Source organism: Lentzea sp. DG1S-22 (assembly GCF_036321065.1).
GTDB classification, from domain to species: Bacteria; Actinomycetota; Actinomycetes; order Mycobacteriales; family Pseudonocardiaceae; genus Lentzea; species Lentzea jiangxiensis.
The window spans coordinates 4,381,105-4,435,629 of the sequence record NZ_CP143276.1; the positions used below are offsets into that span (position 1 = coordinate 4,381,105).

The window sequence follows — 54,525 nt, forward strand, 5'->3', positions numbered from 1 at the left end:
GAAGGCCAGGTACTGCGCCGGATCCCACATACGACTTACAGTACAGGCGTACTGCTATCCCGCAAGCTTCGCGGCGAACGCCGAGACGGCCTCGCGCACGTCGGCGAGAGCGACACCCGCGTCGCCGCGCGCCTGCCACACCACGCCGTCCTGGCCGGGGATCTTGCGCTGCAGGATCCACACGCCCGGCGACTCGACGCGTTCGCGGTGCCGGATCGACCCCTCGACGCGCTGGCTGATCGCCCGCAGCACGCGACCGGGGTCGTCCAGGCCGAACCGTTGTGCGGGAAGGTCCTCCAGCAGCACGACAGGACCCTCGACGGAGGCCTCGGTGGCCTCCACGACCCGCAGCGCGCCCTCCCACTTCACCTTGCTGACGAGGTGCCAGCCGATCCGGCGCGGCTCCTCGCCCGGCAGCCACAGGCCGAGCGACGTCACGACGAGGTGGCCGCCGCCCTGCACGGGCGTGGACGCGATGACGGTCTCGTCCTTCTCCAGCGCGCCGGTGAACCCGTCCGGCGCGCCGTTGCCGAACAACCGCTTGAACAAGCCCACTACAGCACTCCAGCGCTCTGCTGCAGGAGCGCCTTGCGGTACTCCTCCAGCGCCACCAGGTCGCCCCACAGCGCCCGGTACTCGTCGGCGTCCTTGATCGGCGACAGCCGCCGCAGCCGCGACTTCACGTCCTCGACCTGCTTGCCGACCTGCACCTCCTGCAGGCGCGCGATCACCATCGACACGTAGCGGAACTCGTCGTTCTGCTTGACGGTCAACGGTTCCACGGCGAGCTCGGTCAGCACCGACCGCACCGACGCGTGCCGGCACGCCTGCGAGATCGCGTCGAGGTACGCCGTGCCCGCGAGGCCGCTGGACGCACCACCGGCGTCGCGGATCGCGCGGTGCAGCGCCACGTACGCGGGGTCGGTGAAGGCCTCGTCCGGCAGCGAGTCGTACAGCGGCCCGGCGTACTCCGGCAGCCGCAGCGCGATCTTGAGGACCTCGCGCTCGGGCACCAGCCGGGGGTCGCGCGGGTTCGGCCGCGGCGGGCCGTCGACCTCGACGCCGAGCGCCATCTGGTTCGGGTCGGCGCGCTGGGCGGGCGCGACCGGGGCCTTGCCGCCGGCGGTCTGGCGCACCCGGCGCACGACCATCGCCTCGTCGTCCCAGCCGACCCACCAGGCGAGCCGCGTCGCGTAGCCGTCGCGCTTGGCGCGGTCCTTGATCTGCGCGACGAACGGCACCATCTTCTTGAGCGCCTCGACGCGCCCGTCCACGGAGTCGAGGTCGTACGCCTTGAGCTGCGCCTTGATGGCGAACTCGATCAACGGCGTGCGCCGCGCCACCAGGTCGCGCACCGCCACGTCGCCCTTGGCCTGCCGCAGCTCGCACGGGTCCATGCCGTCGGGCGCCACCGCGATGTAGGTCTGCGCGTTGAACTGCTGCTCGCCCTCGAACGCCTTCAGCGCGGCCTTCTGCCCCGCCTCGTCGCCGTCGAAGGTGAAGATGACCTCGCCGTTGACGTCGTCGTCGATCAGCAGCCTGCGCAGCACGTTCATGTGGTCCGTGCCGAACGCCGTGCCGCAGGACGCGACCGCGGTCGGCACGCCCGCCAGGTGCATCGCCATCACGTCGGTGTAGCCCTCGACGATGACCGCCTGCTTGCGCTTGGCGATCTCGCGCTTGGCCTGGTCGAGCCCGAACAGCACCTGCGACTTCTTGTAGATCATCGACTCGCTGGTGTTCAGGTACTTGGCCTGGATCGGGTCGTCGTCGAAGATCCGGCGCGCGCCGAACCCGACCACCTCGCCGCCGATGTCCTTGATCGGCCACAGCAGCCGCCGGTGGAACCGGTCGATCGGGCCCTGGCGGCCCTCCTTGGTGAGCTGCGCCTTGATCAGCTCCTGCAGCTCGAAACCGCGCCCAAGCAGGTGTTTGGTGAGCTTGTCCCAGCCGCCCGGCGCGAAGCCGCACCCGAACTGGCGTGCCGCGGCCTCGTCGAACCCGCGCTCGGCCAGGAACTCCCTCGCGGGCTGCGCGTCCGGCGTCGCGAGCTGCTCCGCGTAGTACTCGGCGGCGGCCTTGTGCGCCTCGATGAGCCTGCTGCGCGTGCCCCGGTCGCGCTGGATCGTCGCGCCGCCGCCCTCGTAGACGAGCTGGATGCCCGCGCGGTCCGCGAGCCGCTCGACGGCCTCGACGAACGACAGGTGCTCGACCTTCATCACGAAGGCGATCACGTCGCCGCCCTCGCCGCAGCCGAAGCAGTGGAACGTGCCGTGCGACGGGCGCACGTTGAACGACGGCGTCTTCTCGTCGTGGAAGGGGCACAACCCCTTGAGCGCGCCTCCGCCGGCCCGCTTCAGCGAAACCTGGTCACCGACGACCTCGTCGATCCGGCTGCGCTCACGCACCAACGCGATGTCGCTCTCCCTGATGCGTCCTGCCACGCGTCCGAGTCTAATCCTTTGGCAAACTGCCAACCGTGACCGCCGCCGACGTCTTCGGACTCCACCGCGCGCACCTGATCGGTGTCGCCTACCGCCTGACCGGCAGCATCGCCGACGCGGAGGACGCGGTGCAGGAGGCGTGGCCGCGGTTCGCGAAGGCGGAGCACGTGCAGGACGCGCGCGCCTGGCTCACGACGGTGGTGAGCCGCATCTGCCTGGACCGGCTGCGCTCCGCCGCCGTGCGCCGCGAGACGTACGTGGGCTCGTGGCTGCCGGAGCCGTTGCTCACGACCGGCGAGGACGAGGACCCGCTGGCGAGCGTGGTCCGGTCGGACGGCGTGCGGATGGCGGCGCTGGTGGTGCTCGACCGGCTCACGCCCGACCAGCGCGTGGCGTTCGTGCTGCACGACGCGTTCTCCTTGCCGTTCAACGAGATCGCCGGCGTGCTGCAGGTCTCGGAGGCCTCCGCCCGCCAGCACGCGTCCCGCGCCCGCAAGGCCGTCGCGGACGCCGAGCCACCGCCCCGCGCGGCGCTGGCCGAGCAGCAGGAGGTGCTGGAGAAGTTCCTGCGGGCCATGTCGAGCGGGGACATCGACGCCGTGCTGGAACTGCTCCACCCGAACGCCGTCATGATCGGCGACGGTGGCGGCAAGGTGCGCACGGCGGTCAACACGGTCTCGGGCGCGGACAAGGTCGCCCGATTCTTCCTCGGCCTCTTGCGCAAGTACGGCTACCCGGAGGCGCACCGGCCGGTGCTGGTCAACGGCGACCTGGGCGTGCTCATGCCGGCCTACGGCGAGGTGACGGCCCGTGTGACGGCGTTCACGGTGCACGACGGCAAGGTCGCCGCGATCTACGACATCGCGAACCCGGACAAGCTCGCCCACGTCGAGTTCTGACGGGCTTTTGGTCTGGACCGTAACTGGAGGCGCCGATCGTTCCGGCACTAACGTTCGGCCCCGTCGGTCCAGCCCAAGCCCCCTGCCGCGGGTTGCAACCACCGGAGTTCGACCATGCCCGAACAAGACGTCCCCTCACGCCGGGCGTTCCTCGCGACCGGCGCGGCCGCCGTCGTCGCGCTGACCGCCGCCGGCACCACCACGGCGCGCAGTGCGCCCCTACCCCTGACCCCGACCTGCGTCGATGACGACGACACCCCGTCGAACATCGAGGGTCCCTACTTCAAGCGGGACTCCCCGCAGCGCACGAACCTGCGCACGCCCGGCGTGACCGGCGTCGTGCTCAGCCTGACCGGGTTCGTCTACACGATGAAGTGCGAGCCGATCCCGAACGTCCTGCTGGACTTCTGGCAGGCCGACGACCGCGGCGTGTACGACAACCGGACGTACAAGATGCGCGGGCACCAGTTCACCAACGCCTCCGGCGCGTACGTGCTGGAGACGATCATCCCGAAGGACTACCCCGGCCGGACCCCGCACATCCACGTGAAGGTGCAGGCGCGGGGCGGTCCCGTACTCACCACGCAGCTGTTCTTCCCGGACACCCTGCGGGCCTACGGGATGAACGTGGCCTGGCTGAACCGCCGCGACGCCTACCTCGACCGCGAGTGCGAGGTCGCGCTCGGGCCGCTCGTCGGCAACCGCTACACCGCCAGGTTCGACTTCGTCATCGGCACGTGATCACCACCGCAGGCGCAGCAGCTTCCCGACGTCGCGCAGCTTCGGGATCGCGCTGACGACCTTCATCTGGATCCTGCCGGACCTGGGCAACGCGTCCAGGTGCGGCAGGTCCACGCTGCGCCAGGCGTCCACTGTGGTCAGTCCGGGGTGCAGCGCCTCGATCTCGCGCGGGTCGTCGACGCCCCAGTGCAGGGTCGCGCCCGCGTTGCGCACGGCCGGCACGAGCTTCTGCAGCTTGATCCCCCACGACCCGTAGACGTCGAACAGCAGCTCACCGCTGGGGAACCGCTCGGTGATCCGGCGGATCAGCGCGTGGCCGTCCTCCCGCGTCAGGTACATCGTCAGGCCCTCGAACACCCCGACGACCGGGCGGTCGGCGGGCACCTCGGCGAGCCACGCGTCCTCGGTGACCGACGACGCCACCAGCCGGTAGTCGCCCGGCGGCACCGGCAACAGCTTGTGCCGCAACGCGACGACGTCCGGCATGTCGACGTCGACCCACCGCACGGTGCCGGGCCGTTCGATCCGGTGCGCGCGGGTGTCGAGGCCGCAGGCCAGGTGCAGCACCGTGCAGGAAGGGGTGCGGCGGAGGAACTCGCGCGTCCAGTCGTCGAGCACCCTTCCCGGATGGCGACGCCGACGGCGCTCGTCGTGGTCATCCCGGTCTTCGTGAAGTCGTAGTCGATTCGGTCCGCGGCGCGCTTCGCCTCGTCGTCGTGCAGCACGGACGCGGGGCGCTCGCTGTCGAGCGCCCGTCCGTACAGCGTGGCGAGCATGGTCTCCTGCGCACCCGTCAGGGTGATCTTCTCCACCCTCCTAGTGTGTCGGGACGCGACAGGCGTCACCACTGGTGAATCCCTGGTCCCTGATGTCGAACGCGCTGTTGAACCGGGCGCGCTGGTTCTCCAGGGCGATCTGGTAGGTCAGCGCGACGAGTTCCTTGCGCCCCAGCAGCCGCTCCAGCTCGGCGACCTGCTCGTCCGTGACGGTGACGGGCGTGCCGGTCACCGCGTCGGCGTAGGCGAGCGCCTTGCGCTCGACGTCGGTGAACAGCGGCGAGGTGGCGTAGTCGTCGATGTGCGCGAGCCGCTCGACGTCCAGACCGCCGTGCTTCATCAGCATGGCGCCGAAGTCGACGCACCACGAGCAGCCGAGCCGCACCGCCGTGCGGTAGACGCAGAGCTCGAACAGCGGCCCGTGCACGGCCTTCTTGACCGCCAGCTCGTGCCGCCCGCTCGCGATCAGCAGCCGCAGGTGGTGCGCCATGACCGTGACGGGCTCCGGCACCGCCCCGAACTCGCGCCGCGCGAACCAGTACAGGGCCTTCGTGAGCAGGCCCGCGTCCTTCTTGGTGACCCCGTTGATCCTCGTCATGACCAGTGGACGGGGCAGCCCGCCGGAACGTGACACCTTTGGGTGACTGGGTCGGGAGGCGGTCTGCTCATAGGGTCCACGCATGAGCAACGACTTCGTGCTGGACATCGATCACGAGTCGGCCGGCCTCCTCGCGGGAACGCTGCTGGCGGGCGATTCGTGCGCGGTGCCGGTGCGACACCAGAACGTCAAACTGCTGCTGTGCGCACTGCCGGGCGAGGACGGGATGCGCCTGTTCCTGCGGCGGAACACGCCTTAGCGGTCGTACACGGCCACATATTTCATGAGCACGTCGCGCGAACGTTCGTTGTCGAGGGCCACGGCGTGCATGCGCTGGAAGATGTGCACGGCGCGTTCCACGGTCGCCGCGTCGCTGGCGAGCGTCCAGTTGGCGAGGTAGACCAGCGGCGGCTCGTGCTCGTACTGGATGAGCGCGTAGTCGAGCCCGACCGCCGCCGCCCCGCCCGCGCTGGCGGGCACCACCCGGATGGAAGGAGCGTGGAACAGCAGGTGCAGGACCTGGTCCTCCATCAGCCGGTTGCCGCCGACCACGGTCTGCAGCGCGTACTCGTGGATGAAGAACACGCACCGGGGCGGCACCCCGTCCTGCCGCAGCTCCGGTGCCGGCGCGAAGCCCAGCGCCCTGGTCAGCGCCTTCGCGTAGCACTCGGTCCTGAGCAGGACGGGGATGGTGACGCCGCTGAAGCAGGTGATACTCGTGGCGCCCGCCGCGGCGAGCACGACGAGCTGCTCGCCGGCACCGTGCTGGGTCATGCGCAGAACGGTAAGCCCATGATCATGATCGCGCCGTGCGAAACGCTCGCCCATCAGAGCGGCACGCCGTCACGGATGGGCGACCTGCGCGAGGAAGTAGACGGGTGGCCGCGCGTCCGCCGGGAGCGTGGAACAGCCGTGGTTTCGTGGCGTTGGCCTTGAACGGGCGCCGCCAGGCCACCTCCAGGTGCAGGCGTTGACGAGAACGGCGGCGGTGGCCGGCGAGACGTGCCCGAGCAGCTCGGGGACCAGGCCGCGCGTCGCCGGGGTCGAAGCCGGAGAGCAGGACGTCCAGCCGGCTAGGGGCGCGCGACCTGCGCGAGGAAGTAGATCGCGCCGGAGCGGGCGTGCCGGACCGCCAGCAGGAACGGCCGGTCGACGTCCACCACGACCGGGTCCGCCGGGATCTCGAAGGACACCGTCCGGAACGTGACGGCGGTGGCCGCGGCGCCCTCGAGGCCCTCCTCGTCCAGGCGCAGCACCGCCTCGTGGACCACGTCGTCGACGAACAGCCGTTCGTCCGGCGAGAGCCCGCTGAAGTCCGCGTTGCGGGTGAACATACTCCGGACCCCGAGCCGCTCCACCACGTTCTTGAGCGTGAGCTTCTCGCGCACGTCCACTTTGGGCAGTGACAGCTCGAGCCGGGTGAACTCCCGCGCCTCGAACACGGCCGGCGTCAGCGGCTGCTCCAGCGACTCGTCCGGCAGCAGGACCACGGCCTCGACGCCGGAGTCGGCGGGCAGCACGATCGTCTGCCAGCCGTCGCGCCGGGCGTAGCGGAACTTCTCGGTGACCTTCATCGTCGGCACGTCCACGTCACCACCGGGCGCGTGGAACGGCTTCGGCGCCGTCTCCCCCGCGGAGAACGCGTTCAGCCACCCGACCTTGAGGTACAGGGCGTTGACGATGATCGCCGCGGCGTCCGGGGGCGGCGGGCTCTCCAGCAGCTCGGGGATGAGGCCGCGGGTGGTCTCGGCGACGTCGGTGTTGACGAGCTTGCGGACGGTCGAAGGGTCGGAGAACGTCGTGCGCCGCACCGAGCCGGTGAGCGAGAAGCCCGGATCGAGGGTCAGGTCGTCGTCGGCCCACAGCGTGTTCGCGACCGCCAGCTCGGGCACGTCGAGCGCGTCCGAGGCGTCGAAGCCGCGCAGCAGCCCTTCGAGTTCGGCGCGCGTCTCGCCGCGGGCCGCCTCCCGGGCGAGGGCGAGCGCGCTGGCCACGGAGAACGGTGACCAGCAGGCGTTCGAGGACGGGTCGGGGACGGCGACGCGGTGCAGGTCCAGGGTGAACTCGGCCTGATCGGTCACGGGGGGCTCCTGTCGTCGGCGACCTCCCCGAACCTACGCCGATGCGCGGTGCCGGGCCACGGCCTGGGCGTCGGTGAGCAGCGCGACCTGGTCGACCACGACGCGCAGCCTCGCCGCGTGGGAGGACGCCGCCGCGAACAGCGGGCGGAACGCGGGGTCGAGCAGCGTCGGGCGTTCCAGCAGGCGGGTGACGAGATCGGCGATCAGGTCGCGCTGCCTGGCCTGCATCGCGAGGCGGGCGGGGTCGCTCATCACGTACCGCACGGCCATCGCCTTGAGCAGCGCCACCTCCGCGGCGACCTGCCCGGGGACCTCCAGCGAGGCGTTGTAGCGGGTCAGCGCGCCGTCGCCGTGCGCCTCGCGGGTGGCGGTGACGGCGGCCGAGGCGAAACGGCCCACCAGTTCGCTCGTCAGGTTCTTCAACGCCACCTGCGCGCCCAGCGAGCCGTCGTACTCGTGGCCGGTCCAGTACGCGATCACCGGCAGCGTGAGCAGCTCCTCGGCGGTGGCCTCGAGCGTGGCCACGGACTCGTCGGAGAACGTCTTCGCGGCGAGCGAGGCGATGGCGGCGCGTTCGTCGGCACGGGCCAGCGCGCCGAGGCTGATGCGGTGGGCCAGCACGCCGTCCTCGACGTCGTGCACCGAGTACGCGACGTCGTCGGACCAGTCCATCACCTGCGCCTCGATGCACCGCTCGCGGTCCGGTGCGCCCGCGCGCATCCACTCGAACACCTCCAGGTCGTCCTCGTAGACGCCGAACTTCACCGTGCCGGGGGTGCGGGCCCACGGGTACTTCGTCGAGGCGTCGAGCACCGCGCGGGTGAGGTTCAGGCCGTGCGCGGACTTGGGTTCGAGACGCGCGAGGATGCGGAACGTTTGCGCGTTGCCCTCGAAGCCACCGCACGGTCCGGCCAGCTCGTTGAGCGCCCTCTCGCCGTTGTGCCCGAACGGCGGGTGACCGATGTCATGCGCGAGACCGGCCGTATCGACGATGTCCGGGTCGCAGCCCAGCTCCTCACCGATGCCGCGGCCGATCTGCGCGACCTCCAGCGAGTGCGTGAGGCGCGTGCGCGGCACACCGGTGACTTCGGAACCCTCGCCGGGGCCGACGACCTGGGTCTTGCCCGCGAGCCTGCGCAACGCCGCGGAGTGCAGCACGCGGGCCCGGTCACGGGAGAACGGCGTGCGCGTGTCGGTGCGGGCACCCGGCAGCGCGGCGCTCTTGGGGTCTTCGGGGAGCAGGCGCTCCGCGTCGTGGCCGGTGTATCCCATCACCCGATTTTAGGGAGGTTGAACTCCTCGAACACGCCGGCGTGGGCCTTCATCAGGCGGTAGTAGAGCAGCGCTCCGGTCTCGCGCTTGATGTAGTACAGCTGCGTCTCGCGCGTCTGCACGTTCGGGCCGACCCGCGTCGGGGACGTCCACGCCTTCAGGCCCGCGTCCTCGGCCATCGTGCGGGCGCGCAGCGAGTGCCACGGATCGCTGACGATCACGGCGGTCTTCAGGCTGCGCTCCTGCGCGACCGAGGCGACGGCCCGCAGCGAGCCGAGCGTGTCCGCGCCCTCGCCGACCTGGAGCACCTTGTCCTCCGGGACACCGCGCTTGACCAGCCAGAGCTTGCCGACCTGGCCCTCGGTGAAGTTGTCGCCGGGCTGGCGGCCGCCGGTCGTCGCGATGTAGCTGACAACGCCCTCGCGGTAGAGGCCGAGCGCGTGCTCCAGCCGCGCCGCGAGCACGTCGGACGGCACGCCGTTGTACTGCGCGGCGCCGAGGACGATCGCCACGTCGGCCTTCGTCCAGTCGTCGACCCTCGCGACCTGCCACACGCGGAACGCCGTGCCGCCCACCACGAGCATGCCGATGACCAACACCCCGAAGACGAGGCGCAACACGATCCGGCGAATCCTGGCGAGTGGCTTGAGGGGCGTGGTCCGCACACCGTGCATGGTTCCAGACACCACGCCCATCGCGTTGACGCCCCTGCGAGGATCACCGTCATGCCTGCTGAGCAGCCCACCATCCTCGCCACGTCCGGCGGTGTGCGCGCCGGGAGCCGCACCTACCTCGAGTTCGGCAAACTGATCCACTTCGCGCTCGACCTCTCCGGCGTGGACAGCCGCACGCCGCGCCTGTGCCACGTCGGCACCGCCGGCGGCGACCAGCGAGCGTCGAACGCGAACATGGCGGAGGCCGGCCGGGTCGCGGGCGTCGACGTGTCGGTCCTGAACCTCTTCCCGATGCCGCCGACCGACGACCTCGAGGACTTCGTGCTGTCCCACGACATCATCTGGGTCGGCGGGGGCTCGGTGGCGAACCTGCTCGCGCTGTGGGAGGTGCACGGGCTCGGCGAGGTGTTCCGCACGGCCTGGCAGGCCGGCGTCGTGCTCAGCGGCGTGTCCGCGGGCTCGATCTGCTGGCACGCGGGTGGCGCGACGGACTCGTTCGGCCCGGACCTGCGGATCGTCACGAACGGCCTGGGCTTCCTGCCGTACGGCAACGGCGTGCACTACGACTCCGAGGAGCAGCGCCGCCCGAAGATCCACGAGGCTGTCGCCTCCGGCGTGCTGCCGCAGACGTACTGCACCGACGACGGCGTCGGCCTGCTCTACCGGGGCACCGAGCTCGTCGAGGCCGTGACGGAACGCGCGGGGGCGAGCGCCTACCTGGTGACCAGGGACGGTTCCTCAGCGACCGCGCAGGAGGAGGAGCTCGACACCCGGCTGCTGTGAGGCGGACCCCGCAGGTGTGCGCCGGGCTGGGGTCCGCCGCGCGGTGAGCGCGGAGCTGGGCGTCCACGGGTGACGCCCAGCGACCCGTCCTGCTCGGATCAGCAGCCCACCAGGCGCGCGGCCAGGTAGGACTCCAGCTGGTCCATCGCCACGCGCTCCTGCGACATCGTGTCGCGCTCCCGCACCGTGACGGCGAGGTCGGTGAGCGTGTCGAAGTCGACCGTGACGCAGAACGGCGTGCCGATCTCGTCCTGGCGGCGGTAGCGGCGGCCGATGGCGCCGGCGTCGTCGAAGTCGACGTTCCAGTTGCGGCGCAGGGCCGTCGCGAGGTCGCGGGCCTTCGGCGAGAGGTCGGCGTTGCGCGACAGCGGCAGCACCGCGACCTTCACCGGGGCGAGGCGGCGGTCGAGCTTGAGCACGACGCGCTTGTCCACGCCGCCCTTGGCGTTCGGGGCCTCGTCCTCGGTGTAGGCCTCGAGCAGGAACGCCATCATCGGGCGGCCGACGCCCGCCGCCGGCTCGATGACGAACGGCTTGAAGCGCGAGTTCGTGGCCTGGTCGAAATACGACAGGTCGACGCCCGAGTGGTTCGAGTGCGTGGTGAGGTCGAAGTCGGTGCGGTTCGCGATGCCCTCGAGCTCACCCCACTCCTGGCCGCCGAACTGGAAGCGGTACTCGACGTCGACCGTCCGCTTCGAGTAGTGCGACAGCTTTTCCTTCGGGTGCTCGTAGTGGCGCAGGTTCTCCTTGGAGATGCCCAGGTCCGTGTACCAGCGGGTCCGCTCGTCGATCCAGTACTGGTGCCATTCCTCGTCCGTGCCGGGCTCGACGAAGAACTCCATCTCCATCTGCTCGAACTCGCGGGTGCGGAAGATGAAGTTGCCCGGCGTGATCTCGTTGCGGAACGACTTGCCGATCTGGCCGATGCCGAACGGCGGCTTCTTGCGCGACGTGGTCTGCACGTTCAGGAAGTTCGTGAAGATGCCCTGCGCGGTCTCGGGGCGCAGGTAGTGCAGGCCCTCCTCGGTCTCGATCGGACCGAGGTGCGTCTTGAGCAGGCCGTTGAACATCTTCGGCTCGGTGTACCGGCCGCGCGTGCCGCAGTTCGGGCACGGCACGTCGGAGACGTCGCCCTCGGCGACCTCCTTGCCGGTGCGCTCCGCGTACTCCTCGGACAGCGTGTCGGCGCGGAACCGCTTGTGGCACGACTCGCACTCGACCAGCGGGTCGACGAACGCCTCGACGTGACCGGAGGCGACCCAGACGTCACGCGGGAGGATGACCGACGAGTCCAGGCCGACGACGTCCTCGCGGCCGCGGACCATGAAGTTCCACCACTGGCGCTTGATGTTGTCCTTCAGCTCCACGCCGAGAGGCCCGTAGTCCCACGCCGAGCGGGTACCGCCGTAGATCTCCCCGCACGGGTAGACGAACCCCCTGCGCTTGCAGAGGCTGACAACGGTTTCGATGCGATCGGCGGGCAAGGGGAACTCCATCGGGGACGAGAATCGGGGGCTCAAGCCTAGCCCGTCACGTCGAGCCCCGAACGGGCGACCGGAGCCTTACCCTGCAGGAATGGAAGACCGGCTGCGAGAGCTGTGGGACTTCGCCGACCTGGACGGCACCGAGGCGAGGTTCCGCGCGTTCCTGGGTGACGTCGAGACCGACGACGAGCGGGCGGAGGTGCTGACCCAGCTCGCCCGCGTCGAGGGCCTGCGGGAGAACTTCGCCGCAGGTCACGCCCTGGTCGACGAGGCGGAGGTGCTGGTGGCCCCCGACTCGACGGGCCGGGTGCGGGCACTGCTCGAACGCGGCAGGCTGCACCGCTCCGGCGGCGACCCCGCGGCCGCCCAGCCGCTGTTCGTGGCGGCGTTCATCCTGGCCAAGACCCGCGGCGACCTGTCGCTCGCCGTCGACGCGGCGCACATGGCGTCGCTGGTCGACGACCCGGAGAAGTGGACGAAGCAGGGGCTCGAGATCGTCGTCGCGAACCCCGGGCTGGTGCGCTGGCTCGGGCCGCTGCACAACAACCTCGGCTGGTTCTACTTCGAGAACGGCCGCTACGACGAGGCCCTGGAGGCGTTCGAGAAGACGCCCGAGGCGTACGCGGAGAGCGGCAAGGCCAAGACGCTGCACGCGCTGGGCCGCACGGAGGAGGCCGCGGCGGCGGCGCGGCGGGCGCTGGAGCTCCTGCCCCACGACTCGCACGACGAGTGGGTGCAGGAGATGGAGGCTATCGCCGCGGGGTAGCCGGGCCCGCGGCCTCGCCGAGCCGCACGGTGAACGCGTCCTCGGCGAGCAGGCTGGTGTGCGCCTCGACCTCGCCGCCGGTGCCGGTCAGCGCCGGCTCGTACATCGCGGGCTCGTCGGTCAGCGCCTCGGACAGCAGCGGGACCACGTGTTCGCGCACGGGGAACGGCGACATCGCGCGCCGGTAGGCCACCACGGAGTCGAACTCGACCGTCAGCACCCACCGGTCGTCCTCGTCGGTGGACCGCGCCAGCGTGCCCTTGCGGCACCCCGGCTGGGCGGTCAGCAGCTTCAACGCCTCCTCGACGCGCGAGGTGAACGTCTCGGGGTCGGAAACGCGGAAGCGGCACACGAGCAGCACGGTGCAAGGATGGCACGGTGACCTCCAAGCGCCCCCTGCTGCCCGGCGACGGCCCGCTCGCACGCGTCCGCCCCGTGGTGGCGTTCGTGCTCGTGCTCGGCCTGTTCGTCACGGGCGTCCTGGTCGGCGGACTCGTCGGCGCCGTCCTGCTCGGCGTGCTGGTCCTCGCCGCCGGGGTGCTGCTGGCGGCCACCTGGAAGGTTCTTTCACCAGCTCAGCGCACATTGCGCGTGGTGGTCCTGATGGTACTGCTCATCATCACCGTAGAATTGGTTGTGAAAATCCCTACCAGGTGAGGTGCGCCGCCATGACCGTCCAGTTGCACGGCGAGCACTCCCCCGAACGCGCGGCCCCCGCGCCCGCTCCGCCCCGCTCCGCGCACACCCTCGCCGAGGCAGGCGACCTGCTGCGCGCACTGGCCGCCCCGGTCCGCATCGCCATCGTGCTGCAGCTGCGGGAACACGACCGCTGCGTGCACGAGCTGGTCGAGGCGCTGGGAGTCGCGCAGCCGCTGATCAGCCAGCACCTGAGAGTGCTGAAGTCGGCGGGCGTGGTGCACGGCGAGAGGCACGGCCGCGAGGTCGTGTACCGGCTGGTGGACGAACACCTGGCGCACATCGTGGTGGACGCTGTGACGCACGTCGAGGAGAAGTTGTGACCGGACTGAGGTCCACCAAGCAGCGCACCGCGGTGTCGAACCTGCTCGACCAGCTCGACGACTTCCGCAGCGCCCAGGAACTGCACGAGGAACTGCGCCGCCGCGGCGAGGGCATCGGCCTGACCACGGTCTACCGCACCCTGCAGTCGCTCGCGGACGCGGGCCAGGTCGACGTCCTGCGCACCGACTCGGGCGAGGCGATCTACCGCCGCTGCTCGGCCCACCACCACCATCACCTGGTGTGCCGCCACTGCGGCCGCACGGTCGAGGTGGAGGGCCCCGCCGTCGAGAAGTGGGCGGACCGGGTGGCGGCGGAGAACGGCTTCTCCGAGGTCAGCCACACCGTCGAGATCTTCGGCACGTGCGCGGAGTGCACGGCCAAGGGCCTGAAGTAGCGGGTCCGGGGCGCGCGGCGCCCCGGACCGTCAGCTCTCGTAGGGCTCGACCGGCTCCGGCACCGAGGTGAACGACTCCACGGTGAAGCTCGGCACCCACGAGTTCTGCTCGGTGGCCGACTTCGGCACGACCTGCCCGGTCACCTCGACCCACTGCTCGTCGGCGATCGTGGGCACGTCCCCGGTCAGCTTCACCTTGAGCGGCCGGGCGTCGGCGGCGCAGCACGAGATCGCGAGCCGCGCGACGAACGTGTCACCCTCCGAGCGCAGCATGAAGCCGGTCAGCCTGACCCGGCGGCCGTCGAGCGTGCCGGACTCGTCCCACGCCGTGCGCGTGACGAACTCCGTCATGGACAGCGGGATGACGTCGCCGGACGGCAGCTCGCCCAGCAGGTTGCGGGACCGCTGCGTCTGGTTCGTGTCGGCGGCCGAGTTGACGACGTCGCCGCCCAGCGCGGGCGGCGAGATCAGGAACACCGCCATCACCGGCAGCAGCATCAGCCACGTCGAGCGCGACGAGTGCGAGTGCTCGTGGTCGTGCTCGTCGGCCGCCTTGCCCCGGCGGATGTCCCGGATGATCGCGAACAGCGCGAGGCCGATCATGATCACGCCGGCCGCGACGAGCAGCGGCAGCAGGCTCTTCTGCACGTAGCGCAGGTACAGGCCGGAGAAGCTGATCTTCAGCAGCGCACCGCCGAGCAGGACCAGCAGGATGTTCTGGGTTTCCCGTCTCACAGCAGCACCACTCCCGACACGACGGCGCACAGGATCGCCACCACGAAGGTAGCGGGCGCGAAGCGGAAGGCGAAGGACCTGCCGAACGCACCGGCCTGCAGCGCGATCAGCTTGACGTCGACGGCGGGGCCGACGACGAGGAACACCAGGCGCGGCAGCAGCGGCAGCGCGGAGAACGCCACCGCCACGAACGCGTCGGCCTCCGAGCACAGCGCGAGGATCACGGCCAGGAACGCCATCACGATGACGCCCAGCACGATCTGACCGCCCAGGGTCTGCATCCAGGCGACCGGCACGAACGTCTTGAACGCCGCCGCGAACAGCCCGCCCAGCACCAGGAACCCGCCGGCGTCGACGAGGTCGTGCCGCGCGCTCTCGGCGAACACCACCCACCTGTTGCGGCCCGTGTGGTCCTCCAGGCGCGCCAGCGCGCGTTCGGCGATCCACTCGGCCTTGCCGAAGCGCACCCACAGCCAGCCCATGACCATCGCGGTCAGCAGCGAGCCGGCGAACCGGGCGACGACCATCATCGGGGTGTCGTTGAAGGCCACCGCCGTCGACACCAGCACGATCGGGTTCACCGCGGGCGCCGCCAGCAGGAACGTCAGCGCGACCGCCGGGGCCACGCCCTGCTGCATGAGCCGCCGGGCCACGGGCACCGAGGCGCACTCACAGCCCGGCAGGGCCACGCCCGCGACACCGGCCACGGGCACGGCCAGCGACGTCTTCGACGGCAGCAGCCTGCGCAGGACCGAGGCCGGCACGAACGCCGCGATGGCGCCGGAGATCAGCACGCCCAGCACGAGGAACGGCATGGCCTGCACGCAGATCGCCACGAACACGGTCGACGCGGTGCGCAGCTTCGGCACGTCGAGCAGGTCGACGAGCCGGGACTGGAAGAGCAGTGCGAGAACGAGGATCCCGCACAGCACCTCCAACGACGTGATCTTCAGCCGAGGCCCGCCGGAGCGCCGCTTCGGCGAGCGGATCTCGCCGGTGATCGTCATTCCGCGTCCAGGTCCAGGAGCCTGCGGTACGTGCGCGCCATGCCCTCGCGGATCTCCTCGGGCGACGGCGGCTCGGCGAACTCCGCCTCTTCCTCCTCGAGGTCGTCCTCGTCGTCGAAGTCGACCGGCGTGCCGTTGACGGTCTCGTCGTCGGCGTCCTCCTCGAGGGCGGCTTCGCGCAGCTCCTCGATGGTGGCGCTGACGTCCTCGGCGCTCAGGGCGGGCAGCATCGGCTTCACGATGGCCAGCACGCCGCCCTCGGCGTCGTCCAGGGCCACGGCCTCGGCGAGCGCGACGGCGTGGTCGCGCTCGTACGGGCCGCAGATGAACGAGTCCCAGTCGTCACCGCCCGACGGCTCGAACGTGACGGTCCACGGGAACTCGTTGACGTCCGAGTCCTCTTCCGGCTCGTAAATGATCACGCCACCCATGGAAGGGTCCTTTCTCAAGAAAACCGGGAGAGGAGCTCGCCGCGCACCTGCGACGCGGTCGACACGACCAGCATGAGCAGCGTGCTCAGCGGCTCCGGCTTGAGGCCGTCCGCCGGGAACGCGTAGCGCAGCATGACGTCCGCGCCACGCTCGGAGTGGATCACGCCGAGCGTGCCGAACAGACCCTGACCGGCGCGTTCGGCAACCCACGCGGCCGCTTCGGCCGGCAGGTCCCACGCGACGACGACCGTCAGCGAGAGCACCGTCAGGCCCTCGGCCAGCTCCATGCCCTGCACCGCGCACGGCACGTCACCGTGGCGGAAGCTCAACGCGCCGTCGTCGTCCACGGACACGTCGTGGAACAGCTCCAGCGCCTTGCGCGCGGCCTCCAGGGCCTCACCGCTCGCGTTCACGACGACACCACCTCCTCGCCCGGCTTGTCGACGGCACCGCCGAAGCGCCGGTCGCGACCCGCGAACTTCTCGCAGGCGCGCCACAGGTCGCGGCGGTCGAAGTCCGGCCACAGGATGTCCTGGAACACCATCTCGGCGTACGCGGACTGCCACAGCAGGAAGTTCGAGATGCGCTGCTCGCCCGACGGCCTGATGAACAGGTCGACGTCCGGCATCTCCGGCTGGTAGAGGTGCTTGGCGAGGGTGCGCTCGTCGACCTTGTCCGGGTTGAGCTTCCCGGCGGCGACCAGGCGCGCCACCTCGCGGGCGGCGTCACCGATCTCCGCGCGGCCGCCGTAGTTCACGCACATCACGAGGTTGAGCACGTCGTTCTCGGCCGTGCGGACCTCGGCCTCCTGCAGCTGCTTGATGACGCTGCCCCACAGGCGCGGCGCACGGCCGGCCCAGTGGATGCGCACCCCCATCTCGTCCAGCTCGTCGGTGCGGCGCGCGATCACGTCGCGGTTGAAGTTCATGAGGAAGCGCACCTCCTCGGGGCTGCGCTTCCAGTTCTCCGTGGAGAAGGCGTAGAGGGACAGCCACTTCACGCCCAGCTCGATGGAGCCCTTGGCGACGTCGAGCACGACCTGCTCACCGCGCTTGTGGCCCTCGACCCGCGACAGGCCGCGCTGGTTCGCCCAGCGGCCGTTGCCGTCCATCACGATCGCGATGTGCTGGGGCACCAGGTCGGCGGGGATGTCCGGGGGCGTCGCTCCGGACGGGTGCGGCTCCGGCGGGCGCGGGACGCGCTTCTCACGCTCGGAGCGGCGGCGACGCAGCATTGGACCAGGCATCCTTTCGACCGAAAACCGTTGTCGACTCGCGCCACCCTAGCCGTCCGCCGGCTGTGCCCTCCGCTCGACCAGCGGCAACGAACGCAGCTGCCGTTCGAGGTGCCACTGCAGATGGGCCGCGACCAGCCCACTCGCGTCACGGCGGGCGATGTGCGGGATCTCGTCCACCACGGTCCACTGCCCGTGCAGCAACGCCGACAGCAACGTCAGCGTGTCCTGCGACGGCGACGACGACCCAGCGGGACGGCAGTTCGGGCAGCACGAGCCCCCGGCCTGGATGCTGAACGCCCGGTGCGGACCGGGATCGCCGCACTTCGCGCACTCGTTCACAGCGGGCGCCCAGCCCGCGAACGCCATCGCACGCATCAGGAACGCGTCCAGCAACAACGACGGGTCCCGCTCAACACCCGCCAGCGCCCGGAGGGCCCCCACAACCAGCATGTAGAGCCGCAGCACCGGTTCGCCCTCTTCGGCGGTCAGGCGGTCCGCGGTCTCGACGATCGCGCACGCGGCCGTGTAGCGCTGGTAGTCGTTGACGATCCCCACGCCGAACGCGTCCAGCGTCTGCACCTGCGTGATGATGTCGAGCGTCCGGCCGGGGTGGAACTGCACGTCGACGTGGCAGAACGGCTCCAGCCGCGCACCGAACTTCGACGACGTCTTGCGCACGCCCTTGGCCACGGCGCGGAGCTTGCCGTGGCGCTGGGTCAGGAAGGTGATGATCCGGTCCGCTTCACCGAGCTTCTGCACGCGGAGCACGACGCCGGTGTCGCGGTACAGGTTCGCCATCTGCAGCCCCGCAGCCTAGAAGCCCAGGCGGCGCAGCTGCTTCGGGTCGCGCTGCCAGTCCTTGGCGATCTTGATGTGCAGGTCCAGGTACACCCGGCTGCCCAGCAGCCGCTCGATCTGCTTGCGCGCCGCCGTGCCGACCTGCTTGAGCCGCTCACCCCGGTGCCCCAGGATGATCGCCTTCTGCGACGGCCTCTCCACGAACACGAACGCGTGGATGTCGATCAGGTCGTTCCGGCCCTCGCGCGGCTGCATCTCCTCCACCACCACGGCGATGGAGTGCGGCAGCTCGTCGCGCACGCCCTCCAGCGCGGCCTCGCGGATGAGCTCGGCCACCAGCGTCTGCTCCGGCTCGTCGGTCAGGTCGCCGTCCGGGAACAGCTGGGGGCCCTCCGGCAGCTTGCCCAGCAGCAGGTCGCCCAGCTTGTCGACCTGGAAGCCGTCCACCGCCGAGACCGGGATGATCTCGGCGAACTCCATGACCTTCTGCAGCGCGAGCAGCTGCTCCATCACCTGCTGCTGCGACACCAGGTCCGTCTTCGTCACGATGCCGACGACGGGCGTGCGCTTGGCGACCTTCTCCAGCTCGGCGGCGATGAACTTGTCACCGGGACCGACCTTCTGGTCCGCGGGCACGCAGAAGCCGACCACGTCGACCTCCGACCACGTCTCGCGCACCAGGTCGTTCAGGCGCTGGCCGAGCAGCGTGCGCGGCCGGTGCAGACCCGGCGTGTCGACGAGGACGAGCTGACCGTCCTCGCGGTGCACGATGCCGCGGATCGTGTGGCGGGTCGTCTGCGGCTTGCTGGACGTGATGGCGACCTTCGTGCCCACCAGCGCGTTCGTCAGCGTCGACTTCCCTGCGTTCGGGCGGCCGACGAAGCACGCGAACCCGGAGCGGTAACCATCCATCGGTCCATTGTCCCTCTACCCGCTTCGGGCCGTGCGCTGACCCTCAGACCTGCTCGCGCACCTCACCGGAGGTGTTCGCGAGGAACACCGGACCGGTCGGCGTGAGGTCGCGGACCGCCGCCAGCGACTCCGCGTCCACCGCCGTGTCCTCGGTCACCACGACGGCCGCCTCCAAGCCCTCGGCACCGCTCGACACCGCCGCGGCGACCGCGGCCTGCAGCGCCGTCAGCTTCAACGACGGCAACGAGACCGTGGACGCGTTGTACGTGCGGCCGTCGAGGTCGCGCACCGCCGCGCCCTCCGCCGCGCCGTTGCGCGCACGGACCGAGCGCGCGAGCGTGACGAGCTTGGCGTCCTCGGGATCGATGTCAGTCATCTTCTTCTGTCTCCTTCTGCACGGGACGCACGAGCACAGTGGTGACGCGGATGCGGCCGCGCACGTCCTTGCCGCCCTCCGCCCGCATGCGCAGACCCGCGATCTCCGCCTCGGTGCCGGGCAGCGGCACGCGCCCGAGCCGCTGCGCGAGCAGGCCACCCACGGTCTCGACCTCGTGGTCGTCGAGCTCGGTGCCGAACAGCGCGTCCAGGTCGTCCACCGGCAGGCGCGCGCTGACCCGCACCGCGCCGTCCTCCAGGTGCTCGACCGGCGGCCGGTCGTCGGTGTCGGACTCGTCGGTGATCTCGCCGACGATCTCCTCGAGGATGTCCTCGATGGTCAGCAGGCCCGCGGTGCCGCCGTACTCGTCGACGACGATCGCCATGTGCTTGCGGGAGACCTGCATCTCGCGCAGCAGGTCCGCGATCGGCTTCGAGTCCGGGATGAAGCTCGTCGGGCGCATCAGCTCCGCCACGGTCTTCGGGTCCTCGCCGTCGGCCAGCGTCGCCCGCATCAGGTCCTTGAGGTTCACCACACCGAGCACGTCGTCGACGCTCTCGCCGATCACCGGCAGGCGCGTGTAGCCGGTGCGCAACGACAGCGCGAGCGCCTGCCGCACCGACTTGGCCTGCTCGATCCACACGATCTCCGTGCGCGGCACCATGATCTCGCGCGCGATGGTGTCCCCCAGCTCGAACACCGAGTGGATCATCTCGCGCTCGCCCTCGTCGACGACACCGCGCTCCTGCGCCATGTCGACGAGCTCGCGCAGCTCCACCTCGGAGCTGAACGGGCCCTCGCGGAAGCCCTTGCCGGGCGTGATCGCGTTGCCGATCAGGATCAGCAACTTCGACAGCGGCCCGAGGACCCGGCCGAGCTGCCGGACGGTGCCCGCGGCGAGGAGCGATACCGCATACGGGTGCTGGCGGCCGAGGGTGCGCGGTCCGACGCCGACGAGCACGTACGACACGATGAGCATGCTCAGGCACGAGTACAGGACAGCGAGCCCATCCTCGGCGACGTAGTCGAGGAACACCGTCGTGACCAGCACGGCCGCTGACATCTCGCACGCCAGGCGCAGCAGCAGCAACAGGTTGACGTGCCGCGGCCGGTCGTTGAGCACGTGCAGCAACTGCCCGGTACCCCAGCGCCCCTGCCGTTGCAAGGACTCCACCCGTGCACGTGACACGGTGCCGAGAGCGGCATCCACACACGCGAACAGACCGGCGGCCAGAACGAGCACAACGGCCAGCACGATCACACTGGCAGGGTTCGCGCTCATGATCCAGTTTCTCTAGGGGGACTTCAGACTTCTTCGTTCTTCTCGTCGAGCCCGACCGCGCCGAGCACCTTGTCGTCGGCGCTGCGCTGGTGCGCGGCCCGCTGGGCCTCGTCACGCGCGGTGCGGAAGTCCGCGAGGATGCGGTTCTGCAGGGTGAACATCTCGCGTTCCTCAGCGGGCTCGGCGTGGTCGTAGCCGAGCAGGTGCAGCACGCCGTGCACCGTCAGCAGGTGCAGCTCGTCCAGCAGGCTGTGACCGGCCTTCTTGGCCTGGTCCTTGGCGAACGCGGGGCACAGCACGATGTCCCCGAGCAGCGCGGGACCGAGCCCCGCGGCGTCGGGCCGGCGCGCGGAGTCCAGCTCGTCCATGGGGAAGGCCATGACGTCCGTCGGACCCGGCAGGTCCATCCAGCGCTCGTGCAGGTCCGCCATCACGTCCAGCTCGACGAGGAGGACGGACAGCTCGGCCAGCGGGCTCACGCCCATGCGGTCCAGCGCGAAGCGGGCGGCGGAGACGATGGAACCCTCGTCGACCCCGACACCCGACTCGTTGGCGATCTCGATGCTCACGGCGCCTATCGTCCCCGCCGCTGGTTCCCCCGCCTTGCACCGGGTCCGTGGTGCTGCGTGTTCTGGTCGATCGCGTCCTGCTGGACATGCCACTTGTCGTACGCGTCGACGATGTCGCCGACCAGGCGGTGGCGCACCACGTCCTGGCTGGTCAGCTCCGAGAAGTGCACGTCCTCGACGCCGTCGAGGATGTCCCGCACGACCCGCAGGCCGCTGCGCTGGCCGCCCGGGAGGTCGACCTGGGTCGTGTCGCCCGTCACCACCATCTTGGAGCCGAAGCCCAGCCGGGTGAGGAACATCTTCATCTGCTCGGGCGTGGTGTTCTGCGCCTCGTCGAGGATGATGAACGCGTCGTTCAACGACCGGCCGCGCATGAACGCCAGGGGCGCCACCTCGATCGTCCCCGCCTGCGTGAGGCGCGGGATCGACTCCGGGTCGACCATGTCGTGCAGCGCGTCGTACAGCGGGCGCAGGTACGGGTCGATCTTCTCGTAGAGCGTGCCGGGCAGGTAGCCCAGCCGCTCGCCCGCCTCGACGGCCGGACGGGTGAGGATGATGCGGTTGACCTGCTTGGACTGCAGCGCCTGCACGGCCTTGGCCATGGCGAGGTAGGTCTTGCCGGTGCCGGCGGGACCGATGCCGAACACGATCGTGTTCTTGTCGATGGCGTCGACGTAGTGCTTCTGGTTCAGCGTCTTCGGCCTGATCGTGCGGCCTCGGCGGCTCACGATGTCGAGGCTCAGGACCTCCGCGGGCGACTCGACGTCGGTCTCGCTCAGCATCGCGACGATGCGGCGGACGGCGTTCTGGTCGATCACCTGGCCGCGGCTCGCGAGGGTGATGAGCTCGGAGAAGACGCGTTCGGCGAAGGCCACGTCGGCGGGGTCGCCGGACAAGGTGATCTCGTTCCCGCGCACGTGCACGTCGGCGTCGAGCAGTTCCTCCGCGAGCCGGAGGTTCTCGTCGCGCGACCCGAGCAGCGTGAGCACCGCACCTTCCGGCACGGCGAACCGGGACTGACCTTCCTTGTTGCTCTGCTGTGTTTCTTCGGCCACGTGGCCCCGGCCTGCTTCCTGTCGCTCGGATCTGGTGGCGTCGATGCTAGTCCGGCCGAAAATGGGTGGCTACCGCTTTGCTCACCGTGTGTGCTCATCGACCGTGGAGATTCGCAGGCTTGGCGTTGACGACGTACCCGAGTGCATGAAGCTCATCACGGACCGCGGCTGGACCTGGACGCCCGCGCAGTGGGAGATGATGCTCGCCCTCGGGCCCGGCTACGGCGCCTTCGACTCGTCCGGGCTGCTCGGCACGGCGTTGACGACGCCTTATCCCGAGATGCAGGCGATCAGCGGCGTTCTGGTGGCGTCCTGGGCGGAGCGCCGGGGCATCGGCACGCGGCTGATGGCGAGGACGCTGGAGGTCAGTCCGTCGGTTCTGTACGCGACGGCGACGGGGGAACCGTTGTACGCCCGGCTCGGCTTTCACCCGGTCGGGGCATCGGTCTCCTACCACGGCGTGTTCACCGGTTCCGCTCCCGGCGTGTCGCGGCCGGGCACGCCCTCGGACGTCCCGGTCCTCGCCGGGCTCGACCGCGAGGTCAGCGGGTACACGCGGCCCGCGCTCTGGGACCGGCTGCTCGACCCGTCGTCGCCGTACGACGTGCTGGTGTCGGACTCCGCCGTGGTCGCCACCAGGCCGAACCCCACCGGCGTCACGATCGGGCCGCTGATCGCGCCGGACGCCGCGGCCGCCTGCGAGTTGCTCGCGGACGTGACGGCCGGTCGTGGCGACGTCCGGGTGGACACCGGCAGCGCCGACGTGGCCGCGTTCCTGCTGGGGAACGGCTTCGGCAAGATCGAGGGCGGCTGCACGCTGATGGTGCACGGCGCCGCGAACGTGCCGGGTGACCGCGCGCGCTACTTCGCGCCCGCCTCACACGCGCTCGGATGACCCCGGGGGACCTGTGGAACTGCGCAGACTGACGAAGGACGACATCAGCGCGTGCTCCGACCTGGCCGAGAGCCGGTCGTGGCCGCGCGAGGAGAGCAAGTGGGAGTTCCTGCTCGCGCACGGCGAGGGCTGGGGGCTGTTCGACGAGCAGGGTCTCGTCGGTACGACGATCGTGACGCACTACCCGGAGCTGGCGTCGATCAGCATGGTGCTGGTCGACGAACGCGCGGCGCGGCAGGGGCACGCCCGCCGACTGGTGTCGCACGTGCTGGACACGGGTGTCTCGACGTTGTTCGCGACGGAGATGGGTCGTCCGCTGTACGAGCAGCTGGGCTTCCACGCCGTCGGCTTCACCGACATCCACGCGGGCACGTTCACGGGACCGGCGGCCGGTGTGTCGCGTCTCGCCGCGGAGGCGGACCTCGACGACGTGGTCGCGCTCGACACGAAGGTCACCGGCATCACGCGGCCGTACCTGTGGGAGTGGTTGCTGAGGATGGGCACCATCCGGATCTCCGACCACGGCGTCGCGGGCACGTGGCGGGTCCGCACCCAGCGGATGCTCATCGGGCCGGTCATCGCGGACACGCCGGCGGACACGTGCGCGCTCATCGCCGACTGCGCCGCGGGTGTCCCGAGCGTGCGCGTCGACGTGCACGACCCGGAGGTGATCGCATTCGTCCGCGCGAACGGGATGGAGTCGTGGGGCGAGGCCACCTGGATGGTCAGGGGCGCGGAGCAGCTCCCCGGTGACCGCGCCCGCTACCGCGCTCCCCTGCTGCAGGCGCTGGGTTAGAGGCGCCGGCCGCCCAGCAGGTGCAGGTGGGCGTGGAACACCTCCTGCCCGCTGTCCGGTCCGGTGTTGAACAGCAGCCGGTAGCCCGACTCGGCGACGCCCTCGGCCTCGGCGACCTGCTTCGCGGCGGCGAAGAGGTCGCCGAGCTGGTCACCGTCGAGGTCGACGGCGTTCGGCACGTGCTCGCGCGGGATGAGCAGCACGTGCACGGGTGCTTTGGGCTGGATGTCGCGGAACGCGAGCGTCGTCTTGGTCTCGTGCACGACGGTCGCGGGGACCTCACCGCCGACGATGCGGCAGAACAAACAGGACATGCCCCGACGCTAGGCGAAGATGCGGTCGAGCTGCTCGTCGACGGCCTCGACCACGTCCTCGGCGGTGAGCTCGTCGGGCCCGAGCGCGTGGTGGATGTTGAGGCCGTCGACCAGCGCGACGAGGCGCCGGGCGGCCTTGATCGGCACGACGCCGTCACGCAGCTCACCGGCTTCCTGCGCCGCCGTGAGCACCTGTGCGATCCCGTCGTACAGCTCGCGTGTGCCGCGGCGCTCCAGCTCGTGCAACGTCGGTTCGACCATCGCCCGCGGGAGGAACGACAGCAGCACCGCGGCCTCCGTCCGGCGTTCGTCGTCCACCGCCAGCATCTCGTGGGCGAGGGCCCGCACCACCTCGCGGTGGCCGGCGGTGGTGTCGATCCGCTCCAGCCGTGCGAGGAACCGCCGGTACGCGAGCTCCATCGCGAACCCCAGCAACGCGTTCTGCGTCGGGAAGTAGTGCCGCAGGGACCCGCTCGACCACCCGGACTCCACTGCCACGGCGCGCACCGAGGCGTGGCCGATGCCGTCGCGCCGCACGATGCGCCACACCGCCTCGGCGAGCTCGCGGCGGCGTTGCTCGTGGTCGACAACCTTGGGCACAGGCCTTTTCTAGCAGTCGCGGGCGAGCCCGCGGACAGCCGTCCGGCACCGCTCCCAGGCCTCGGTCCCCGGCGTGATCACGTCCATGTGCCCGGCTCCTCCGACGACCACGAGCTCGGCCTGCGGCTCGGCGGCGCAGAACGCGGCGGACTGCTCGACGGGCACGTCCTCGTCGCGGTCGCCGTGCACGCAGACGACCGGTTTGCCGATGGGGATCAGCGCGGTCGGCGAGGCCTCGGCGAACTGCTCCTCGGTGCACAGCTCGAGCGCCCGCGGCGTGATGTGGCGGGTGAAGTCCAGCACCGCCGCCTGGGCGACCGCCCCGGCCACGCGCGCGCTGTTCTTGGCCGCCCACACGGCGAGGTGGCCGCCCGCGCTGTGGCCGAGCGTCACGACGGGCCCGAGGTCGACGGCGTCGATGGCGGCGAGGACGTCCTGCCCGGTCTGCGGCCATCCCCCGCCGCCGCTCACCCGGCGGTACTCGATGTTCCAGACGGCGAACCCGTCGGCGACGAGCACCTCGGCGAGCGGCCGGCCGAGTTCGAGGCCGTAGCGCTGGTGCCAAAAACCACCGTGAATGACGACAACGGCACCCTGGGCAACACCGTTCGGAAGGGAAAGCTCGCCGAACTGACTGGGGTGGTCACCGTAAGCAATTCTCTGCACACGCAGAAAGTACGGGAAAAAGGCGCCGCCGAACTTGTCGGACCTCGTGAGTACGTTGAAACGCAGGGGTTCCCAGTCAGGGGGTACCCCTGCGAAAGCGTGCCCGCACGCGTGCGTGAAGGTCTGCGGCGCGATCCGGGAGCCGGAACTCAAAGACGGCAACACAGTCCGAGATACTGCTGCCCAAGCCCGTGACCTGCACTGAGAGCCACCACGCGGTGGCTCATCACATCAACCTTGCACGTCACACGAAGTCTTCGAGCCCCGAAAACAAAAGGGGCGCCTCGCGGTCCGAAGCCTGGGGGTCGCTTCGCCGCGAGGCGCCGACGCCGGACCGAGGGGGGAGGTGTCCGGCGAGTCCTTTGTCAGAAGGCCCAATCGTCTACTCCGTTTCCGGATAGACCAATCAGCCCCTCTGCCATCCAGGGTAACCCCACCCGCCTGGGAATCGCTACATCTTCCGTCAAGCCAATCCATCCGGTGTTCATCTTCGGAGTGATCGGGGTCACCACCGGGACGTGAGTACCCCAAGCGCGCCGAGAGCAACCGCGGCGGCGGTGGATGCACGCAGAACGGTTGGACCCAATCGGACGATCCGGGCACCCGAAGATCGCAAGGTGTCGAGCTCCTCCTGCGTGATCCCGCCCTCGGGACCGACGACGAGCAGCACGTCTCCGGACGCGGGCAGCTCGATGTCGGCGAGCCGCTCGGTGGCGCTTTCGTGCAACACGAGCGTCAGCGCCGAGGACGACACGCGATGGGCGAGCTGTGTCGTGCTCACGGGCTCGTCGACCGACGGCACCCGCGAGCGCCGGGCCTGCTTCGCCGCCTCGCGGACCGTGGACCGCCAGCGCCCCAGCGCCTTCGCGCCGCGCGGGCCGTCCTCCCACTTCGTGATGCACCGGGAGGCGCGCCACGGCACCACACCGTCCACACCGGCCTCGGTGGCCAGTTCGACGGCGAGCTCGCCCCGGTCGCCCTTCACCAGCGCCTGCGCGAGCACGACGCGCGGCGACGGTTCGGGCTCGACCCAGCGCTCGAGCACGCGCAGCGACAGCTCGGCGCGGTCCACCGCCGTCACCGAGCACCGCACCTGCGTGCCGGAGCCGTCGGACAGCACGAGCTCCTCACCGACGCGCAGCCGCTTGACCGTCGCGGCGTGCCGGCCTTCCGGGCCGTCCAGCACGAACTCCTCGCCGGACGGCAGCGCCTCGACGAGGAAGACCGGCAGGGTCACCGGTTGCCGCGTGAGGCCCGCAGGCGGGAGAACAGCCCGCCGCCGCCCTTGCCGTTGTGCGACAACGACGGTTCGCTCTCACCGCGCAGCTCGGCCAGATCGCGCAGCAGCGAGGCCTGCGCCGCGTCGAGCTTCGTCGGGACGACGACCTCGAGGTGCACGTGCAGGTCGCCACGACCGTCGACGCGGCCGGTGGAGCGCAGCTTCGGCATGCCGCGGCCCGTGAGCACGAGCTGCGTGTTCGGCTGCGTGCCGGGCTCGATCTGCAGCTCTTCCTCGCCGTCGAGCGTCTTCAGCGGCAACGTGGCGCCCAGGGCGGCCGTCGTCATCGGGATCTGCACGACGCAGTGCAGGTCGGAGCCGTCGCGTTCGAAGATCTCGTGCGGGTGCTCCTCGACCTCGACGTAGAGGTCGCCGGCCGGGCCACCGCCGGGGCCGACCTCGCCCTGGCCCGCGAGGCGCACGCGCATGCCCTCGGCGACACCGGCGGGGATGTTCACGGAGATCGTGCGGCGCGACCGCGTGCGGCCGTCACCGGCGCACTGCTGGCACGGGTCGGGGATGACCTCGCCGTAGCCGCGGCAGACCGGGCACGGGCGCGACGTCACGACCTGGCCGAGGAACGAGCGCTGCACCGACTGGACCTCGCCGCGGCCGTGGCACGTGTCGCACTGGACGGGCTTGGAGTCGTTCTGCGTGCCCGCGCCGTGGCAGCGGTCGCAGAGGATCGCCGTGTCGACCGTCAGCTCGCGCGTGGCACCCGCCGCGCACTCCTCCAGCGTCATGTCGAGCCGGATGAGCGCGTCGGAACCGGGCTGCACGCGGCTGCGCGGCCCGCGGCCACCACCGGACGTCGCTCCGAAGAACGCGTCCATGATGTCGCCGAGACCGAAGCCGGAGAACGGGTCACCGCCGGCGCGGCCACCGCCGCCCGAGTCGAGGGGGTCGCCACCCAGGTCGACGACGCGGCGCTTCTCGGGGTTCGACAACACCTCGTAGGCGGCCGTCACCTCCTTGAAGCGGGCCTCCTCGTTGGGATTGACGTCCGGGTGCAGCTGCCTCGCGAGCTTGCGATAGGCGCGCTTGATCTCATCCTGTGTCGCGTTCTGCGAAACACCGAGGATGCCGTAGTAATCCCTGGCCACCTTGTTCGCTTTCGTGTTCATCTTTCAGATCAAAGTCCTGGTTCAACGACCGGTCAGGATCTCACCGACGTAGTTGGCGACCGCACGCACGGCCGCCATGTTTCCGGGGTAGTCCATGCGTGTCGGTCCGACGACGCCGAGGCCACCGAGGGGGTTGTCGCGGCTGCCGTAGCCGATGGACACCACGGAGGTGCTGCGCATCTCGGCCGCCTCGTTCTCCTCACCGATGCGCACGAGCACACGACCGGGATCGCGGCTCGCGGCGAGCAGCTTGAGCACGACGACCTGTTCCTCGAGCGCCTCCAGCACCTGCCGGAGCGAGCCGGGGAAGTCCGTGATGTTGCGCGTGAGGTTGGCGGTGCCGCCGAGCACGAGCCGTTCCTCGGGGTGCTCCACCAGTGTCTCGATCAGCACGGTGGCCACCCGCAGCATCGGGTCGCGCAGGGTCGTCGGCACCTCGTCGGGCAGTTCGGCGACCTTGGCACTGGCGTCGGCCAGCCGCTGCCCCGCCATCGCCTGGTTCAGCACACCGCGCAACTGAGCCGTGTGCTCCTCGCTGATCACATCGCCCAGCTCGACGATCCGCTGGTCGACGCGGCCGGTGTCGGTGATCAGCACCAGCATCAGCCGCGACGGCGTGATCGGCAGCACCTCCAGGTGGCGCACGGCCGCGCGGGACAGCGTCGGCACCTGGATCACCGCCACCTGCCGGGTGAGCTGCGCGAGCAACCGCACGCTGCGGCGCATCACGTCGTCGAGGTCGAGCGCCCCGTCCAGGAAGCTGCGGATCGCCCGCTTCTCCGCCTGCGAGAGCGGCTTGACCTCGCTCAGCTTGTCGACGAAGAGCCGGTACCCCTTGTCCGTGGGCACGCGCCCGGCGCTGGTGTGCGGCTGGGCGATGTAGCCCTCGTCCTCCAGCGCCGCCATGTCGTTGCGCACCGTCGCGCTCGACACACCCAGGTTGTGCCGCTCCACCAGGGCCTTCGACCCGACGGGCTCCTGGTTGGACACGTAGTCGGCGACTATGGCGCGCAGCACCTCGAACCGACGCTCATCGGCGTTCACCGCTGTTCACCTCCGTGTCCACTACCCCCGAGTTTACCCAGCCGGATTCGTGACCGGTGCCCGCTCCGAGGTCCTGCTCGATCGAGGCTCCGGTTTTTGTCGGTGGTGCTCGCTAGGGTCCAAACGTGGGCAACGTGGTGTGGCTCCGGCCACCTGATGAGGACGGTCCGGCACCGGGGAGGGCGTGCCTGGTCCACAGCGAGGACGAGTGGTGGGAGGGCACCGTCGTCTGGGAGGAGGCCCGGCGGGCGGACGGGTTGTGGTGGGGCACCGCGACCTACCGCAAGCGCGGGCAGGTCGTCGTCGAGGTGTTCAGCCAGCACGACCTGCGCGCTCGCTGAACCGGGAGGTCAGGGCAGCAGGCGGCGCACGACGGCGTCGGCCAGCAGGCGGCCCCGGTCCGTCAGCACGCAGCGGTCGTCGTGCGGCTCGAGCAGGCCGTCGGCGATCGCCTGCTTCGCCTCCTCGCGGCCCGCGTCGTCCAGCACGTCCATCGGCAGGCCGGAGGCGAGGCGCAGTTCCAGCAGCACCCGTTCCACGCGCTGGTCCTCGGCGGACAGCACCTCGCGACCGGCGGCCGGGGACGCGCCCGAAGCGAGTAGCGACGAGTAGCGGGCCGGGTGCTTCACGTTCCAGAAGCGCACGCCGCCGACGTGGCTGTGGGCACCGGGGCCGAAGCCCCACCAGTCGGCGCCCTTCCAGTACAGGACGTTGTGCCGGCACCGGGCGGCATCGGAGGTGGCCCAGTTGGAGACCTCGTACCAGGAGAAGCCGGCGCCCGAGAGCACCGAGTCGACCATCTCGTACGACGAGGCGAGCACGTCGTCGTCCGGCATCGGCAGGTCGCCGCGGCGGATGCGGCGGGCCAGGCCGGTGCCGTCCTCCACGATCAACGCGTAGGCGGACACGTGGTCGACGCCCGCGGCCAGCACGGCGTCCAGGGAGGCGGCCAGGTCCGAGGGCCGCTCCCCCGGCGTGCCGTAGATGAGGTCGAGGTTCACGTGCTCGAAGCCGGCCGTACGGGCCTCGCGTGCGGCATCGACCGGACGGCCGGGCGTGTGTTTGCGGTCCAGCACCTGCAACACGTGCCGTGCGGCGGATTGCATTCCCAGGGACACACGGGTGTAGCCGGAGGCGAGGATGCCCTCGAAGAACGGAGGTGAGGTCGACTCCGGGTTCGACTCCGTCGTCACCTCGGCGCCGGGCGCGAGGCCGAACGACTGGCGCACGGCGTCGAGCACGTCGCCCAGGCCGGAGGCGCCCAGCAACGACGGCGTGCCGCCGCCGACGAACACCGTCTCGGCCTGGACGGGGGTGCCGAGGACGGACGCGGCCAGGTCCAGTTCGCGGCGCAGGCCCTCCAGCCACGACTCGGGTGACGCGGAGGTGCCGAGTTCGCCGGGCGTGTAGGTGTTGAAGTCGCAGTAGCCGCAACGGGTCGCGCAGAACGGCACGTGCACGTAGATGCCGAAGGGGCGTGAGCCGACACCGGCGACGGCAGAAGGGGGAGCGAACCGTCGGCGGGCGCGGGCTCGCCATCGGGCAAAGCGGAGGGCATGACTCCCAGTGTCCCCTACACGCCCCTAATGGCGGTGTTCGACCAGGGGAAGTGTCTGTCGGTGACAGAGATATCACGGAGTGAAACCAGCCTAGGATGTCAACTCCCCCTCGTCAATCCCAGCATTCGGTTGGCGGTGGACCACGCTCTGGACGGCATGCACACTGAGGTCATGCATTCGACTGGAGTCCGCCTCGTGGCCCGCCGCCACGTCGACTTCCGTCGTGTCTCCAGCGCGATGTGCCGTCGTTCGGCCTGACCGCGCGCTGATTTGTTCCCGTCGGCGCCCGGCGCGCTGACGACGCCCCCACCACAAGCACCTCCGGGCTCGCACGCGCACCGAGCGCCTCGAAACCCCGGAGGATGGCGATGGTCCCGCCGCAGACGTCACCGCGCGCGAAGCAGCGTCGCGGCGAGGGGCAGTGGGCGCTCGGTTACCGAGAGCCGCTGAACCCCAACGAGCGGAGCAAGAAGGACGACAACCCGCTCAACGTCCGCACCCGCATCGAGAACATCTACGCCCACGGCGGTTTCGACTCCATCGACCCGGCGGACCTGCGCGGGCGGTTCCGCTGGTACGGCCTCTACACCCAGCGCAAGCCCGGCATCGACGGCGGCCGCACCGCCACGCTCGAGCCGGAGGAGCTGGACGACGAGTTCTTCATGATGCGGGTGCGCAGCGACGGCGGGGCGCTGACCACGCGGCAGCTCGAGGTCCTCGGCGAGATCTCGCAGACCTATGCGCGCGACACCGCGGACATCACCGACCGGCAGAACATCCAGTACCACTGGATCCGGATCGAGGACGTCCCCACGATCTGGCAGAAGCTCGAAGCCGTCGGCCTCACGACGATGGAGGCGTGCGGCGACAGCCCACGCGTCATCCTCGGCTCGCCGGTCGCGGGCATCTCGCAGGACGAGGTGGTCAACGGCCAGCCGGCGATCGACACGATCCTCGAGCGCTACATCGGCGACCCGCGCTTCTCCAACCTGCCGCGCAAGTTCAAGACCGCCATCTCCGGGCTGCAGGACGTCGCGCACGAGATCCACGACATCGCGTTCGTCGGCGTGCACCACCCCGAGCACGGGCCCGGCTTCGACCTCTGGGTCGGTGGCGGCCTGTCCACGAACCCCATGCTGGGCAAGCGGTTGGGCGCGTGGGTGCCGCTCGACGAGGTCCCGGACGTGTGGGAGGCGGTCATCTCCGTCTTCCGCGACTACGGCTACCGCCGCCTGCGCCACCGCGCGCGCATCAAGTTCCTCGTCGCCGACTGGGGCCCGGAGAAGTTCCGCCAGGTCGTCGAGGACGAGTACCTCAAGCGCAAGATGATCGACGGCCCGGCGCCCGAGGTGCTGGACCAGCAGCTCGACCACATCGGCGTGCACAAGCAGAAGGACGGCCTGTTCTACGTCGGCGCCGCGCCCGTCGCGGGCCGCGTGTCCGGGTCGATCCTGGTCGAGGTCGCGAAGTACGCCGAACGGGCGGGCTCGAACCGCGTCCGCTTCACGCCGCAGCAGAAGATCATCGTGCTGGACGTGCCCGAGGCCGAGATCCCGGCGCTCAAGAGCGACCTCGCGAAGCTCGGCCTGCAGGTCGACCCGTCGCCGTGGCGCCGGGGCATCATGGCCTGCACCGGCATCGAGTTCTGCAAGCTCGCGATCGTCGAGACCAAGGCGCGCGCCCTCGACCTCGTGACGCAGCTCGAGGCGAACCTCAAGGACATCGTCGACGGCGTCACGGCGCCGATCACCGTGCACATCAACGGCTGCCCCAACTCCTGCGCCCGCATCCAGACCGCGGACATCGGGCTGAAGGGCCAGATCGTCACCGACGACGCGGGCAACCAGGTCGAGGGCTTCCAGGTGCACCTCGGCGGCGGCCTCGGCCTCGACGCCGGCTTCGGCCGCAAGCTGCGCGGCCACAAGGTCACCGCGGCCGAGCTGCCCGAGTACGTCGAGCGCGTGGTGCGGAACTTCGTCGCCCAGCGGGAGACCGACGAGCGGTTCGCCCAGTGGGTCGCCCGCGCGGAAGAGGGTTCGCTGCGATGAGTGAACGCGCGACGCCGTTCTACTGCCCCTACTGCGGTGACGAGGACCTCCGGCCGCAGGAGGAACCCGGCTACGCGTGGCTGTGCACCGGGTGCCGCCGCGTCTTCAAGGTCTCGTTCGTCGGTCTCAACCTGCCGCAGGAGGTGAAGAAGTGAGCGATCTCAAGGAAGACCTCAAGATCGTCGCCGACGCCGCGCAGGAGGAGCTGGCCGGCGCCTCGGCGATCGAGGCCCTGGAGTGGACGGCCCGCACGTTCGGCGACAGCTACATCGTCGCGTCGAACATGCAGGACGCCGTCCTGATCGATCTCGCAGCACAGGTGAAGCCGAACTTCGACGTGCTGTTCCTGGAAACCGGCTACCACTTCCCGGAGACCATCGGCGTGCGCGACGCCGTCGGTGTCGTCTACCCGGACGTGCGGATCGTCAACGCCGCCGCCGAGCAGTCGGTGGAGGAGCAGGAACGCGAGTTCGGCCTGCTGTACCGGTCGGACCCGGCGCAGTGCTGCAACCTGCGGAAGGTCGTGCCGCTGCGCCGCGAGCTCGCGAAGTACGACGCGTGGGTCACCGGTGTGCGCCGCGTCGACGCCCCGACCAGGGCGAACACGCCGATCGTGCAGTGGGACGAGCGCAACGGCCTGGTGAAGATCAACCCGATCGCGCCGTGGAGCGACGAGGAGTTCAACGCCTACATCCGCGAGAAGGGGATCCTCGAGAACCTGTTGGTGCAGGAGGGATACCCCTCCATCGGCTGTCTGCCGTGCACCGCCAAGCCGTTGCCTGGCCAGGACGCGCGCAGCGGCCGGTGGGCCGGTCAGTCGAAGACGGAATGTGGGTTGCACGGATGACTCTCGCGCTGGACACGTTGGGGCGCCTCGAATCCGAGGCCATTCACATCTTCCGCGAGGTCGCGGGCGAGTTCGACCGGCCGGTGATCCTCTTCTCCGCCGGCAAGGACTCGACGCTGCTGCTGCACCTCGCGATCAAGGCGTTCTACCCGGCGCCGGTGCCGTTCCCGCTGCTGCACGTCGACACCGGGCACAACTTCGACGAGGTCATCGAGTTCCGCGACCGCGTCGTCGCGCAGCACGGTCTGCGCCTGGAGGTCGCGAAGGTCCAGGACTGGATCGACGACGGCCGCCTCGAGGAGCGCCCCGACGGCACGCGCAACCCGTTGCAGACCGTCCCGCTGCTGGACTCGATCACCCAGCACAGGTTCGACGCGGTCTTCGGCGGCGGACGCCGGGACGAGGAACGCGCCCGCGCCAAGGAACGGATCTTCAGCCTGCGCACGGCGTTCGGCCAGTGGGACCCGAAGCGCCAGCGCCCCGAGCTGTGGAACCTCTACAACGGCCGGCACCGCGCCGGTGAGCACGTCCGCGTGTTCCCGCTGTCCAACTGGACCGAGCTCGACGTGTGGAACTACATCGAGCGCGAGGGCATCGAGCTGCCGGACATCTACTACTCGCACGAGCGCGAGGTGTTCCTGCGCGACGGCATGTGGCTCGCGGAGGGCCCGTGGGGCAAGGCGCGCGAGGGCGAGACGCTGGTGCGCAAGACGGTTCGCTACCGCACGGTCGGCGACGGCTCCTGCACGGGCGCCGTCGAGTCCGACGCCGCCGACATCCACGCGGTGATCGCCGAGGTCGCCGCGTCACGGCTGACCGAGCGCGGCGCCACGCGGGCCGACGACCGGTTGTCCGAGGCCGCCATGGAAGACCGCAAGCGGGAGGGCTACTTCTAGATGAGCGACCTGTTGAGGCTGGCCACCGCGGGCAGCGTGGACGACGGCAAGTCCACGCTCGTCGGCAGGCTGCTCTACGACACCAAGTCCGTGCTCGCGGACACGCTCGACGCCGTGCACCGCGCGAGCGCCGACCGCGGTCTGGCGACCCCCGACCTGTCGTTGCTGGTCGACGGCCTGCGTTCGGAGCGCGAGCAGGGCATCACGATCGACGTGGCGTACCGCTACTTCGCGACGCCCAAGCGGTCGTTCGTGCTCGCGGACACCCCCGGCCACGTGCAGTACACCCGCAACACCGTCACGGGCGCGTCCACCGCGCAGCTGGCGGTCCTGCTCGTCGACGCGCGCAAGGGCGTCATCGAGCAGACCCGGCGGCACGCGGCGGTTCTCGCGCTGCTGGGCGTGCCGCGGCTCGTCCTGGCGGTCAACAAGATCGACCTCGTGGACTACGACGAGGTGACGTTCTCCCGCATCGCCAAGGAGTTCACCGCCCACGCCACGGCCTTGGGCTACACCGAGGACTCGGTGGTCGAGATCCCGGTGTCGGCGCTGACGGGCGACAACGTCGTGGAGAAGTCGGCGAACACGCCGTGGTACTCCGGCCCCACGCTGCTGGAGCACCTGGAGACCGTGCCGGTCGAGCCCGACCCGCACGACGCGCCGTTCCGCTTCCCGGTGCAGTACGTGATCCGCCCGCGCACGGCCGAGCACCTCGACTACCGGGGCTACGCCGGTCTGATCGCGGCCGGCACGGTCAAGCCGGGCGACGAGGTCGTCGTGCTGCCCTCCGGCCGCCGCTCGACGGTCACGAGGATCGACACGGCGGACGGCGAACTGGCGGAGGCGGCGGCCGGCCAGTCCGTGACGCTGCTGCTGGCGGACGACATCGACATCTCCCGCGGCGACCTGATCTCGGTGGCGGACAACGAGCCCAACGTCACCGACGAACTGGACGCCACCCTCTGCTGGCTCGCGGAGAAGCCCCTGCGACCCGGCGCCCGGGTCCTCGTCAAGCACGGCACGCGCACCGTGCAGGCGATGGTCACCGACCTGCGCGACCGCTTCGACGAGCAGAGGCTGTCCAGTGTGGACAGCCCTGGCTCGTTGGAGCTCAACGAGATCGGCCGAGTGGTTCTGCGCCTGGCAGAGCCCGTTCCGCTGGACGACTACAGCTTCAGCCGGCGCACCGGGTCCTTCCTGGTGATCGACGCGAGCGACGGTTCCACGCTCGCGGCCGGGCTGGTCGGGGCTCCGCTGCCGCTGCTGGAGAACGGCGTGGAGAGCTGTAGCGGGGGTGGCGAGAACGCCACCCCGGACAACCACGCCCTCATCTCCCCCGGTCCCTGAAAGGCCAGACTTCCGTGAACCTCAAGCCCGCCCTTGCCGTCGCTCTGATCGCACTGACAGCCATCTCCGGTTGCAGCCGCGCCGGAACCTCCGAGACTCCCGCCGCCGAGTCCAAGGGCGCCGCCGCCGAGGTCCGCCTCGGGTACTTCCCGAACGTCACGCACGCCGCCGCGCTGATCGGCGTCGAGAAGGAGCTGTTCAAGTCCGAGCTCGGCGGCACCAAGCTCACCACCCAGACGTTCAACGCCGGCCCCGACGAGGTCAACGCGCTGCTGGGCGAGTCCCTCGACATCGGCTACATCGGGTCCGGGCCCGCCATCAACGCGTACTCGAAGTCCAAGGGCGAGGCCGTGCGCCTGATCGCCGGCGCCACGTCCGGGGGCGCGCAGCTGGTGACCAAGCCCGAGATCAACTCGGTCGAGGACCTCAAGGGCAAGACCATCGCGACGCCGCAGCTCGGCAACACCCAGGACGTCGCGTTGAAGAAGTACCTGGCGGAGAAGGGCCTCACCGGTCAGGTCACCGTCACCAACGTGGAGAACGCCGCGTCGCTCGACCTGTTCAAGAAGGGCGACATCGCCGCCACGTGGTCGCCGCAGCCCTGGTCGGCGCGCATCGTCGCCGAGGCGGGCGGCAAGGTGCTGCTGGACGAGAAGACGCTGTGGGAGGGCGGGGGCTTCCCGACCACGGTGATCATCGTGCGGACGAAGTTCCTCCAGGAGCACCCGGAGACGGTCGAGGCCGTGCTCAAGGCCCACGTCGCGGCCATCGACTGGGCCAAGGCGAACCCCGGCGAGGCGAAGAAGACGGTCAACGCCGCGCTGGAGAAGCTCACGTCCAAGAAGCTCGGCGACAAGATCCTCGACGCCGCCTGGGACAACATCGAGCTGACCACGGACGCGCAGGCCAAGCACTTCCCGCAGCTCGCGAAGGACGCCGTGACGGCGGGCGTGGCCAAGGAGGCCGCTGACGTCGCGGGGTACGCCGACTTCACGTTGCTGAACAAGGTTCTCCAGGCGCAGGGCAAGCCGCAGGTGCAAGCAGCCGGTCTGGACAAGAAGTAACTCTGCCGAGGGGACACGGACATGACCGCCACGCTCGAGACCACTGTTTCGTCCACTGTGGATGCTGCCGTTGAACTGGCCGGGATCCGCAAGGTGTTCGGCCACGGCAGCTCGGCCGTGGTGGCGCTCGACGGCGTCGACCTCAAGGTCAAGCCGGGGGAGTTCGTGTGCCTCCTCGGCGCGTCGGGCTGCGGCAAGAGCACGCTGCTGAACATCGTCGCGGGCCTCGACGGCGCGACGGCGGGCGAGTTGCAGGTCAACACCTCGCGCCCGGCCGTGATGTTCCAGGAGCCGGCGCTCATGCCGTGGCTCACCGCCCAGCGCAACGTCGAGCTGGCGCTGCGCTTCGCCGGCGTGGGCCGTCTGGCCCGCAAGCGCCGCGCGCTGGAGCTGCTGGAGCTCGTGCGGCTCGGCGACGTCGCGGACAAGCGTCCGCACGAGCTCTCCGGCGGTATGCGCCAGCGCGTGGCACTGGCCCGCGCGCTGGCCTCCACCACCGTGTCCGCGGACGGCTCCCCCGCCCTGCTGCTGATGGACGAGCCGTTCGCCGCGCTCGACGCCATCACCCGGGACGTGCTGCAGAGCGAACTGCTGCGCGTGTGGGAGACCACGAACACCGCGATCATCTTCGTGACGCACGACGTGCGCGAGGCCGTTCGTCTCGGCCAGCGCGTGGTCCTGCTGTCCTCGCGTCCCGGCCGCGTCGTGCGCGAGTGGGACGTCCGGGACTCCTCGGACGAGGTCCTCGCCGAGATCAACACCCACCTGCGAGAGGTCATCAGTGGCCACGCCTCCTGACACGCTCGACAAGGTCGGTGCCGGCCTCGACGCGCTCGACGCGCCCGTCGAGGCGCACAAGCCTCCGGTCTGGCGCCGTTTCCTCAAGACGGGCGTGCCACCGCTCATCGCCTTCGCCCTGCTCCTCGGCGTGTGGCAGGCGTTGTGGGCGTCGGCTCTGCTGCCCGAGTTCCAGCTGCCCGCCCCTGTCGACGTGTGGGACGAGCTCATCCGCTCGATCTCCACCGGTGAGGCGTTCGGCATCCTGTGGACCTCGCTGCACCGCGCGGTGCTCGGGTTCCTCGCGGCGGTGCTGATCGCCACGCCGCTGGGCCTGCTGATCGCCAAGGTGCGGGTGGTGCGCGCGGCGATCGGGTCGTTGCTGACCGGCCTGCAGTCACTGCCCTCCGTGGCCTGGGTGCCGGCGGCGATCCTGTGGTTCGGCGTGACGCCGTCGACGATCTACTTCGTCGTGTTGATGGGCTCGGTGCCGTCGATCGCGAACGGCCTGGTGGCGGGCATCGACCAGATCCCGCCGCTGCTCCCCCGCGTCGGCCGGGCCCTCGGCGCCGGACGGCTGGCGTCGGCGCGGCACATCCTGCTGCCCGCCGCCCTGCCCGGCTACCTCGCCGGTCTGAAGCAGGGCTGGGCGTTCTCGTGGCGGTCGCTGATGGCCGCGGAGATCATCGCGACCTCGCCGCAGCTCGGCACCGGCCTCGGCCAGTACCTGCACAACGGGTCGTCGCTCAACGACATCAACATGGTGATCGCGGCGATCTTCCTGATCCTGTTGGTGGGCATCGGGATCGAGCTGCTGCTGTTCCGCCCGCTGGAGCGCGCCGTGCTGCGGGCGCGTGGCCTCACGGGGGCGTTGTGATCCCCTTGGTCGCCGTCGCGCACGGCAGCCGCGACCCGCGTTCGGCCGCGTCGATCCACTCCTTGCTGGACGTGGTGCGGTCGTTGCGGCCGGAGCTCGACGTCCGCGGCTGTTTCCTCGACCTGTGCGCACCGCGGTTGCACGACGTGCTGCGCGGCCCGTCCGTGGTCGTGCCCCTGCTGCTGGGCAAGGCCTACCACGCCCGCGTCGACGTGCCGGCCGCCGTCGCCGAGTCGCGCGTCCCGGCCGTCGTCACCGACGTGCTCGGCCCGGACCCGCGGCTCGAGTCGGCGGCGTTGCGGCGGCTGTCGGAGGCGGGCGTCGACTTCGGCGACCGGTCGCTCGGGGTCGTGCTCGCCGGTGCCGGGTCGTCGCACGCGCCGGCGAACGAGGCCGTGGCCGGGGTGGCTCGCCGCTGGGCTCGCGAGTCCGGGTGGGCCGGGGTGGAGGCGGCGTTCGCGTCGATCGCCTCGCCGACCGTTCCGGAAGCGGTCGAACGGTTGCGGGCTCGTGGTGCGCGGCGGATCGCGGTCGCGTCGTGGTTCCTCGCTCCCGGGCGGCTGCCGGACAAGGTCGCCTCGCTGGCCGAGGATGCCGTGGTGGCTCGGCCGTTGGGCGACGACGTCGAGGTCGCGCAGCTGGTGCTGGACCGGTACGACCAAGCGGTGGCGCGGCAGACGATCGCTGCTTAGCTTGTGCGGCAACCATTTCCTTGGTTTTCGTGCAAGCACCCGAGCGGGATTTGCCAGTGCAGCCTGGGATCCTGTTTGGATGCACATGTTCGTCGACGAGTCGGAGCGAAGCGGCTACCTCATGGCAGCCGTACTGATCGCACCGAGCGCATTGCACTCCACCCGCTCGATGATGCGTGGTCCCCTGCTCCCCGGCAGCCGCCGTGTGCACTTCAAGACCGAGAAACCCGCCCGGCGCAAACTGATCGCGGACAGGCTGGCGTGCTGTGACCTGGTGGTGAACATCTACGTGGGCCACGGCAAGAGCGAGCGCGTTCGCGCGAGGCTCCTGCCTCTGCTGGTCGAGGACGCCATCGGCGCGGGAGTCACCCGCCTCGTGCTCGACTCGCGCGACCCTGTGGCCAACGGCCGGGATCGCCTGGTGATCGGCACCCGGACCAAGGCTCACGACGCGGGCCTGGTGTACGAGCACATCCAGTCGTCCTCGGAACCCGCGCTGTGGGTCAGCGACGCGCTCGCCTGGTGCCACGGCGCCGGGAACGACTGGAAGCGGCGAATCGCTCCCGTCATGGGGACCGTGGTGAACCTGGGCCAGCTCTGAAAAGCGCGAAGCCCAGGCAGCGACCGTCCGGACGCGCACCTGGGCTCACTTCCTCCGCCTAGCGGCGAAGGCTATGCACACAGCCTAGCACATTTGCACCCAACCGCTGTCGCCGGACCTCGCGCCAGCGTCACTTCAGGCCGCCGCCAGATCGAGCGCACAGCGCCGTTCGGGCGATGTGCACCGCAAACCGTTGACGTGAAACCTACTCATGAGTAGGCAGGTGACCACGCCGCGTGCTGGAAATGCCCCTCGTCCACTCATCGGGGAGAGGTCATGAAGCTAGCCGCAATCGCCGCAGCCGCACTGGTACCGGTCCTGCTGTTCTCCACGAACGCGTCAGCCGCACCGCAGACCATCACCTACAAGCTCCGGGCGAGCGCCGCCGGGCAGTCGTCCGACTTCACGCTCGACCAGGGCGTCGACGCGTCGGCGCCCGCGACCGCCGCGCCCGGTTCCGCCGTGGTGGTCACCATCGACCCCGCGCCCAACACGATCCCGTCCGAGGCCGGTGGGCGGCAGGTGCGCGAGATCAAGGGCCTCGCGCTCCGGCTGCCGGTGCCCGCGAACTCGACGTTCACCTCGGCGTCGCTGTCGGGCGGCTCCGGGCTGGGCGGCACGCCTGCGGTCGCCTTGCGGGGCACCGACGTCGTGCTGAGCGTTCCCGGGCCGATCAAGGGCGGCGCGAACTTCGAGCTGCCGACCGTCACGATCACCCTGGCGGCGGGTGCCTCCGGGGCGATCACCACGAAGCTGGGCGGCACGAGCTACGACGCCCCCGGCCTCACCTTCACCGCGGTGGTCACCGTCTTCGGGTTCCCGATCGACGCGGCCGCGAAGGGTTACCCGGACCCGAGCCCCGTGCTGACCACGACCACGATCGGCTAGCACCGGTGCCCCACCCCCTGCCGGGCATCAGGAAGTAGCCGCGACCAGCTTGGTCATGGTGTCGAGCGTCGTGCGCAGGTCTTCCAGCGAGACCTGCGCACCGATGCGGTTCGCCCACTCGTGCTGCGCCTCCCGCAGCCGGGCGACCGCCGCGAAACCCTCGGCGGTGGGCCGGACCAGCTTCGCGCGGGCGTGCGCCGGGTTCGGCAGGTACTCCGCCAAACCCCTGTCCACCAACAGGTCCGCGATCCGCTGCACGGACTGGCGGGTGAGGCCCATCTCGCGCGCCACCCCCGACACCGACAACGGCTCGCGCAGCACGGCGCCGAGCACCTGCCACCACGCCGCCGTCAGCCCGACCGGCTTCGTCATCACCTCGGCCGCGTCGAGGAACGCGCCGTAGAGGCGGAAGGTCCTCATCACGACGTCGGTGAGCACGTCGCCCGCTTCAGTCCTGGACACTCGCCACCAGCTTCCCGAGCGCCTCGGCCGTGTCGTCGCGGTGGAGCTCGTACCAGGCCTGCACCGTGGCCGGCGAGAACACCTCCAGCTCCGCCAGCACCTCCCGCGCGAACTCCAACGGGCTCGCACCGCCCGCCGTGATCACGCCCTGGTCCCGCACGACGCGTTCGTCGCGGTAGAGCGCCGCTCCGCCGTAGGACCCGAGCCCTTCGAGGAAGTTCGACGTGTGCGCCACGTCGTCCAGCAGCCCCTCCGCCGCGAGGCCGACCGTCGCGCCGCAGATCGCCGCGACCGGCTTGCCCGCCTCGCGGAACCGCCGCGCGAGCTTCCCGAACGCCGCCAGCTCACCGGTCTCCCAGCCCTCGCCGCCGGGCAGCACGAGCATCGCCGCGTCGTCCACCGAGACGTCCCCCAGGGCGACGTCCGGCAGCATCCGCACGCCGCCGATCGTGCGGACCGGATCGGTCGTCAGCCCGACCGTCCTGATCTCGTAGCGGCCCGGCCGCTGCTGGAACTGCCGAGAGCTCACCTGCGCGGCCACGTGGCCGTACTCCCAGTCTGCGAGCTGGTCGTAGAGGCCGAGGTACACAGTCCGCGTTGTCATGACAGTAGACTGTCATATTTGACAGGATGCTGTCAAGAAGGCCGGGAGCTAAGGTCAGCCGCATGGCAGATGAGCTGGTCCACTACGAGGTGCGGCGTGGCATCGCGACGATCACGCTGGACTCCCCCCACAACCGCAACGCGCTGTCCTCGCAGCTGCGCCGGGAGCTCCGCGAGCACCTGGGCACGGCGGCCCAGGACGACCAGGTGCGCGTGGTCGTGCTGACGCACACGGGCCCCGTGTTCTGCTCCGGCATGGACCTCAAGGAGGCCGCCGGCGCGAGCGCGGGCGACCAGGGCGTCAACGAGTTCCCCGCGATCCTCGAACAGCTGTGGACCAGCCCCAAGCCGGTCGTCGCCGCGCTCAAGGGCCCGGCTCGCGCGGGCGGCGTCGGCATCGTGGCGGCGTGCGACATCGCCATCGCCGCGAACGAGGCCACGTTCGCGTTCAGCGAGGTCCGCATCGGTGTCGTGCCGGCCGTCATCTCCGTGACGGTGCTTCCGCGCCTGCTCCCCCGCCAGGCCCACGAGCTGTTCCTCACCGGTGAGGCGTTCGACGCCCGGCGCGCGGTCGAGGTCGGCCTGCTCAACTCCGCGGTGCCCGTCGACGGGGTCGACGCGGAGGTCCGCCGCTACACCGACATGCTCGCGCTCGGCGCCCCCCGGGCGCTCGCGGCCACCAAGGAGATGCTGCAGCGGGAGAGGTCCACGAACCTCGGCGAGGTCTTCGCGGACATGCTGGAGCTGTCGGCGCGGCACTTCGGCGGCCCCGAGGGCCAGGAGGGCATCACGGCGTTCCGGGAGAAGCGCAAGCCGTCCTGGGTGCCCGCGGAGGACTAGAACCAGCCTGTGCACTCGATGACGCTCTGCGAGGACCCGCAGGCGCGCACCAGCTTGCCGTCGTTCTTGAACGCCTCGGTGTACTTCGCGGACCCCGAGTCGATCCTGGTGTACCCGAGGAAACCCTCGTGCCCTTCGGCCGGGGGTTCCTCGCGGTCGGTCCAGATCTCCTCACCGGGCGTGCCGTGCGAGATGCGGCCCCACGCGCACTTCGACACGTTCGACGCGCGCAGCTCGACCACGCGGCCGTTCAGCGTGGTGACGGGGACGACCGCGACGACGCCGAGCACACAGCCCGCGCGGCGGAAATGCGTTCCCGTGGAACGGCACTGTCCACTCCGGACGGGAATCGCGCAGCCCCTGTCACCGTTCCGTGCGAACCACGCGCAGTCTCCGGTCACCTGATCCGGCGGTCTGCTTCGCGGCGTCCCGCAGGACCTCGAGAACGGACGGGTCCAGTTCCGCGGGCACGACCAGCACGTGTTCGCCCTCGGGCAGCCACGAGAGGTCGGTCAGGCTGTCGTGCAGCGCGTCCAGGTTCTGCCCGAACCACTCCGGGAAGTCGAGCGCCTCGGCAATGGCCGCGATGGCGGCTTTCTTCTCCGAAACGAGAATGCGCCGCTTCACTTCGTCACGTCCACGACGACGAACGTCGAATAGTGGTCACCGGTGTAGAAGACTTCCTTTTCCGACCCGGTGACGATCCGGCGCGCCCCCCGGTCAGGACTTCCGGGCGTCGGCACCGTGTACTCCTTGTAGTACCCGGACTCCTTGGCCGGCAGCCGCTTCTCGCGGTTCTGGAACGTCACGCCGTCGTTGCGCGGGTACGGGAACGGCCCCTTGGACTCGATCAGCTTCCACGTCTTCGCGGCCTCGGCGGGCAGCTTCGACAGCGCCTGGACGTCCAGGCCGGACTTCCCGCCCGGCACCTCGGCCAGCCGGGACGCCGACGGCGCGGTGCTCGCGGGTGGCGTCTCGGGGTTCGAGGCGGTGTCCTTGACGAACCACCCGACGACGACCAGAGCGATGAGCCCGACCAGTGCGACAGTCAGGCGACGACCAGGACTCACGCGGCGACCTTCTCCGACTCGGGCTCCGGCTCCGGCTCGGGCGAGCCGACGGACGCCGGGTTGTTCGCACCCCAGTCCGCGACGCGGTCGATCAGCCGCGCCACGCCCAGGCAGAGCGGCAACACCACGATCATCACGACGGGGAACTGCACGGCGACGGGGAGCTGCACGAGCCACAGCTCGACCCCGTCCCACCACTGCACCAGCCAGTCCACCCACCCCACCCTAGTCCCGTGACCGGTGTCACGGCATTTGGCCACGATCCAGGTGGGTATGTTGCGAACCATGTTCGCCGTTTACGCAGCAGCACCCAGTCCCGAGAACCCGCTGGCCTCGCTCCGCGTCGGCGAGCGCCCCGAGCCCGAGGTGCCCGCCGGGTGGGTGCGCGTCGCCGTCAAGGCGGCCAGCCTCAACATGCACGACCTGTGGACGCTGCGCGGCGTCGGCATCAAGCCCGAGCAGTTCCCGATGATCCTGGGCTGCGACGGCGCGGGCACCCTCGACGACGGCACCGAGGTGGTGCTGCACTCCGTCATCGGCGACCCGGACTGGGCCGGCGACGAGACGCTCGACCCGAAGCGCACACTGCTCACCGAGAAGCACCAGGGCACCTTCGCCGACTACGTCGTGGTGCCGGCCCGCAACGCGCTGCCCAAGCCCGCGGGCCTGTCGTTCGCCGAGGCGGCCTGCATGGGCACGGCGTGGCTGACCGCGTACCGGATGCTGTTCGTGAAGTCCGGCCTGCGCCCCGGCCAGACGATGCTCGTGCAGGGCGCGTCGGGCGGCGTGTCGACCGCGCTGGTCCAGCTGGGCCGCGCCGCCGGGTTCCGCGTCTGGGTCACCGGCCGCACGGAGGAGAAGCGCGCACTCGCCAGCGGCCTGGGCGCGCACGAGGTGTTCGAGTCGGGCGCACGCCTGCCCGAACGGGTCGACGCGGTGTTCGAGACCGTCGGCAAGGCGACCTGGTCGCACTCGATGAAGGCGCTCAAGCCCGGCGGCATCGTGGTGATCTCCGGCGCGACGTCGGGCGACGCCTCGGCGGCCGAGCTCCAGCGGCTGTTCTTCCTGCAGCTGCGGGTCGTCGGCTCGACCATGGGCACGCGCGAGGAGCTGGGCGATCTCCTGCGGTTCTGCGCGCTCAACGAGCTCAAGCCGCAGATCGGCGCCGAGCTGGGGTTCGAGGACGCCGAGCAGGGCCTGAAGGCGATGCTGGACGGCGAGACCGCCGGCAAGATCGTGTTCGCCCGCCCGTAAACAGCACCCGAAGCCAAAAATCAGGCTCCTGATTGGTGGGTCCGGACAAACCGCGTGACAGTGGTCGCGAATAGGTTCGCCCGGACCCACTTCGCAAGGGAGCTAGGCATGACCACACAGGGCGTCTTCCGGCGCAAGCCCATCGACCAGATCGCCGAGGACAAAGGCGACGGGCTCACCAGAACGCTGGGCCTGTGGCAGCTCACGGCGATCGGCATCGGCGGCATCATCGGCGCGGGCATCTTCAGCCTCGCGGGCGCCGTCGCGAACAAGACCGCGGGCCCGGCCGTGCTGGTCTCGTTCCTCGTCGCCGGTGTCGCGAGCGCCGCGGCGGCGTTCTCGTACGCGGAGTTCGCGGGCCTGATCCCCAAGGCGGGCAGCGCCTACACCTACGGCTACGCGGTGCTGGGCGAGATCGTCGGCTGGTTCATCGGCTGGGACCTGCTGCTCGAGTACACCGCGATCGTGGCGGTGGTCGCGATCGGCATCTCGGGCTACTTCACGGAACTGCTGTCGTTGCTGAACATCCATCTGCCGCAGTGGATGCTGGGAGCGCCGGGCACGGAGTCCGGTGACGTCGCCGCGGGCACGTACAAGGTGAACCTGTTCGCCGTCGTGCTGTGCCTGCTGATCGCGTACGTGCTGAACATGGGCATGAAGAACGCCGCCCGCTTCGAGACCACGCTGGTGTACCTGAAGGTCGCGGTCGTGGCGCTCGTCATCATCGTCGGCGCGTTCCACATCAACACCGACAACTACAACCCGTTCTTCCCGTTCGGCATCTCGGGTGCGCTCACGGGTGCGGCGACGGTGTTCTTCGCGGTGTTCGGCTACGACGCGATGTCCACGGCGGCGGAGGAGTCGAAGGACTCGCAGCGGCACATGCCCAAGGCGATCCTGTACTCGCTGGCGATCTCCATGGTCCTGTACGTGCTGGCCTGCCTGGTGCTGACGGGCATGGTGAACTACCGCGACGTCGACTCGGAGTCCGCGTTCGCCACGGCGTTCGCCGACATCGGCCTGCCCGCGCTCGGCATCGTCATCAGCGTCGGCGCGATCCTCGGCATCACGACGGTGCTGTTCACGTTCCTGCTGGGCGCGGCCCGCGTCGGCTACTCGATGAGCCGCGACGGCCTGCTGCCCCGGTGGTTCGCGAAGACGCACCCGGTGAAGCACGTCCCGTCGCGCATCACCTGGGTGCTGGGCGTCGCCTCCGCGGTCATCGCCGGGTTCCTGCCGATCGCGGAGGCCGCCGAGCTCACCAACATCGGCATCCTGCTGGCGTTCGTCGTCGTGTGCATCGCCGTGGTCGTGTTGCGCTACAAGCAGCCCGACCTGCCGCGCACGTTCAGGACGCCGGGCATGCCGGTGGTGCCGATCATCGGCGTGGTCTTCTCGATCTGGCTGATCACGTTCCTCACCCCGGAGACCTGGCTGCGGTTCGCGGTCTGGTTCGTGATCGGCCTGATCATCTACTTCGCCTACTCGAAGCGGCACTCCGTCATGGAGCCGCGGTCCAAGCGCTGACGATCCGGTCGAGGGTGGAGAGCGGCACCGCGCCGCTCCCCACCACCAGGTCGTGGAACGCGCGGACGTCGAACCGGTCGCCCAGCTTCGCCTCGGCCTCGGCCCGGATGCGCTGGATCTCGAGGCGCCCCACCATGTACGCGAGCGCCTGGCCCGGCGTCTCGATGTACCGGTCGATCTCCGAGTGGATCTCGGGCTCGGTCATGACCGTGTTCTCGCGCAGGTAGTCGACGGCCTGCTGCCGCGACCAGCCGAACGCGTGGATGCCCGTGTCGACGACGAGCCGCCCGGCGCGCATCGCGTCGAGCCCCAGCATGCCGAGGCGCTGCTCGTCCGACGAGTAGAGGCCCATCTCGTCGGCGAGGCGCTCGGTGTAGAGGCCCCAGCCCTCCAGGTACGCCTCGATGAACGCGTACTTGCGCAGGTTCGGCAGCTCGGTCTCGGCGGCGATCGAGAACTGGTAGTGGTGGCCTGGCACCGCCTCGTGGAACGCCGTCACCTCGGACAGCGTGCGGCTGCGTTCGGTGGCGCCCAGCGGGTTCAGCCAGTACGTGCCGGGACGCGACCGGTCGGCGGACGCGGGCTGGTAGAACGCGATCGCCGACGTCGCCTGCTCCTCCGGCGGCACGGCCCGCACCCGGCAGCCGACGGCCGGCATGCGCCCGAACCACTTCGGCGCCTCCGCCTCGGCCCTGGCGATCGCCTCCACCGCGCTCGCGACCATCTGCTGTTCGTCGTCCCACAGCAGTTCCGTGCGCAACCGGTGGAAGATCTCCTGCACGTCCGCCGTGCCCCACAGCCGCGAGCCGATCTCGGCGTACTCCTCGCGCAGGGACGCGATGACGTCGAGTCCCAGCCGGTGCAGCTCATCGGGCGTGCGGGAGGTCGTGGTGTAGTCGCGGACCAGGTTCGCGTAGTTCCGCTCGCCGTCGGGCAGCCAGCACAGGCCCGCCCGGTCGTCGCCTCGGCCGTCCTCGATCGACGCCAGCACGTCGCGGAACCCGGCGACGGCGGCGCGGATGTCGTCCGAGTGCCCGCCCTCCCACTCCTGCACGGGCAGGGCGAGGAACGCGTCCATGCGCTGCACGCCGGTCCGGAGGTGCCGCGACAGCGGGCGGCGGTCGGAGTCCCGCACCCTCTCGCCCGCCTGCTCGACGTAGCGCGGGTACAGGCCGAGGCGCCCGGAGACGTCCAGCTTCGAGGAGATCATGAGCAGGCTGTTCACCGGCGCGCTCATGGTGGCGACGGTGTGCTCGACCAGCCTCGCGTCGATGCGGTCGACGACCGCCGTGCCCTGCTGCCGGATGACCGCGAGCGTGACCGGGTCCTCGGAGTCGTCCGTCTCCGCCCTGCTCACGAGGGCCGCGATCCGGTCCCGGCTCGCCTGCTGGCCCTCGGCGCTCAGGTCACCGAGCCCCTCCTCCCAGCCCGGCACGCCCAGCATCGCCGCCTGCAACGGCGAGTGGTCCATGAGCGCCGTGAACATCTCATCGGCGAGTGACATCAGGCCCTCCTGGACCAGTCGGAGACGAGGTTGCCGAGCGTGGACAACGGTACGACGCCGTTCTCCAGCACGAGGTCGTGGAACGCCTTGATGTCGAACCGCTCGCCCATCGCCGCCCGCGCCTCGCCGCGCAGCCGCAGGATCTCCAGGCGCCCCACCATGTACGCGAGCGCCTGACCCGGCGTCTCGATGTACCGGTCGACCTCGGAGCTGATCTCCGAGTCGTCCATCGTGGTGTTCTCGCGCAGGTAGTCGACAGCCTGCTGCCGCGACCACCCCAGCGCGTGCAGGCCCGTGTCGACCACGAGCCGGCCGGCGCGCATCGCGTCGAGCCCGAGCATCCCCAGCCGTGCCTCGTCGGAGGAGTACAGGCCCATCTCGTCGGCCAGGCGCTCGGTGTAGAGGCCCCAGCCCTCGAGGTAGGCGTCGATGAACGCGAACTTGCGCAGGTTCGACAGCTCGGTCTCGGCGGCGATCGAGAGCTGGAAGTGGTGGCCGGGCGTGGCCTCGTGGAACGCCGTCACCTCGGACACCGTGCGGCTGCGTCCGGTGGCGTTGAACGGGTTCACGAAGTACGTGCCGGGACGGGAACCGTCGAGCGCCGCGTCCGTGTAGTACGCGAAGGGTGCGCTTTCCCTGTCGATCTCGGGCACGAAGCGGACCTCGCAGCGCGCCTTCGGCAACCGCCCGAACCAGTTCGGCGCCTCGGCTTCCGCCCGCGCGACGGCTTCGACGGCGCTGACGAGCATCTCGTCCTCGTTGCGCCACAACAGGTCCGTGCGCAACCGCCGGAAGATCTCCGGTACGTCGCTGACGCCCCAGACCCGCGACCCGATCTCCGCGTACTCCTCGCGCAGCCGGGCGATGAGGTCGAGGCCGAGCGCGTGCAGCTCGGCCGGGGTGTACGAGGCGGTCGTGTAGTCGCGGACGAGCTTGCGGTAGTTCTCCTCGCCGTCGGGCAGCCAGCACAGACCGGCCTGCTCGTCGTCACGGCCGGGCAGGCCCAGCAGGACCTCGCGGTAGCGGGCGAAGTCGTCGCGCAGGTCCAGCTCGCCCTCCCACTCCTGCTTCGGGGAGGCGAGGAACCGCTCGACGTGCGCGGCGCCGTTGCGGGCGTGCCGGAGCAACGGCCTGCGGTCGCTGTCGAGGAGTCGTTCGCCCGCCTGCCGCAGGAACCGCGGCACGAGGTGGCGGCGCCGGGAGAAGTCGATCTGCGAGGTGGCCCGGAGCAGGACGCCGACCGGGGCGTTCAGGCCGCGGGACACGGTGTGCTCGACCAGGCGCGCGTCGATCTTGGTGATGATCGACGTGGCCTGGTGCCGGATCACGTCCTTCGCGACCTGGTCCTCCTCGCTGGAGCCGACGCGGTCGAGGATGGCCGTCAACCGCGCGCGCAACGCCTGCTGGCCGCCGGTGCTGAGGTCCTCGAGCCGGTCGTCCCAGCCGGGCACGCCGACGAGCGTGGCGAACAGCGGGTCCCAGTCCATCATCGCCTGGAACATCTCGTCCGAAAGGGACATCAGGGCCTCCCCGCCCACGTCGTGACCAGATCACCGAGGGTGGACAGGGGAACGGGACCGCTGCCCACCACGAGGTCGTGGAAATCCCGGACGTCGAAGCGGTCGCCCAGCCGCTCCCGCGCCTCGGCCCGCAGCCGCTGGATCTCGATGCGCCCCACCATGTACGCCAGGGCCTGCCCCGGCACCTCGACGTACCGGTCGACCTCCGACTGGATCTCCGGTTCGGGCATCACCGTGTTGGCCCGCAGGTAGTCGACGGCCCGTTGCCGCGACCAGCCGAACGCGTGCAGACCGGTGTCGACCACGAGCCGGGCGGCGCGCATCGCGTCGGCCGAGAGCATGCCGAGGCGTTGCTCGTCGGAGGAGAACAAGCCCATCTCGTCGGCCAGGCGCTCGGCGTAGAGGCCCCAGCCCTCGAGGTACGCGTCGATCGCGGCGTACTTGCGGAGGTCGGGCAGCTCGGTCTCGGCGGCGAGGGTGGTCTGGTAGTGGTGACCGGGGATCGCCTCGTGGAACGCCGTCGTCTCCGACTGCGTGCGGCTGCGTTCGGTCGCGCCCAGCGGGTTCAGCCAGTAGACGCCGGGACGGCTGCCGTCCAGCGGGGCCTGCAGGTAGTACGCGATCGGCGCGGTCGCGCGTTCGGCCTCCTCGACGAGCCTGACCTCGCAGCCGACCTTCGGCATCCGGCCGAACCACCTGGGCGCTTCCGCCTCGGCGCGCGCGATGGCCCGCACCGCATGCGTGACCATCTCTTCTTCGTTGTCCCACAACAGTTCTGTGCGCAACCGGTGGAAGATCCGCGACACGTCGGCGGTGCCCCACACCCGCGAGCCGATCTCGGCGTACTCCTCGCGCAACCGCGCGATCAGGTCGAGGCCGAGCTGGTGCAGCTCCCGCGGTGTGCGGGTGGTGGTCGTGTAGTCGGCGACCAGGTCGGCGTAGTTCCGCTCGCCGTCGGGCAGCCAGCACAGGCCCGCCCTGTCGTCGTCGCGGGTGGCGTCCAGGGCGAGCAGGATCTCGCGGTACCGCGCGATCGCGGCCCGGATGTCGCCGGACGAGTCGCCCTCCCACTCCTGGGCCGGTGACTGCAGGAAGCTCGCGAGCCGTGCCGTGGTGCTCAGGACGTGCCGGCGCAACGGCCTGCGGTCGGAGTCGCGCACCCGCGCGGCGACCTGGTCGAGGAACCGCGGCACCTGTGCGAGCCGCCGGGACATGTCCACCTGCGGCGCCGTCATCAGGAGGTTGTTGACCGGTGCGGCGAGCCCCTCGGCGACGGTGTGCTCGACCAGCCGCGCGTCGATGCGGTGGCGGGCGAACTCGGCCTGGTGCCGGACCACCGCGAGGGTGACCGGGTCCTCGTCGCTCGTGCCGACACGGCTGAGGATGTCGTCCAGACGCCGCCGGACCTCCCGCTCGCCTTCGTCGCTGAGGTCTTCGAGCCGGTCGTCCCAGCCCCCGACCCCGACCAGGGACGCGAACAGCGGCTCGCGGTCCATGGCCACCTGGAACATCTCATCGGAGAGCGAGGTCACGCTTTCCTTCTTAGCCGCGTCCGAAGCGCTCTGCCAGCACGGTGATCGCTTCGGTCAGCTCGGCGGCGATCCGCGCGACGACCTCCGCGGCCGGGGCGCTCGGTGCGAGCGGGTAGGTGGTGCCCGCCCACAGCGACATGACCTCCACCTCGCCGGTGGCGCGCACCGGCTTCGTGAGGTGGTGCACGTTCGGGTACGCCGCGGGCGCGTGCGGGCCTTGTTCGACCAGGAACCGGTTGACGAGACCGCGGGCGGGCCGTCCGCTGAACGCCCGCGTGAGCGCGGTGCGCCTGCTTCCCTCGGCGAGCGCTTCCCGTTGCGCGGCAGCGGTTCCCGCCTCCGGGCAGCCGAGGAACGCGGTGCCGAGCTGCGCCGCGACCGCTCCCGCGGCCAGCACGGCGGCGACGTCGGCGCCGGTGACGAGGCCGCCGGTCGCGATGACGGGCAGGTCGACGGCGCTCTTGACGAGCCGGATGGCCGCGAGGGTGCCGTAGAGCTCACCACCGCCGGGCGAGATGCCGTCGTCGGTGAACGTGCCGCGGTGGCCGCCCGCGTCCGAACCCTGCACGCACACGACGTCCGCGCCGACGTGCTGCGCCTGCCGCGCCTCGCCCGGGGTGGTGACCGTCACGACGACGGTCGAGCCGGCCGCCTTGAGCCGCCGCACGTCGTCGGCCTCGGGCAGGCCGAAGGTGAACGACACCACCGGCACCCGCAGGGCCAGCACGAGTTCGAGCTTCGCCGCGTAGTTGTCGTCGTCCCAGCGCGGTTCACCGGGTGTCGCGCCGATCTTGTCCGCGTAGGCCGTGACGCGTCGCACGTAGGAGGAGATGTCGGCCGTCGGCCGCGTGCCGGGCACGAACAGGTTGACCCCGAACGGCTTGGCGGTGAGCTCGGCGGTGCGGGTGATCCTCTCCGCGAGCTGCTCGACGGTGATGTACCCGGCCGCGAGGAACCCGAGGCCGCCCGCCTCGTTCACCGCGGCGACCAGCTCGGGGGTGGAGGGGCCACCCGCCATCGGCGCGGCGATCACGGGCACGGCCAGCGTGGGGAACATGAGCACAACCTAGTTGGACGCGACGGGGGACGCCCGGCGGAACGCCTGTGTCGTTGCCGACGCCCAGCCGTTCCGGCGGGTGCCGGCGCCGCGTCCACTGTGGACGCGGCGCCGGCGGTGTCCATCATCTAGGGCAGGGAGTCCAGATGAGGGGCGACCGTGTTCGCGAACTGCCAGTTGTTCGAGGCGTCCCAGTTGATCGACCACGTCATGGCGCCGCGGATCGACGGCCAGGTCGTGCTCGGCTTGAACGTCCCGCAGTTCGTGCCGCGGGCGAGGCAGCTGAGCGCGTTGTTGACGTTCGCCGGCGGCTGGTAGCCGCCACCGGCACCGGACGGCGACGCGGGCAGGCCGAGACCGACCTGGTCGGCGCGCAGGCCGGACTGCAGCTGGATGCACGCGAGCGCGGTCAGGAAGTTGACCGTGCCCTGGCTGTGGACCTGCTGGTCGCAGCCGAGCATCGAGCCGGAGTTGTAGTACTGCATGTTGACGATCGTCAGGATGTCCTTGGTGGCCAGCGCCAGCTTGAAGTACTCGGCGTTGACGTTCTGCATGTCGATCGTCTGCGGCGCCATGGTGATGACCTTGCCGCCACCGGCGTGGATGTCGCGCAGCGCCTGACCCATGTACTGGGCGTTGACGCCGTTCTCCAGGTCGATGTCGACGCCGTCGAAGCCGTACGTGGAGATCAGGCCCTTGACGCTGTTGGCGAAGTTCGTCGCCGCCGTCGAGTTGCCGACGCTGATCGTGCCCTTCTCACCACCGACGGAGATGATCACCTTCTGGCCGCGGCCCTGCAGGGTCTTCACGTCGGCGCGGAACTGCGCGTCGGTGTAGCCGCCGAGCTGGCTGCTCAGCCCCGGGTCGAGGTTGAACGCGACCTGCCCCTGCACCGCCGTGGCGTCGGCGAACGAGACCGCGACGATGTCGTAGGTGGTGGGCACGTCCGACAGCCTGAGAGCGCGCGCACCGTTGTAGAAGTTCTGCCAGTAGCCCGTCAGGACGTGCTTGGGCAGGCCGGTGTTCGGCGGGTTGCTCGTCGTGGTGGTGGTCGTGGTCGTGGTCGTCGTCGTAGTGGTGGTGGTCGACGTCGTGGTGCTCGTGGGCGGGGTGCCGGGGCCGTCGAGGGTGACGTCGTCGGCGTAGTAGGCGGGCTGGCCGTACCAGCCGTGCAGGTAGATCGTGACGCTGCCGGCACTGCCGGAGTTGAAGTCGAGGCTCAGCTGGCTGAAGCCGCTCGAGCCGGGCGTCCAGGTGTTCTTCTCGACGCCACCGGTGACGCCGAGGTAGACGTAGCTGCCCTGCACCCACGCGGACAGCTTGTAGGCCGTGTTCGGTTGCACCGTCACGGTCTGCTGGCACCGTGCGTTGCTCTGGCCCGCGGGTGCGCCCTGCAGCGCGTACGAACCGGTGCGCTTGGTGCTGCTGGTGGCGCTCGTGCCCTCGGTGCAGGTCCAACCGCTCAGGTTGCCGGCCTCGAAGCCGCTGTTGGCCGCGAGGTTGGCGGCGGCGGCACTGCCGTTGATCACCAGCACCAGACCGGCGCACGACACCAGCGCGGCGAGCAGCGCTACAGCCGCTCGTCTGGTCTTGGACATGGTCCACCTCCACACATCATGCGGCGGCCATGTAGTGAGTGGACTAAAAATGGACTAGACCACTGCGCCAGGTCAAGCCCTGGATTAGCTTTGTGCCGTGTTCACCCTCGAAGACGCCGTCGCGATCGCCACCTCCGCCCACGAGGGGCAGGTCGACAAGTCGGGCCGGCCGTACATCGGACACCCGCTGCGGGTCATGGCGTCGGTGTCCGGCGAGCACGAGCAGATGGCCGCCGTGCTGCACGACGTCATCGAGGACACCCCGGTGACGGCCGACGACCTCCTCGCGCGCGGCTGTCCTCCCGCCGTCGTCGACGCGGTGGTCGCCCTGTCGCACCTCGACGGCGAACCTCAGGAGGACTACCTGCGGCGCGTGGCGGCGAACCCGCTGGCACTCAGCGTGAAGCGCGCCGACATCGGAGACAACCTCTCCCCCGCGCGCATCGCCCGCCTGGACGAGGAGACGCAAGAGCGGCTGAAGGCCAAGTACGCACGAGCGCTGAGGTTGCTCGACGAGTGCGTGAGCTAACTCGCTTCTATATCGGTACAGATGTCGTGAGCAGGGTGTATTATCGAAACGTAACCAAGATTGGAAGGACGAGATGACCCGCCACGACCTGTCCGTGAAGTCCCTGCGCTCGAGCCTGGCCTCCCGCCGCGCGGCTCGCGTCAAGCGCCAGAGCCTGGAGCGGCAGTTGGCCAGCTACACCACCGAGAGTGACCGACTGGAGTTGGACGCCATTCTTTCCCGCCACACCGCGGAGGAGACCGGCGAGCTCCGTTCGATCATCAACCGCCAGGCGATGGACCGCCTCCTGCGTTCCGCCTGACGAACTGGAATCCTTGGGCCACCCCGGCAACGATGCCGAGGGTGGCCTTCGCGTTTCTAGAACAACCGCTTGAGGGTGAG

At 70.3% G+C, this 54,525-nt stretch carries 68 protein-coding genes (2 of these 68 cut by a window edge); 27 read left to right on the top strand and 41 right to left on the bottom strand.

Annotated elements, in window-relative coordinates; all coding sequences use genetic code 11:
• The 3 genes in view from V1227_RS19895 to dnaG are tightly spaced (at most 24 nt apart) and all read right to left on the bottom strand, a layout consistent with a single transcriptional unit that may run on beyond the window.
• Positions 1-30 carry the 5' portion of a trans-aconitate 2-methyltransferase gene (locus tag V1227_RS19895; protein ID WP_329787115.1) on the bottom strand. The gene continues 711 nt to the left of window position 1, outside the view, so 30 of the gene's 741 nt are visible here — the first part of the coding sequence; the start codon lies at positions 28-30; its stop codon lies beyond the left edge, outside the window.
• A 24-nt stretch (positions 31-54) separates the two neighbouring features.
• A complete protein-coding gene (locus tag V1227_RS19900; RefSeq protein ID WP_329787116.1) occupies positions 55-555 on the bottom strand; it encodes a hypothetical protein in 501 nt (166 codons plus the stop codon).
• On the bottom strand, positions 555-2,444 hold the full coding sequence (gene dnaG, locus V1227_RS19905) for a DNA primase (RefSeq protein ID WP_329787117.1): 1,890 nt from the start codon (positions 2,442-2,444) through the stop codon (positions 555-557). The genes V1227_RS19900 and dnaG overlap by 1 nt, the downstream gene beginning before the upstream one ends.
• A gap of 35 nt (positions 2,445-2,479) precedes the next feature.
• Between dnaG and V1227_RS19910 the strand changes: the two genes are divergently transcribed.
• Positions 2,480-3,343, top strand: a complete 864-nt coding sequence (locus V1227_RS19910) for a sigma-70 family RNA polymerase sigma factor (RefSeq protein WP_329787118.1) — start codon at positions 2,480-2,482, stop codon at positions 3,341-3,343.
• A gap of 114 nt (positions 3,344-3,457) precedes the next feature.
• The gene (locus tag V1227_RS19915; RefSeq protein ID WP_329787119.1) at positions 3,458-4,084 is read left to right on the top strand and encodes a dioxygenase family protein; all 627 of its coding nucleotides are present in this window, start codon (positions 3,458-3,460) and stop codon (positions 4,082-4,084) included.
• Here V1227_RS19915 and V1227_RS19920 read toward each other — a convergent pair whose 3' ends face one another.
• Together V1227_RS19920 and V1227_RS19925 are read right to left on the bottom strand one after the other, a co-directional pair.
• Positions 4,085-4,702 carry a class I SAM-dependent methyltransferase gene (locus V1227_RS19920; RefSeq protein ID WP_329787120.1) on the bottom strand — a complete coding sequence of 206 codons (618 nt, stop codon included), beginning with the start codon at positions 4,700-4,702 and terminating at the stop codon, positions 4,085-4,087.
• 198 nt (positions 4,703-4,900) lie between these two features.
• Complete coding sequence (locus V1227_RS19925; RefSeq protein ID WP_329787121.1) at positions 4,901-5,458, bottom strand: carboxymuconolactone decarboxylase family protein; 558 nt, start codon at positions 5,456-5,458, stop codon at positions 4,901-4,903.
• A gap of 82 nt (positions 5,459-5,540) precedes the next feature.
• Between V1227_RS19925 and V1227_RS19930 the strand changes: the two genes are divergently transcribed.
• Positions 5,541-5,717, top strand: a complete 177-nt coding sequence (locus V1227_RS19930; protein WP_157512840.1) for a hypothetical protein — start codon at positions 5,541-5,543, stop codon at positions 5,715-5,717.
• On the opposite strand, the gene V1227_RS19935 is transcribed toward V1227_RS19930, so the two are convergent.
• From V1227_RS19935 to V1227_RS19950, 4 genes are all read right to left on the bottom strand, one after another.
• Positions 5,714-6,232 (bottom strand): Scr1 family TA system antitoxin-like transcriptional regulator, encoded by a 519-nt coding sequence (locus V1227_RS19935; protein ID WP_329787122.1) that lies wholly within the window; start codon positions 6,230-6,232, stop codon positions 5,714-5,716. The genes V1227_RS19930 and V1227_RS19935 overlap by 4 nt on opposite strands.
• Before the next feature lie 299 nt (positions 6,233-6,531).
• Positions 6,532-7,539: a serpin family protein gene (locus V1227_RS19940; RefSeq protein WP_329787123.1), complete on the bottom strand. Its 1,008-nt coding sequence runs from the start codon at positions 7,537-7,539 to the stop codon at positions 6,532-6,534.
• 33 nt (positions 7,540-7,572) lie between these two features.
• Positions 7,573-8,811: a deoxyguanosinetriphosphate triphosphohydrolase gene (locus V1227_RS19945; protein ID WP_329787124.1), complete on the bottom strand. Its 1,239-nt coding sequence runs from the start codon at positions 8,809-8,811 to the stop codon at positions 7,573-7,575.
• On the bottom strand, positions 8,811-9,395 hold the full coding sequence (locus tag V1227_RS19950) for a YdcF family protein (protein WP_329794065.1): 585 nt from the start codon (positions 9,393-9,395) through the stop codon (positions 8,811-8,813). Before V1227_RS19950 ends, V1227_RS19945 begins: the two co-directional genes overlap by 1 nt.
• Positions 9,396-9,536: 141 nt before the next feature.
• On the opposite strand from V1227_RS19950, the gene V1227_RS19955 reads away from it, so the two are divergent.
• Entirely contained in the window at positions 9,537-10,268 is a 732-nt protein-coding gene (locus V1227_RS19955; protein WP_329787125.1) for a peptidase E, read from the top strand.
• A 98-nt stretch (positions 10,269-10,366) separates the two neighbouring features.
• Here V1227_RS19955 and V1227_RS19960 read toward each other — a convergent pair whose 3' ends face one another.
• Positions 10,367-11,752 (bottom strand): glycine--tRNA ligase, encoded by a 1,386-nt coding sequence (locus tag V1227_RS19960; RefSeq protein ID WP_236223698.1) that lies wholly within the window; start codon positions 11,750-11,752, stop codon positions 10,367-10,369.
• 91 nt (positions 11,753-11,843) lie between these two features.
• Between V1227_RS19960 and V1227_RS19965 the strand changes: the two genes are divergently transcribed.
• Entirely contained in the window at positions 11,844-12,518 is a 675-nt protein-coding gene (locus V1227_RS19965) for a tetratricopeptide repeat protein (RefSeq protein WP_329787126.1), read from the top strand.
• On the opposite strand, the gene V1227_RS19970 is transcribed toward V1227_RS19965, so the two are convergent.
• On the bottom strand, positions 12,502-12,879 hold the full coding sequence (locus tag V1227_RS19970; RefSeq protein ID WP_329787127.1) for an antibiotic biosynthesis monooxygenase family protein: 378 nt from the start codon (positions 12,877-12,879) through the stop codon (positions 12,502-12,504). The genes V1227_RS19965 and V1227_RS19970 overlap by 17 nt on opposite strands.
• Before the next feature lie 17 nt (positions 12,880-12,896).
• Between V1227_RS19970 and V1227_RS19975 the strand changes: the two genes are divergently transcribed.
• From V1227_RS19975 to V1227_RS19985, 3 genes are read left to right on the top strand one after another with little or no spacing between them, the layout of a single operon-like run.
• A complete protein-coding gene (locus tag V1227_RS19975) occupies positions 12,897-13,175 on the top strand; it encodes a hypothetical protein (protein ID WP_329787128.1) in 279 nt (92 codons plus the stop codon).
• 11 nt (positions 13,176-13,186) lie between these two features.
• On the top strand, positions 13,187-13,537 hold the full coding sequence (locus tag V1227_RS19980) for an ArsR/SmtB family transcription factor (protein ID WP_089950753.1): 351 nt from the start codon (positions 13,187-13,189) through the stop codon (positions 13,535-13,537).
• The gene (locus V1227_RS19985; RefSeq protein WP_090100492.1) at positions 13,534-13,932 is read left to right on the top strand and encodes a Fur family transcriptional regulator; all 399 of its coding nucleotides are present in this window, start codon (positions 13,534-13,536) and stop codon (positions 13,930-13,932) included. The genes V1227_RS19980 and V1227_RS19985 overlap by 4 nt, the downstream gene beginning before the upstream one ends.
• Positions 13,933-13,962: 30 nt before the next feature.
• On the opposite strand, the gene V1227_RS19990 is transcribed toward V1227_RS19985, so the two are convergent.
• The 11 genes from V1227_RS19990 to V1227_RS20040 are packed head-to-tail and all read right to left on the bottom strand — an operon-like array spanning position 13,963 to position 22,334.
• Complete coding sequence (locus V1227_RS19990) at positions 13,963-14,667, bottom strand: TIGR03943 family putative permease subunit (RefSeq protein WP_329787129.1); 705 nt, start codon at positions 14,665-14,667, stop codon at positions 13,963-13,965.
• A complete protein-coding gene (locus V1227_RS19995; RefSeq protein WP_329787130.1) occupies positions 14,664-15,674 on the bottom strand; it encodes a permease in 1,011 nt (336 codons plus the stop codon). Before V1227_RS19995 ends, V1227_RS19990 begins: the two co-directional genes overlap by 4 nt.
• The gene (locus V1227_RS20000) at positions 15,671-16,096 is read right to left on the bottom strand and encodes a hypothetical protein (RefSeq protein WP_176959953.1); all 426 of its coding nucleotides are present in this window, start codon (positions 16,094-16,096) and stop codon (positions 15,671-15,673) included. The genes V1227_RS19995 and V1227_RS20000 overlap by 4 nt, the downstream gene beginning before the upstream one ends.
• A 23-nt stretch (positions 16,097-16,119) precedes the next feature.
• Entirely contained in the window at positions 16,120-16,518 is a 399-nt protein-coding gene (locus V1227_RS20005) for a YbjN domain-containing protein (protein WP_329787131.1), read from the bottom strand.
• Entirely contained in the window at positions 16,515-17,339 is an 825-nt protein-coding gene (locus tag V1227_RS20010; RefSeq protein ID WP_329787132.1) for an isoprenyl transferase, read from the bottom strand. Before V1227_RS20010 ends, V1227_RS20005 begins: the two co-directional genes overlap by 4 nt.
• A gap of 48 nt (positions 17,340-17,387) precedes the next feature.
• The gene (recO, locus tag V1227_RS20015; protein ID WP_329787133.1) at positions 17,388-18,140 is read right to left on the bottom strand and encodes a DNA repair protein RecO; all 753 of its coding nucleotides are present in this window, start codon (positions 18,138-18,140) and stop codon (positions 17,388-17,390) included.
• 15 nt (positions 18,141-18,155) lie between these two features.
• Positions 18,156-19,052 carry a GTPase Era gene (gene era, locus V1227_RS20020; protein WP_329787134.1) on the bottom strand — a complete coding sequence of 299 codons (897 nt, stop codon included), beginning with the start codon at positions 19,050-19,052 and terminating at the stop codon, positions 18,156-18,158.
• A 43-nt stretch (positions 19,053-19,095) separates the two neighbouring features.
• Positions 19,096-19,428, bottom strand: a complete 333-nt coding sequence (locus tag V1227_RS20025; protein WP_329787135.1) for a cytidine deaminase — start codon at positions 19,426-19,428, stop codon at positions 19,096-19,098.
• Positions 19,421-20,710: a hemolysin family protein gene (locus tag V1227_RS20030; RefSeq protein ID WP_236223707.1), complete on the bottom strand. Its 1,290-nt coding sequence runs from the start codon at positions 20,708-20,710 to the stop codon at positions 19,421-19,423. Before V1227_RS20030 ends, V1227_RS20025 begins: the two co-directional genes overlap by 8 nt.
• Positions 20,711-20,733: 23 nt before the next feature.
• Positions 20,734-21,279, bottom strand: coding sequence for an rRNA maturation RNase YbeY (gene ybeY / locus V1227_RS20035; protein WP_090100474.1), 546 nt, complete (start codon positions 21,277-21,279; stop codon positions 20,734-20,736).
• A gap of 5 nt (positions 21,280-21,284) precedes the next feature.
• Entirely contained in the window at positions 21,285-22,334 is a 1,050-nt protein-coding gene (locus tag V1227_RS20040) for a PhoH family protein (RefSeq protein ID WP_329787136.1), read from the bottom strand.
• Positions 22,335-22,479: 145 nt separating this feature from the next.
• On the opposite strand from V1227_RS20040, the gene V1227_RS20045 reads away from it, so the two are divergent.
• On the top strand, positions 22,480-23,229 hold the full coding sequence (locus V1227_RS20045; RefSeq protein WP_329787137.1) for a GNAT family N-acetyltransferase: 750 nt from the start codon (positions 22,480-22,482) through the stop codon (positions 23,227-23,229).
• 13 nt (positions 23,230-23,242) lie between these two features.
• On the top strand, positions 23,243-24,025 hold the full coding sequence (locus V1227_RS20050; RefSeq protein ID WP_329787138.1) for a GNAT family N-acetyltransferase: 783 nt from the start codon (positions 23,243-23,245) through the stop codon (positions 24,023-24,025).
• Here V1227_RS20050 and V1227_RS20055 read toward each other — a convergent pair.
• From V1227_RS20055 to hrcA, 6 genes are all read right to left on the bottom strand, one after another.
• Positions 24,022-24,339, bottom strand: a complete 318-nt coding sequence (locus tag V1227_RS20055) for a histidine triad nucleotide-binding protein (RefSeq protein WP_329787139.1) — start codon at positions 24,337-24,339, stop codon at positions 24,022-24,024. The genes V1227_RS20050 and V1227_RS20055 overlap by 4 nt on opposite strands.
• 9 nt (positions 24,340-24,348) lie before the next feature.
• Positions 24,349-24,939, bottom strand: a complete 591-nt coding sequence (locus tag V1227_RS20060; RefSeq protein ID WP_329787140.1) for a TetR/AcrR family transcriptional regulator — start codon at positions 24,937-24,939, stop codon at positions 24,349-24,351.
• A gap of 9 nt (positions 24,940-24,948) precedes the next feature.
• The gene (locus V1227_RS20065) at positions 24,949-25,605 is read right to left on the bottom strand and encodes an alpha/beta hydrolase family protein (protein WP_329787141.1); all 657 of its coding nucleotides are present in this window, start codon (positions 25,603-25,605) and stop codon (positions 24,949-24,951) included.
• Between the two features lie 505 nt (positions 25,606-26,110).
• Positions 26,111-26,842 carry a 16S rRNA (uracil(1498)-N(3))-methyltransferase gene (locus V1227_RS20070; protein ID WP_329787142.1) on the bottom strand — a complete coding sequence of 244 codons (732 nt, stop codon included), beginning with the start codon at positions 26,840-26,842 and terminating at the stop codon, positions 26,111-26,113.
• The gene (dnaJ, locus tag V1227_RS20075) at positions 26,839-27,987 is read right to left on the bottom strand and encodes a molecular chaperone DnaJ (RefSeq protein WP_329794066.1); all 1,149 of its coding nucleotides are present in this window, start codon (positions 27,985-27,987) and stop codon (positions 26,839-26,841) included. The genes V1227_RS20070 and dnaJ overlap by 4 nt, the downstream gene beginning before the upstream one ends.
• A gap of 42 nt (positions 27,988-28,029) precedes the next feature.
• A complete protein-coding gene (gene hrcA, locus V1227_RS20080) occupies positions 28,030-29,052 on the bottom strand; it encodes a heat-inducible transcriptional repressor HrcA (protein WP_329787143.1) in 1,023 nt (340 codons plus the stop codon).
• 125 nt (positions 29,053-29,177) lie between these two features.
• Between hrcA and V1227_RS20085 the strand changes: the two genes are divergently transcribed.
• Positions 29,178-29,393, top strand: coding sequence for a hypothetical protein (locus V1227_RS20085; protein WP_090100454.1), 216 nt, complete (start codon positions 29,178-29,180; stop codon positions 29,391-29,393).
• A 9-nt stretch (positions 29,394-29,402) separates the two neighbouring features.
• Here V1227_RS20085 and hemW read toward each other — a convergent pair whose 3' ends face one another.
• On the bottom strand, positions 29,403-30,518 hold the full coding sequence (gene hemW / locus V1227_RS20090) for a radical SAM family heme chaperone HemW (protein WP_442916544.1): 1,116 nt from the start codon (positions 30,516-30,518) through the stop codon (positions 29,403-29,405).
• A gap of 461 nt (positions 30,519-30,979) precedes the next feature.
• On the opposite strand from hemW, the gene V1227_RS20095 reads away from it, so the two are divergent.
• From V1227_RS20095 to V1227_RS20145, 11 genes are all read left to right on the top strand, one after another.
• Positions 30,980-32,659: a nitrite/sulfite reductase gene (locus tag V1227_RS20095; protein ID WP_329787145.1), complete on the top strand. Its 1,680-nt coding sequence runs from the start codon at positions 30,980-30,982 to the stop codon at positions 32,657-32,659.
• Positions 32,656-32,814, top strand: a complete 159-nt coding sequence (locus V1227_RS20100; protein ID WP_236223720.1) for an Insertion element protein — start codon at positions 32,656-32,658, stop codon at positions 32,812-32,814. Before V1227_RS20095 ends, V1227_RS20100 begins: the two co-directional genes overlap by 4 nt.
• The gene (locus tag V1227_RS20105) at positions 32,811-33,506 is read left to right on the top strand and encodes a phosphoadenylyl-sulfate reductase (protein ID WP_329787146.1); all 696 of its coding nucleotides are present in this window, start codon (positions 32,811-32,813) and stop codon (positions 33,504-33,506) included. Before V1227_RS20100 ends, V1227_RS20105 begins: the two co-directional genes overlap by 4 nt.
• Complete coding sequence (cysD, locus tag V1227_RS20110; protein WP_329787147.1) at positions 33,503-34,402, top strand: sulfate adenylyltransferase subunit CysD; 900 nt, start codon at positions 33,503-33,505, stop codon at positions 34,400-34,402. The genes V1227_RS20105 and cysD overlap by 4 nt, the downstream gene beginning before the upstream one ends.
• The gene (locus tag V1227_RS20115; RefSeq protein WP_329787148.1) at positions 34,403-35,749 is read left to right on the top strand and encodes a sulfate adenylyltransferase subunit 1; all 1,347 of its coding nucleotides are present in this window, start codon (positions 34,403-34,405) and stop codon (positions 35,747-35,749) included.
• A 14-nt stretch (positions 35,750-35,763) separates the two neighbouring features.
• Entirely contained in the window at positions 35,764-36,813 is a 1,050-nt protein-coding gene (locus V1227_RS20120; RefSeq protein WP_329787149.1) for an ABC transporter substrate-binding protein, read from the top strand.
• 21 nt (positions 36,814-36,834) lie between these two features.
• Positions 36,835-37,611, top strand: coding sequence for an ABC transporter ATP-binding protein (locus V1227_RS20125; RefSeq protein ID WP_329787150.1), 777 nt, complete (start codon positions 36,835-36,837; stop codon positions 37,609-37,611).
• Positions 37,595-38,467, top strand: coding sequence for an ABC transporter permease (locus V1227_RS20130; protein ID WP_329787151.1), 873 nt, complete (start codon positions 37,595-37,597; stop codon positions 38,465-38,467). Before V1227_RS20125 ends, V1227_RS20130 begins: the two co-directional genes overlap by 17 nt.
• Entirely contained in the window at positions 38,464-39,159 is a 696-nt protein-coding gene (locus V1227_RS20135) for a sirohydrochlorin chelatase (RefSeq protein ID WP_329787152.1), read from the top strand. Before V1227_RS20130 ends, V1227_RS20135 begins: the two co-directional genes overlap by 4 nt.
• A gap of 121 nt (positions 39,160-39,280) precedes the next feature.
• Entirely contained in the window at positions 39,281-39,760 is a 480-nt protein-coding gene (locus tag V1227_RS20140) for a hypothetical protein (protein WP_329787153.1), read from the top strand.
• A gap of 276 nt (positions 39,761-40,036) precedes the next feature.
• Positions 40,037-40,648, top strand: a complete 612-nt coding sequence (locus V1227_RS20145) for a cyclase (protein ID WP_329787154.1) — start codon at positions 40,037-40,039, stop codon at positions 40,646-40,648.
• Between the two features lie 27 nt (positions 40,649-40,675).
• Here V1227_RS20145 and V1227_RS20150 read toward each other — a convergent pair whose 3' ends face one another.
• Together V1227_RS20150 and V1227_RS20155 are read right to left on the bottom strand one after the other, a co-directional pair.
• The gene (locus tag V1227_RS20150) at positions 40,676-41,110 is read right to left on the bottom strand and encodes a MarR family winged helix-turn-helix transcriptional regulator (RefSeq protein ID WP_329787155.1); all 435 of its coding nucleotides are present in this window, start codon (positions 41,108-41,110) and stop codon (positions 40,676-40,678) included.
• On the bottom strand, positions 41,097-41,714 hold the full coding sequence (locus V1227_RS20155) for a type 1 glutamine amidotransferase family protein (RefSeq protein WP_329787156.1): 618 nt from the start codon (positions 41,712-41,714) through the stop codon (positions 41,097-41,099). Before V1227_RS20155 ends, V1227_RS20150 begins: the two co-directional genes overlap by 14 nt.
• A 62-nt stretch (positions 41,715-41,776) precedes the next feature.
• Between V1227_RS20155 and V1227_RS20160 the strand changes: the two genes are divergently transcribed.
• Positions 41,777-42,553 carry an enoyl-CoA hydratase-related protein gene (locus tag V1227_RS20160; protein WP_329787157.1) on the top strand — a complete coding sequence of 259 codons (777 nt, stop codon included), beginning with the start codon at positions 41,777-41,779 and terminating at the stop codon, positions 42,551-42,553.
• Here the strand turns inward: V1227_RS20160 and V1227_RS20165 are convergent.
• The 4 genes from V1227_RS20165 to V1227_RS20180 form a co-directional block, all read right to left on the bottom strand.
• A complete protein-coding gene (locus V1227_RS20165; RefSeq protein ID WP_329787158.1) occupies positions 42,550-42,843 on the bottom strand; it encodes a hypothetical protein in 294 nt (97 codons plus the stop codon). The genes V1227_RS20160 and V1227_RS20165 overlap by 4 nt on opposite strands.
• Before the next feature lie 73 nt (positions 42,844-42,916).
• Positions 42,917-43,180 carry a barstar family protein gene (locus tag V1227_RS20170; RefSeq protein ID WP_329787159.1) on the bottom strand — a complete coding sequence of 88 codons (264 nt, stop codon included), beginning with the start codon at positions 43,178-43,180 and terminating at the stop codon, positions 42,917-42,919.
• Positions 43,177-43,623, bottom strand: a complete 447-nt coding sequence (locus tag V1227_RS20175) for a ribonuclease domain-containing protein (RefSeq protein ID WP_329787160.1) — start codon at positions 43,621-43,623, stop codon at positions 43,177-43,179. Before V1227_RS20175 ends, V1227_RS20170 begins: the two co-directional genes overlap by 4 nt.
• The gene (locus V1227_RS20180) at positions 43,620-43,838 is read right to left on the bottom strand and encodes a hypothetical protein (RefSeq protein WP_329787161.1); all 219 of its coding nucleotides are present in this window, start codon (positions 43,836-43,838) and stop codon (positions 43,620-43,622) included. The genes V1227_RS20175 and V1227_RS20180 overlap by 4 nt, the downstream gene beginning before the upstream one ends.
• 70 nt (positions 43,839-43,908) lie before the next feature.
• Between V1227_RS20180 and V1227_RS20185 the strand changes: the two genes are divergently transcribed.
• Complete coding sequence (locus V1227_RS20185; protein ID WP_329787162.1) at positions 43,909-44,877, top strand: zinc-binding dehydrogenase; 969 nt, start codon at positions 43,909-43,911, stop codon at positions 44,875-44,877.
• Positions 44,878-44,985: 108 nt separating this feature from the next.
• Complete coding sequence (locus tag V1227_RS20190) at positions 44,986-46,404, top strand: amino acid permease (protein ID WP_329787163.1); 1,419 nt, start codon at positions 44,986-44,988, stop codon at positions 46,402-46,404.
• On the opposite strand, the gene V1227_RS20195 is transcribed toward V1227_RS20190, so the two are convergent.
• The 5 genes from V1227_RS20195 to V1227_RS20215 form a co-directional block, all read right to left on the bottom strand.
• Positions 46,379-47,908, bottom strand: coding sequence for a DUF885 domain-containing protein (locus V1227_RS20195; RefSeq protein ID WP_329787164.1), 1,530 nt, complete (start codon positions 47,906-47,908; stop codon positions 46,379-46,381). The two genes, V1227_RS20190 and V1227_RS20195, sit on opposite strands and share 26 nt — an antisense overlap.
• Positions 47,908-49,428 (bottom strand): DUF885 domain-containing protein, encoded by a 1,521-nt coding sequence (locus tag V1227_RS20200; RefSeq protein WP_329787165.1) that lies wholly within the window; start codon positions 49,426-49,428, stop codon positions 47,908-47,910. The genes V1227_RS20195 and V1227_RS20200 overlap by 1 nt, the downstream gene beginning before the upstream one ends.
• Complete coding sequence (locus V1227_RS20205) at positions 49,428-50,960, bottom strand: DUF885 domain-containing protein (RefSeq protein ID WP_329787166.1); 1,533 nt, start codon at positions 50,958-50,960, stop codon at positions 49,428-49,430. Before V1227_RS20205 ends, V1227_RS20200 begins: the two co-directional genes overlap by 1 nt.
• A gap of 10 nt (positions 50,961-50,970) precedes the next feature.
• The gene (locus V1227_RS20210; RefSeq protein ID WP_329787167.1) at positions 50,971-52,017 is read right to left on the bottom strand and encodes a nitronate monooxygenase; all 1,047 of its coding nucleotides are present in this window, start codon (positions 52,015-52,017) and stop codon (positions 50,971-50,973) included.
• 128 nt (positions 52,018-52,145) lie between these two features.
• Positions 52,146-53,615 (bottom strand): chitinase, encoded by a 1,470-nt coding sequence (locus tag V1227_RS20215; protein ID WP_329787168.1) that lies wholly within the window; start codon positions 53,613-53,615, stop codon positions 52,146-52,148.
• A gap of 97 nt (positions 53,616-53,712) precedes the next feature.
• Here V1227_RS20215 and V1227_RS20220 point away from each other — a divergent pair, with 97 nt between their 5' ends.
• Positions 53,713-54,144: an HD domain-containing protein gene (locus V1227_RS20220; protein WP_329787169.1), complete on the top strand. Its 432-nt coding sequence runs from the start codon at positions 53,713-53,715 to the stop codon at positions 54,142-54,144.
• A 73-nt stretch (positions 54,145-54,217) separates the two neighbouring features.
• Positions 54,218-54,445: a hypothetical protein gene (locus tag V1227_RS20225; protein WP_329787170.1), complete on the top strand. Its 228-nt coding sequence runs from the start codon at positions 54,218-54,220 to the stop codon at positions 54,443-54,445.
• A gap of 56 nt (positions 54,446-54,501) precedes the next feature.
• Here the strand turns inward: V1227_RS20225 and V1227_RS20230 are convergent, their stop codons facing one another.
• On the bottom strand, positions 54,502-54,525 hold the 3' end of the coding sequence (locus V1227_RS20230; RefSeq protein WP_329787171.1) for a class I SAM-dependent methyltransferase. Its footprint extends 588 nt past the window's final position; 24 of the gene's 612 nt are visible here — the last part of the coding sequence; the start codon falls outside the window, past its right edge — the gene reads right to left on this strand; it ends in the stop codon at positions 54,502-54,504.

Bases quoted from the DNA above. Each gene is read 5' to 3' on its own strand.
- V1227_RS19915 (WP_329787119.1), top strand. From the start codon at position 3,458: ATGCCCGAACAAGACGTCCCCTCACGCCGGGCGTTCCTCGCGACCGGC.
- V1227_RS19925 (WP_329787121.1), bottom strand. From the start codon at position 5,458: ATGACGAGGATCAACGGGGTCACCAAGAAGGACGCGGGCCTGCTCACG.
- V1227_RS19930 (WP_157512840.1), top strand. From the start codon at position 5,541: ATGAGCAACGACTTCGTGCTGGACATCGATCACGAGTCGGCCGGCCTC.
- V1227_RS19935 (WP_329787122.1), bottom strand. From the start codon at position 6,232: ATGACCCAGCACGGTGCCGGCGAGCAGCTCGTCGTGCTCGCCGCGGCG.
- V1227_RS19945 (WP_329787124.1), bottom strand. From the start codon at position 8,811: ATGGGATACACCGGCCACGACGCGGAGCGCCTGCTCCCCGAAGACCCC.
- V1227_RS19950 (WP_329794065.1), bottom strand. From the start codon at position 9,395: ATGCTCGTGGTGGGCGGCACGGCGTTCCGCGTGTGGCAGGTCGCGAGG.
- V1227_RS19955 (WP_329787125.1), top strand. From the start codon at position 9,537: ATGCCTGCTGAGCAGCCCACCATCCTCGCCACGTCCGGCGGTGTGCGC.
- V1227_RS19965 (WP_329787126.1), top strand. From the start codon at position 11,844: ATGGAAGACCGGCTGCGAGAGCTGTGGGACTTCGCCGACCTGGACGGC.
- V1227_RS19980 (WP_089950753.1), top strand. From the start codon at position 13,187: ATGACCGTCCAGTTGCACGGCGAGCACTCCCCCGAACGCGCGGCCCCC.
- V1227_RS19995 (WP_329787130.1), bottom strand. From the start codon at position 15,674: ATGACGATCACCGGCGAGATCCGCTCGCCGAAGCGGCGCTCCGGCGGG.
- V1227_RS20010 (WP_329787132.1), bottom strand. From the start codon at position 17,339: ATGCTGCGTCGCCGCCGCTCCGAGCGTGAGAAGCGCGTCCCGCGCCCG.
- recO (WP_329787133.1), bottom strand. From the start codon at position 18,140: ATGGCGAACCTGTACCGCGACACCGGCGTCGTGCTCCGCGTGCAGAAG.
- era (WP_329787134.1), bottom strand. From the start codon at position 19,052: ATGGATGGTTACCGCTCCGGGTTCGCGTGCTTCGTCGGCCGCCCGAAC.
- V1227_RS20025 (WP_329787135.1), bottom strand. From the start codon at position 19,428: ATGACTGACATCGATCCCGAGGACGCCAAGCTCGTCACGCTCGCGCGC.
- V1227_RS20030 (WP_236223707.1), bottom strand. From the start codon at position 20,710: ATGAGCGCGAACCCTGCCAGTGTGATCGTGCTGGCCGTTGTGCTCGTT.
- V1227_RS20045 (WP_329787137.1), top strand. From the start codon at position 22,480: ATGAAGCTCATCACGGACCGCGGCTGGACCTGGACGCCCGCGCAGTGG.
- V1227_RS20055 (WP_329787139.1), bottom strand. From the start codon at position 24,339: ATGTCCTGTTTGTTCTGCCGCATCGTCGGCGGTGAGGTCCCCGCGACC.
- V1227_RS20095 (WP_329787145.1), top strand. From the start codon at position 30,980: ATGGTCCCGCCGCAGACGTCACCGCGCGCGAAGCAGCGTCGCGGCGAG.
- V1227_RS20100 (WP_236223720.1), top strand. From the start codon at position 32,656: ATGAGTGAACGCGCGACGCCGTTCTACTGCCCCTACTGCGGTGACGAG.
- cysD (WP_329787147.1), top strand. From the start codon at position 33,503: ATGACTCTCGCGCTGGACACGTTGGGGCGCCTCGAATCCGAGGCCATT.
- V1227_RS20115 (WP_329787148.1), top strand. From the start codon at position 34,403: ATGAGCGACCTGTTGAGGCTGGCCACCGCGGGCAGCGTGGACGACGGC.
- V1227_RS20125 (WP_329787150.1), top strand. From the start codon at position 36,835: ATGACCGCCACGCTCGAGACCACTGTTTCGTCCACTGTGGATGCTGCC.
- V1227_RS20140 (WP_329787153.1), top strand. From the start codon at position 39,281: ATGGCAGCCGTACTGATCGCACCGAGCGCATTGCACTCCACCCGCTCG.
- V1227_RS20145 (WP_329787154.1), top strand. From the start codon at position 40,037: ATGAAGCTAGCCGCAATCGCCGCAGCCGCACTGGTACCGGTCCTGCTG.
- V1227_RS20155 (WP_329787156.1), bottom strand. From the start codon at position 41,714: ATGACAACGCGGACTGTGTACCTCGGCCTCTACGACCAGCTCGCAGAC.
- V1227_RS20160 (WP_329787157.1), top strand. From the start codon at position 41,777: ATGGCAGATGAGCTGGTCCACTACGAGGTGCGGCGTGGCATCGCGACG.
- V1227_RS20185 (WP_329787162.1), top strand. From the start codon at position 43,909: ATGTTCGCCGTTTACGCAGCAGCACCCAGTCCCGAGAACCCGCTGGCC.
- V1227_RS20190 (WP_329787163.1), top strand. From the start codon at position 44,986: ATGACCACACAGGGCGTCTTCCGGCGCAAGCCCATCGACCAGATCGCC.
- V1227_RS20195 (WP_329787164.1), bottom strand. From the start codon at position 47,908: ATGTCACTCGCCGATGAGATGTTCACGGCGCTCATGGACCACTCGCCG.
- V1227_RS20200 (WP_329787165.1), bottom strand. From the start codon at position 49,428: ATGTCCCTTTCGGACGAGATGTTCCAGGCGATGATGGACTGGGACCCG.
- V1227_RS20210 (WP_329787167.1), bottom strand. From the start codon at position 52,017: ATGTTCCCCACGCTGGCCGTGCCCGTGATCGCCGCGCCGATGGCGGGT.
- V1227_RS20215 (WP_329787168.1), bottom strand. From the start codon at position 53,615: ATGTCCAAGACCAGACGAGCGGCTGTAGCGCTGCTCGCCGCGCTGGTG.
- V1227_RS20225 (WP_329787170.1), top strand. From the start codon at position 54,218: ATGACCCGCCACGACCTGTCCGTGAAGTCCCTGCGCTCGAGCCTGGCC.